Below are 57671 nucleotides of genomic sequence, written 5' to 3' on the forward strand. Positions count from 1 at the left end.
GCGATATCCTCAGCCATGCGCAAACCCGCGAGGCGCGTCAGCAGCGTGTCGCCCATGGCGCGAGTGGTCATGCCAGCGCACCGGACGTGCGCCACACGCCGAATCTGTCGCTGGAGAAACGCTTGGCGGCGCAGCGCATCGCTGAGGATTTGCTGGAGCGGGTCAGCACCCTGACCGATCTCGGCCTGGGGTATCTGGCGCTGGAACGCAGTACACCGACGCTGTCGTCTGGCGAGTTGCAGCGTTTGCGCCTGGCCACGCAATTGGGTTCGCAGCTGTTCGGGGTGATTTATGTGCTGGACGAACCGTCTGCCGGTCTGCATCCGGCGGATGGCGAGGCGCTGTTCGAGGCGTTGCAGCGCTTGAAGGCCGACGGCAACACGCTGTTTGTGGTCGAACACGATGTCGAAACCATGCGCCGGGCCGACTGGCTGATTGACGTCGGTCCGGCGGCGGGCGAAAAGGGCGGGCGCGTGCTGTACAGCGGTCCGCCTGCGGGACTTGCTGATATTGCAGATTCGCAGACCCGCGCCTATCTGTTCGCGGAAAACCAGCGCCCTAAGCGCGCCGCACGCAAGCCGAGCGGCTGGCTGAAGCTCGACGGCGTCACCCGCAACAACCTGAATAATCTCTGCGCCGAATTCCCCTTGGGCTGTTTCACCTCGGTGACCGGCGTATCGGGTTCTGGCAAATCGAGTCTGGTCAGTCAGGCCTTGCTGGAACTGGTCGGCGCGCAGTTGGGCCGTCCAGTGGCCGAGGCCGAGTCAGAAGAACCGAGCCTGGAAGATGACACGCCGCCGCCCAGCACCGGGCAGATCAGCGCCGGCCTGGAGTCGATCAAACGCCTGGTGCAGGTTGATCAGAAACCCATCGGACGCACGCCGCGCTCCAATCTGGCGACCTACACCGGGCTGTTCGACAACGTGCGCAAGCTGTTCGCCGCGACTCCCGAAGCGCAAGCGGCGGGCTATGACGCCGGGCAGTTTTCTTTCAACGTCGCCAAGGGCCGTTGCGATACGTGTGAGGGCGAAGGTTTTGTCAGTGTTGAATTGCTGTTCATGCCCAGTGTGTATGCGCCGTGCCCGACCTGTCATGGCGCGCGCTATAACCCGCAGACCCTGGCGATTCTCTGGCAAGGCTTGAGCATCGCTCAGGTGCTGCAACTGACTGTCGATGAGGCGGTGTCCGTGTTTGCCGAGCAGGCAGGGATTCGTCGTTCGCTGGAAGTGCTGCGCGATATCGGCCTGGGTTATCTGCGCCTGGGACAACCGGCCACGGAGCTCTCCGGCGGTGAGGCGCAGCGGATCAAACTGGCAACCGAATTGCAGCGCAGCCAGCGTGGCGCGGCCTTGTATGTGTTGGATGAACCGACTACTGGATTGCATCCGCGAGATGTCGATCGATTGCTCGAGCAGCTGGATACGCTGGTGACGGCGGGGCACACGGTGATTGTGGTCGAACACGAAATGCGCGTCGTCGCGCAGAGCGACTGGGTGATCGACATCGGCCCCGGGGCCGGCGATCAGGGCGGCAGGATCGTCGCCGCCGGCACACCGCAGAAAGTCGCGGCGAGCAAGAAGAGCAAGACTGCGCCGTTCCTGGCTCGGGCATTAAGCCGATGATGGCGGCGCCCCGCCAGACGCCTTCGCGAGCAGGCTCGCTCCCACATTTTTGAATGGTGTACCCAGAAAGGTCGTTACACACGAATCCCTGTGGGAGCGAGCCTGCTCGCGAAAGCGGAATGTCAGTCGCAGATGAATTGACTGGACGGACGCCTTCGCGAGCAAGCTCGCTCCCACAGTTTTGCAGGCTGTGCCCAATAAAGTGGTAACGCAGCAGACCCCCTGTGGGAGCGAGCCTGCTCGCGAAAGCGGAATGTCAGTCGCAGATGAACTGACTGGACGGACGCCTTCGCGAGCAGGCTCGCTCCCACAGTTTTGTAGGCTGTACCCAATAAAGTGGTAACGCAGCAGGCCCTCTGTGGGAGCGAGCCTGCTCGCGAAAGCGGAATGTCATTCGCAGATGAGCTGACTGAACGGACGCCTTCGCGCGCAGGCTCGCTCCTACACGGGGATGTGTGTCAGTTCAGGCGCCATCCAGCGTGCGGCGGACCTTGTCGAGCAGTTCGCTGATCTGGAACGGTTTGACCAGCATGTCCATGCCGGTGCCGAGGAAGACCTGGCGGTTGAGGGCGGTTTCGGCGTAGCCGGTCATGAACAGGATCGGCAGCCCTTCGTGCCACCCACGGGCAACATCCGCCAGTTCACGGCCGCTCATGCGCGGCAAGCCGACGTCGGTCAGCAGCAGGTCGATGGACGGGTCGTTCTGCAAGCGCTCCAGCGCCGATTCGATATCCGCCGCTTGCGTGCAGCGATAGCCGGCGTCTTCCAGCACTTCGGTAACGAACAAGCGCACCGTGGCCATGTCCTCGACGATCAGCACATGCTCACCACTGCCTTTGGCATCAGGCACGGGCACAGGCGCGTCGGCCCCGGTCGGGTCGTTGGTGCCGGGCAGCATGATCGTCACTTCGGTGCCACGGCGGGCAACGCTGCGAATGTGCGCGTCACCGCCGGATTGGCGGGCAAAGCCGTAAATCGTCGACAGACCGAGCCCGGTGCCCTGGCCCAGCGGCTTGGTAGTGAAGAACGGCTCGAACACCTTGTCGATCACGTTGTGTTCGATGCCGGTGCCGTCGTCGCGTACCGACAATGCCACGTACGCGCCATCGGCCAGATTCGGATCGCCGTGGGAATAAGCGGCGTAAGTATTGACCCAGATATTGCCGCCGGAGGGCAGGGCATCGCGGGCGTTGATCACCAGGTTGAGCACGGCGCTTTCCAGCTGCACCGGGTCGACCAGCGCAATCGCCGGTTTGTTGGTCAGTTCCAGCTTGAGGGTGATGCGCTCGCCGATGGTGCGCACCAGCAATTCTTCCAGCGAGCGGACATGCTCGTTGATGTCCACCGGGCGCGTATCCAGTGGCTGCTGACGGGCAAATGCCAGCAGACGATGGGTCAGCGAGGCCGCGCTCATCGCTGAGTTCAGCGCTGCTTCGGTGTAGAACTGCACCTTGTCCAGACGCTCATCGGCCACGCGTTTCTGGATCAGTTCCAGACTGGTAATGATCCCGGTGAGCAGGTTGTTGAAGTCGTGGGCGATACCGCCGGTGAGCTTGCCCAGCGCATCCATTTTCTGCACTTGCAACAATTGCGCTTCGGCGTGCACGCGCTCGGCGACTTCCTTGGCCAGCTGCGTGGTGGTGTCATCCAGCCGCGCCAGATGCGAGCGCTCGCGGTGGCGGTGTTCGGTGACGTCCTCGACGAACACCAGGCTCAGCTCTGGCGTGCGATACGGCGAAATCTGCCATTGCGTCTCGCGAATCTCGCCCTGCACGCGCATGTTCAGCGTGCCTTTCCAGCGCTCGCCGTCGACCAGACGCAGACGCAGTTCATCGAGGATCGAGCATTGATCTTCGGCAAAGCATTCACGCAGCGCCTGCGGATCGCGGTTATCGACGATCAATTGGGCGAATGCGTGATTGCACTCATGCACTTTCAGATTGGCATCGAGCACGGCGATCGGCGCCGAGACGTTGGCGAAGATCTCGCGGAAACGCGCCTCGCTTTCGCGCAGAGCATTTTCCGTATCGCGCACCCGCAGCAGGGTACGCAGCGTTGCCAGCAGCACATCGGGGTCGACCGGGTGAATCAGATAGGCATCGGCGCCCGCGTTGAGGCCGGTGATGATGTCGCCGGTCTGGATCGACGCCGCTGACACATGAATCACCGGCAGCAGCGCAGTGCGCGGGTCGGCGCGCAACAGGCGGACGATGTCGAAACCGCTCATGTCCGGCAGGTTGACGTCGAGGATCAACGCATCGAGGGCTTCGCTCTCGATCAGGGCCAGGCCGTCGCTGCCGGTGCCGGCTTCGAGCACTGTGTAGCCGTGGCGCTCCAGGCGCCGACGCAGGGCGTAACGGGTGGCGACGTTGTCATCGACGATCAACAGGCGGATGTCACGATTCATCGACGTTCTCCAGAGCGATTGCCAGCGGGATGATGACAAAGAACGTCGAGCCCACGCCCGGCGTACTGTCTACCCCGACTTCACCGCCGAGCAGGGCGGCGAAACGCTTGCACAGTGACAGACCCAGACCGGTGCCGCGCAGACGTTTCTGCAATGGCGAATCGACTTGGGAGAAGTCTTCGAACAGCGTGTCATGCAGCTCGGCCGCGATGCCGATGCCGGTGTCGCTGACGGCAAAGCGCACCTTGTCTTCACCTTCCAGTCGCGCCGACACGCGCACTTCGCCACGGGTGGTGAATTTCAGCGAGTTGGAAATGAAGTTGCGCAGGATCTGCCCGAGCTTCTTGTCATCGGTATACAGGCGCGGCAGGCCCAGCGGCTCTTCGAAGATCAGATCCACCGCCGAAGCATCGACGATTGGCCGGAACATCCCGCGCAGGGCCGAAAACAGGTCGAACATGTCGAACCAGGCCGGCGAGATGCTGATTCGCCCGGCTTCGATCTTCGCCAGATCGAGCAGGTCATCAACCATGTCGCTGAGCTCGCGGGCAGCGGTGCTGACGAAGGCTACCTGCTTGTGCTGTTCAGGGCTGAGCGGGCCGTCCAGTTCGTCAGCGAGCAGACTGTTGATGCTCAGGATCGAGCCCAATGGCGTACGAAATTCGTGGCTCATGTATGACAGGAAGCGGCTCTTGAGATCCGATGCCTGACGCAGTTCTTCAGCCTGAGTGTCGAGCTCGGCGTACAGCGCCAGCACGCCCTGGTTGGTTTCATCGAGCTCTTCGCGCAGGGCAATGGTTTCGCGCTGCAACTGAGCGATGAGCGCCGCCTGTTCGGCATGGCTCAAGGTAGTCGATTCAGCCATGGGCGGCCTCCAGAGCAACGACCAGTACCGTCACGTCATCGCGACCACGACAGAAGTCGCGGTGCAGGACGCTGGCTATCACGGACGGATGGCGATGCACCAGGCCGGGGTAGTCTTTGAGATTCCAACGGGACTGTAAGCCGTCGCTGTACATGATCAATAAATGTCCGTTCACGTGAGCATAGTCAAAGGGTTTGGCTTTACGGTACTGGCCGCCAACGATACCGGGATGCGAGGCCAGGCCACGGGATTTGCCAGCCTCGAGCAGACTGGCGCCAATGTTGCCGACACCGGCGAAGGTCAGACCATCGCGCTGGCTGTCGAACTGCGCGAAAGCGACTGCGCCGCCGCGAGTGCCGAGCATTTCCTGATGCAGGTCTTCCATCAATACCACTGGATCGGCAAACGGTGCCCGGGCGAATGCCTGGGCCCCGGCCAGGCCGGCACGTTCGGCGTCCTCGCCATGGCCGAGGCCATCGACCACCAGCGCGCTGATCCGCGAGCCTTCATATGCCAGATGCCAGACATCGCCGCAGGCTGGATCGGCATGCAGCGAATGCTGGCTGACGCCGAAGCGGATATCCGCTTGACGGTCGCTGCGCGGAAAAATCCGCGCCAGCAACACCGCGCCACGGTGATCGGCGTAAACATCAAACACATCAGTCTGCCGCGATACCGCGCCGAGACCGATGCCCTGCGTACCGCCAGTGGAAAAGCCATCCGCCAGACAGGCATCCAGGTCAAAGCCCTGGGCCCGATCCACGGTCTGCATTTCGATGCCGAAACCGTTATCCGGACGAGTCAGCACACGCAGATGAAACTCGCCGCGCTGGGCATGCTTGAGCACGTTGCTTGCCAGTTCCGTCGCGACCAGTGCCACGCGGCCGGCATCGTTTTCGTCGAAGCCATGCTGCTCGGCGAGTTTCTGCGCGGTGCGTCGGGCGTGGCCGATCTGGCTGCTGTCCTCGATCGGCAGAACCTGGGTCAACGACCCGGTGATATTCATGTCCATCGTGTGATCGTAATGCGCGTGCCTTTGCCGGGCTCAGTGTCGAGTTCGAATTCGTTGACCAGTCGTTTGGCGCCGGTCAGGCCGAGGCCTAGTCCGCTGCCGGAAGTCCAGCCGTCGGTCATCGCCAGTTTGATATCGGGGATGCCCGGGCCTTCGTCGCGGAACGTGATGCGCAAACCGACCCGGCCGTTTTCCTCGAGGATCTGCCAATCCATGTCGCCGCCGCCGCCATAGACCATGGTGTTACGCGCCAGCTCGCTGACGGCGGTGACCAGTTTGGTCAGGTCGATCAGGCGCATGCCGCATTCGGTGGCGAGCTTGCGCGTGGTCTGGCGGGCCAGTACCACGTCCTGTTCGATCAGGATGGGTTGAGTACCACTGCTGCGTACGGTCATTGCAGGCGTACTCGATCCTGCAGCAGTTTCATTCCGCGTTCGACGTTGAGGGCGGTGCTGACGCCCGGCAAGGTCATGCCCAGCTCAACGAGCGTGATCGCCACGGCCGGCTGCATGCCGACCAGCACGGTTTCGGCGTCCATGATTTTCGACAACCCCGAGATGGTGCCGATCATGCGTCCGATGAACGAGTCGACCATGTCCAGCGCCGAGATGTCGATCAGCACGCCACGGGCCGAGGTCCGGCTGATGCGCTCGGACAGATCGTCCTGCAGGGTCATGGCGAGCTGGTCGTGCATGTCGACCTGAATGGTCACCAGCAGCAAATCGCCCATTTGAAGAATCGGAATACGTTCCATCGGCTCAGACCGCTTTGCCGAGGCTGATGCCCAGGCGAGTCAGGGCCAGTTTCAAGGCGTCGGCCAGGTTGGCCTTGGTCACAACGCCTTGCAGATCCAGACCCAGGTGAACGATGGTTTGGGCGATCTGCGGACGCACGCCACTGATGATGCAATCAGCGCCCATCAGGCGAATCGCGGTTACGGTTTTCAGCAGGTGCTGGGCGACCAGGGTGTCGACGGTCGGCACGCCGGTGATGTCGATGATGGCGATCTCGGAACCGGTGTCGACGATGCGTTGCAGCAGCGATTCCATGACTACCTGGGTGCGTTGCGAATCGAGTGTGCCAATCATTGGCAGGGCGAGAACGCCATCCCACAGCTTGACCACCGGCGTCGACAGTTCCAGCAGCTCTTCCTGCTGACGCTTGATCACCGCTTCACGGGATTTCTGGAAGGTGCCGATAGTGTGCATGCCGACCGTATCAAGCAGTTCGGAAACTTCCAGCAGTTGCTCGGCGAGCAGTGCCGGCTGGTCCTGATAATGGTTTTGCAGCAGGGCGAACAACGGGCCCTTCAGGGCAAAGATGAAATTGGCGGTTTGCTGGGAATCCTGGCCGAGCAGGGCGCGGCTCTGCGACAGCTTTTCAAGGAACTGACGGGTGTCTTCCCAGCCTGCGGCGGCAATCTTGCTGCCGTTGCCGTTTTCCAGACCGGCCAGCAGCAGGCTGAGGAAGTCGCGGGTTTGCTGCGCGAGGTCGTGTTCTTTGAGATTGCGCGTGGCGCCGCTGGCTTCGAGGCGTTTGGTCCATTCGCTCAGCAGTTGAGCCTGGTTGTTCCTGATTGCTTCAACTGTGCTGTTCTGCAGTGCTGCCATGTGCGTGTCGCTCCGTTACGTAATGGTGCCGGCTCAGCGAAATGACCGGCGCGAATTGACTGACATTTGCCGCTTGAAATAGTTGTTCACCCAGCGGCGAATTTTTCTGCCTGCCGCGTCGAAGGCCCCGGTAACTCTAGTCGGCGTGGCAACAGGCAGCGATCTTTTGAACGAATCTGCGGCGTCAGGCTTCGAATCTGCATGCCCGACGTTTTCCAGTCGTGCTGGAAGAAGGAGGCAGGACTATGAATGAGGTGGATATGAACGAGCAAGCGCCGCAACAGCAAAATCAGTCCTCAGAGTCAATTAACCGCAACGACCCGGCCATCGACCCGCAGACACCGGGACAAAATACCCCTGCGCCGGCTGAACAAGGACAGGCGGACAGCGCGGCTGCCGAGGTCGATCAGAAGCAGCATCACAGTGACAACAGCAACGACTTCAGCCCCGGTTTCAAGCCTGACCCGGACCGTCCTGAACCCGGCGAGAGCACCGACGCCGATATCGACACCGATGGCGGTTGATCGCTGAAACGCAAAAAGGCCGCATCGAAGGATGCGGCCTTTTTATTGCCGGGCGGTTACTTGCTCGGATGTTTGGCTTGCAGCTCTTTGGCGTGGGCCAGGTGTTTTTCCAGCGCTGGCAGCATCTTCTGCGCGAACGCTTTCAGTTCAGTGGCGCCTTTGGCCTTGTCATCGGTCACGGTGTTTGCCTGTTTCTTGAACAGCTCGATGGTTTCTTCGTGAGCCTTGACCTGGTTGTTGGCGTAGGCCGCATCGAAGGATTCATCGCGCATGTCGAGAATCTTTTCCTTGGCCTGTTTGACCAGGGTGGTGGTGTCCGGGACTTCGATGTCGTTGGCCTTGGCAATTGCTGCCAGTTCATCGTTGGCTTTGCTGTGATCGGTGATCATCTGGTTGGCAAAGGCTTTGATGTCAGCTGACTGGCTTTTTTCCAGAGCCAGGCGGCTGGTTTCGATTTCAGCGATGCCACCGGCGGCGGCGTTATCGACAAAGTCATTGTCGGTCGCGGCAAAGGCGCTGCCCATGCCGGCAGACAGTGCAACAGCCAGAGCGAGATGACGCAGGTTGAATCCGTCCATTGGGTGTCTCCACGCAGGTTTTTGTGAGCGTTATCCAATGGAGCGAAGGCACAAGCCAAAGGTTTTATCGCATTTACGACAGGGCGACGAACGGCAACCGCTGGTCTGACAGGGTGTCGACAGAAGCCATTGCGCAAGGCCATGCTGATAACGAGTCAGCGCATCGGTCGCGCTGGTTGTCGATCAATTTGATGGAGGTGTTTCATGCCGGTTTCACATGATCTGTATCAGGACCTGGGCTGCAAAAAGGAAGAGATCGAGCAAAAACGCTCCGAGGATGCGAAGCTGGATTCGCTGCTCAACAAGTATTTCGAGGTGGATGCTGAAGTGGTCGAGGCCGAGAACGCCCAGTCAGACGCCCCCAGTGACGACGAATTGAAGAAGCTCAAAGAGAAGCGCGTGATCGTCAAGGAGCAGATCGTCGCCCGGTTGGCCGGGCAGCCGCTGACCGGTCAGTAATTACCTGACCCGTGGTCGCCATCCGAAGGGAACGGCGACCCCCGCGGCACCTCCAATGTGCAGAGTCTGCAAACCATCGACTCGTTGCGAGGTGCCTCATGAACGATCCGAAATTCCCCAGTGAGGAGCAGGGCGGCTTCGACCCGATTCCGACCCGCCCTGAACCCAACAGCCCGGCGCATACCACAGCGCATCCGGAAAAAACCGTGAAAGAACTGCCGGAGGATGAAGATCCGGAGAAGTTCGACCGGTCCGGCAACTGACAGACCGCTATCGCTGGCAAGCCAGCTCCCACAGGTTCATCTGGTGAACACATATTTGGAGTTCACACGGACACTGTGGGAGCTGGCTTGCCAGCGATAGCGTCGGTCCATAAGGTGAAAATTTTGCTGTTTTACTTCAGCGCCGCATCCAACCCCATCCGCCCCATATGCCTCGCCTTCAACGAGCCGAAATACAACCACTGCCCATATTCGCGCACCGTGGTAATCGGCGAATAATTGCCTTCGCTCGCGTCCTGCAGATTGGCAATCACCTTGCCGTCCAGATCCAGTCCCAGCACAAACCCACGCTTTTCGACAGGCTTGGGCAAAACCGTCAACGCCCGCACGATCATCTTGCGTACGAACGGGTGCTGCGCGGTGCCATCGAGTAACGCGTTGCGCGGCGCGTACAACGCTACCCAAAAGCGATTGCTGCCATTGAACGAGAGGTTGTCCGGAAGCCCCGGCAAGTTGTCGATGAACACATCATGGGTACCGGCCTTCGGCCCGCTCAGCCAGTAGCGGCTGATGCGATAAGCACCGGTTTCATTTACCAGCACATAGGCTTCGTCGGGGCCAAGGGTGACGCCGTTGGCGAACTGCAACTTGTCGAGCAAGACGCTGGTCTTGCCGCTCTGAAAGTCGTAACGCAGCAAACGGCCGTCGGCGCCGTGCTCGATGATCGCCTCACCGTCATGGCCATAGCCCCAGCGGCTCGAGGCATCGCTGAAGTAGGCGTAGTGGCCTGACTTGTCGACCGCCACATCATCGGTAAATCCAAATGGCACGCCGTTGGCCTCGGTGGTCAAGGGGATCACGCGGCCCTGTGCATCCAGCGACAGCAAACCCTTGATCGCATCGGCGATCACCAGCATGCCGTTCGGATGACGGGCCAGGCCCAATGGACGGCCACCGGTGTCGGCGAGGACCTTGCGCTGCGTGCCGTCGAGGCTGCTGCGGATCAGCCTTCCGTCATGCAATCCGGTGATGAGAAATTCGTCTTCCAGCAGCAGCGCCTCAGGCCCTTCGATGTCGCTCGGCCCGACCTTCGCCACAGCTTTGAGGCGCTGGTTGTCCGCGTAGATGCCATCTTTCAAGGAGGGCGCCGGTGATGGTGTCCAGGCGACCGGTTGGACCTTGGTCGGCAGCAACAACAAGAAGGCGATGACCAGAGCGATCAGCAGGCACAGCACATAACCTAATTTCACGCGCGTGCCCTCGCCGCGCCGATGTACTGTGCGGTTGTGTCGCGCAGGGCAAGCATGGACGCGGCAGACTCGCGCTCGATACGCCGCTTGAGCAACAGGCGATTGGCCAGACGCATGAGCAAGCCGTCGAAGCGATATTCCAGTGTGCGCACGAAACGCGTGCCGCCAGCCTCCGCCGAGGACTCGTAAGTCAAACGCAAGGACAGACCCTGATCACTTTGCGCGCGTGCGCACCAGCGCCGGCCCGGCAGGTATTCAGTGACTTCCCAGCGCAAGTGACCGGCACGTCCGCCGGCATGGATGTCCTCTTCGAAACGCGCACCGGCATGCAGTGGACCGTGCGGACCGTCAATCTTCAATGAGGAGGGATGCCAGTCCGGCCAGTAGCTGGCGCTGGCGGCATAGGCCAGCACAGCGACCGGCTCGCCGGCGATATCGATCTGGTGCTGCATGCGCGTCATGGGCATTTGCGAATCACTCAAAGGGGCGGGTTCCGGCTCGCGGTACAGCGTGCCGAACAGGTAGTCCATCAAGGGCAGAACGATGTTGAAATTGCGCTCCTGCATGCGCTCGCGGCGGTGATGCAGTTCGTGCAGACGGCGCATCTGGCGGATCCATGGCAAGCGGGTCAACGGATTTTGCGGTGGCAGATGTTCACAGGCATGGAACACCTCATAGAGTAGATAACCGAGCACCATGCACCCGGCAAACAGCCCGGCGACATTGGCGTTGACCTGCGCGAGCAGCCACCACAGCGGCAGGGTGATCAATAGCGTATGAATGACGATTAGCCAGGCTGGAAACAGAATCACCCGCCAGTCCCGCGCGCTGTCGTAGGTCATGTGACCGGGGGTGAAGAAGCTGTGATGATCGCCGGCATGCCGTGCGTAGAACATCTTTGCGAAGGCTTTTTTGTGATGGCCCAGATGACGATGGACCATGTACACGCCGAAGTTGAACAACAACAGGCTCAGCGGCACGGTCAGCCATTCCAGCCAGCTCACTGAATGCACTGTGCGCCAGAACGCAGCGACGGCGAAAATCCCGAACAGCAAAACGAACGCGCCATGCAGCCATGGGTTGTACAAAGGATGAATGGCCGCCCGGTAGCGGCTGCGGAATGCCTCGGTGGTCTGCCTCAATGCGTTTCACCTGCGGGTATTGTTGTTATACCCGGCAGATTAGCCGATCCGCTGACTTGTGCAGCGCGAACCTTGCGGCCTTAAGCGCCATGCTCTGGACTGAGGCTGTCCGTCAGCTCAACGGATTCCAGCGCTGTGACCAGTCGTCATCGGTGCGGATCACTTCGCGCAACAGATCGAAGGCCTGCTGCAGCACTGCCGAGTCGCGATCACGGGAATACACCAGATAGGTCGGATAACCGAATTCCGGCGCTTTGGTGACGGCTTCCAGGGCGCCGGTCTCCAGGTAAGTGCGCACAACCCGAGTGCGGAAATAGCCGCTGCCACCATGTTCGAGGATGTATTGCAGGGCCAGCGGGCCAAGGTTGAAGCTCAGCGCGGCTTTGGCTTTTTCCGGCAGGGCGGCGTCGTGCTGACGGCGGAAATCCGGGCCCCAGTCGATGTAGACGTAAGGCTCAGGACGCTCGGGGGCGCGCACCAGAATCAGTTTTTCCTCCAGCACTTGCTCGACCTGCAGACCCGGCCAGTATTCCGGTTGATAAACCAGCGCCGCATCGAGCACACCGAGTTCGAGCTGACGCAACAGATTTTCGCCATCGCGGATTTCCATGCGCAGTGCGTGGCCGGGGATTTTCTCCCGAAGTTCCGCCGCCCAACTGAGCATCAACGGGTTGCACAGGCTGACCTCGCCACCGATGTGCAGAACGTTGTGATAACCCTCGGGCAGCGGCAAGTCGCGGCGCGCGGCTTCCCAGGTCTGCACCAGTTGATTGGCGTAGATCACGAACGCTTCGCCATTGGCCGTCAACTTCGCCCCGGCGCGATTGCGCACGAACAGCGTACTGCCCAACTGGCTTTCGAGTTTCTGCACCCGCGCGGTGATGGCGGTCTGCGTGACGAACAGCTTCTGCGCAGCGGCGGCGAGACTGCCGTGACGGACGATTTCGAGGAAAGTGCGAGCGAGGTCGATGTCCATGGGGCAGGGCCGGTGTCTGGAGGTGGAGCGCATTGTAAGTCAAAAGGCTCTCTCCCCAACCTGAAAGCAGCAACGGATTGAACCGCTGAAAATTGCGTTTGAGTCCTACGGAAACAGGAGCGTTTTGATCAAATTTGGGGATATTTCTGACGACTTTTTCAGGTTGGTCGTCGGACGCCGGGTCTATAGGATCAGTCCTGACATTGAAGTCATCGAGCGCACAGATCGCTCTGGACCCGGACAAAGGATGGACTATGCGAATCCCACTGATTGAAAGCCATACGCCTGCTTACTCGCCTCGCCATTACTGGCGCGACGATCGCGCCAGGTGTCCCTCGGAGGACGTTGCCATGCCGAGCGCCAAAGTGCCCCGGCTCACGGGCTTGAAGAAGCTCGAGGGCAAACCTCTGGAGTTGCTGTTGCGTGGGCAGGATACCGGCGACGATCCGATGCTCATCCTGCGCTGCACAAGCGAAGGATTTGAGCTGCTTGATGTAGTGAACATGATCGCAACCTCCGAGCTGTACCAACAGGGAGAGATGGTCAAACGTATCACCGGTAAATCCGTGAGAACCGTGCGACGCCTGCTCAAGGAAGGCGCGTCGGTGCGCCTGGACACGCCGCAGAGCGTCATCGCCTACCAATATGCCGCTGCGCTGGAACTGGCCATCGAAGTATTCGGGCGTCAGGCCAAGGCCGAATCATGGCTGGAGCAACGCGCTACTTACTTCTACGGTTATGTGCCGCTCGATCTGGTTGGACATGCGCTGGGCTTCAGGATGGTGGAGGAGTATCTGAACCAGATCAAATACGGGGTTTATCAATGAACCCCTTGCCCTGGGATGATCGCTGGTACGCCTGGCGGCTGGATCGCGAGGTGTACAGCGAGACCTGGGACAGCGGCCTTGGATCGAAACGGGACGGCGGCCGCTGGAATACGCCCGGCCGCAGAGTCGTTTATGCGTCGGTCGACCCCTCCACGGCGATACTGGAGGTGGCCGCCCATGGCAGCTTCGATGCGCTTGATCAGGAACCCTATGTCTTGACCTGTTTTGAAATCACCCACGACGCCAGCGTCAGAATCGTGCAACCGGAAGATGTGCCTAATCCGCATTGGCTCACCCCGATCAAAACCTCACCCAACCAGCGAAAGTTTGCCGATGCACTGTTGGCTGAACATCCATTTGTTCTGGTGCCTTCGGTGGCCACCCGACACTCGTGGAATTTGCTGGTGAGTTGCGATCTGGCGGAGGGGCAGTTCAGGATGGTTTCGCAAGAGCGGTTTGGGCTGGATACGCGGTTGTTGCAGGAGGGTTGATCGTACCTCCGGGAGCGGAGCGCGAAGCCGAGCCCTGCGCTGATCTCCTGCATGAACGACAAATCCCGTCACAAGGACGGGATTCGTTTGAACCAGGCTGCTTCTTACGAAGGGAACAGCTCGGACAGTTTCATCGACAGCATCATGTCGCCTTCAACGCGCAGCTTGCCGCCCATGAAGGCCTGCATGCCGTCGGTTTCGCCGCTGACGATGTCTTTCAGGGTCTGGCTGTCCAGCACCAGCGTGCAGTTGGCGTCCGGGTTTTCACCTTCCTGAATTTCGCAGGTGCCGTCTTTGACGATCAGTGCGTATTGCTTGTCTTCGTCGGTGATGTTGAAACCGAAGACCAGGTCCAGACCGGCAGCGGCGGCTGGGTTGAACTTGGCTTGCATTGCTTTTACGGCATCAGCTACGGAGGTCATGGTTCGATCCTTTCTTGGTCATGGGAGCTGGGTGGTTACAGCCAGGGTCACAGTAAGCCGGACTCAGCGAAAAGTGATGAGTTCCGGGGCCTTCAGCAGTTGCAGGTGTGCGTGACTGTTGAAGGAAGCCAGAGCCACCTCGCGACCACGAAACTTCAATTGGTTGAGCGAGGTGTTGACGATTTGCCAGTTCAATTCAAAGGCCTGTCTGGCAGGCATTTGCGTAATCAGGTGGAGCAGGGCAGTGATGGTACCGCCGGAGGTAAACACGGCGATTTTCTGGTTTTTTTCCGCCAGGTCGAGGATGCGGTGCAGCCCGGCTTGAACCCGTTCGACGAAACCCAGCCAGCTTTCCAGTCCGGGTGTGTCGTAGGTACCGGCAAGCCAGCGCTCGACGATCAGGGCGAAGATGCGCTGGAATTCACCGCGGTTCTGCGCGGCGTTGCGCAGGATGTCGAGGGCTTCCGGCTCTTCCGGCAACATGGCCGGGAGCAGAGCGCGGATCACCGCATCGGCATCGAATTCGTTGAAGGCGGAATCGGTCTCGAGGACTGGAACCGGCAGGCCTCTGGCGCTGAATTGCTCCAGTGCACTGGTGGCCGTGTGCTGTTGACGACGCAGGTCACCGGCGAGGCAACGATCGAAGCTGATACCGAGGTCGGCGAGGTGCTGGCCGAGGATTTCTGCCTGACGCACACCGGTCGGCGACAGGACGTCGTAATCGTCTGCACCAAAGGAGGCCTGGCCATGTCGTATCAAGTAGATGCTGCCCACGTCCGCGTCGTCCCGGTACGTTGAAGGTCAGGCGAGGTTATGAGGATGGCGTAAGGCTGTCAATGAAAAAACATACGCTTGTTTGAAATGCCCGTTACAGGCGTGTTGCCAGAGGTTTCACGGCTGGCCGATGAGCCGGCGCATGGGTATGCTGGAGCCATTCCGCGTGTAATACACCGTCACGCATTGCTTTGAGGAGTCTCTGTGGATTTTTTCACCGAATACGCCAGCTTCCTGGCCAAGACCGTCACGCTGGTGATCGCCATTCTGGTGGTGCTTGCCAGTTTTGCTGCATTGCGCAGCAAGGGCCGACGCAAATCGGCGGGCCAGTTGCAGGTAAGCAAGCTCAACGATTTCTACAAGGGCCTGCGTGAACGCCTGGAGCAGACCCTGCTCGACAAGGATCAGCTCAAGGCATTGCGCAAGGGCGAAGCGAAAACAGAAAAAAGCGCGAAGAAACAGAAGAACAAGCCTGAGACCAAATCCCGGGTGTTCGTGCTCGACTTCGACGGCGATATCAAGGCTTCCGCCACGGAAAGCCTGCGCCACGAGATCACCGCGCTGCTGACCCTGGCCACGCCGAAAGACGAAGTGGTTCTGCGTCTGGAAAGTGGCGGCGGCATGGTGCACAGCTACGGTCTGGCGTCGTCGCAGCTGGCTCGAATCCGTGATGCGGGCGTGCCACTGACCGTGTGCATCGACAAGGTCGCGGCCAGCGGCGGTTACATGATGGCGTGCATCGGCGACAAGATCATCAGCGCTCCGTTCGCCATCCTCGGTTCGATCGGCGTGGTCGCGCAATTGCCCAACGTCAATCGCCTTTTGAAGAAGCACGATATCGATTTCGAAGTGCTCACCGCCGGTGAGTACAAGCGCACCCTGACCGTGTTTGGTGAAAACACCGAAAAGGGTCGCGAGAAGTTTCAGGAAGACCTCGACATTACCCATCGCTTGTTCAAAAACTTCGTCGCCCGTTATCGCCCGCAACTGGCGATCGATGAGGTGGCTACCGGTGAGGTGTGGCTCGGTATCGCTGCGCTGGAAAACCAACTGGTGGACGAACTGAAGACCAGCGATGAATACCTGGCACAGAAGGCCAAACAGGCCGAGGTCTATCATCTGCACTACGCCGAGCGCAAAAGCCTGCAGGAACGCATCGGCATGGCCGCCAGCGGTTCGGTGGACCGCGTGTTGTTGAGCTGGTGGAGCCGTCTTACCCAGCAACGCTTCTGGTAAACCGCAGGCATAAAAAAACGCCGGTCACATGACCGGCGTTTTTGTGTCTGCAACAAACGTCCGACGCTTAGCGGCGACGGAACAGCGGCAGTGGTTCGTCAGCGGCAGCCTGGTAAGTCACCGAGAAGTCCTTGAGGCCTTCCAGTGCTTCGTACGGGTCTTTGTCCGCGCGAATGGCAAAGGCGTCGAAACCGCAGCGATGCATGTAGAACAATTGGTCCCGCAGTACATCGCCAATCGCACGCAGCTCGCCTTTGAAACCATAACGGTCACGCAGCAGACGGGCATTGGAGTAGTTACGGCCGTCGGTAAACGCCGGGAAGTTCAAGGCGATCACCTGAAACTTGGCGACGTCCTCACCGATTTCCTCGGCCTCTTCATCAGCATCCAGCCACACACCCAGACCACCGTCGCGGGCCAGGAGCATGCGGCTGTGTTCGCGCCACAGTTGCAGCGGCACGATCAGGTCGTCGCAGTTGCTGATTTCATCGATGTTGAAATCCTTCGGCAACAGGTGCCAGGTTTCGTCGACGACTTCGTTGTTCTTAATGATTCGCTGCATAGACGCGTTCCTTGAAGAGGTCGATGCCAATACGCTGATAAGTGTCGATGAAGCGCTCGTCTTCGGTGCGTTGTTCAACGTACACGTCGATCAGCTTCGAGATCACGTCAGGCATGGCTTCCTGTGCGAAGGACGGGCCGAGGATCTTGCCCAGGCTCGCATCACGGCTGGCGCTGCCGCCGAGGGAGACCTGATAGAATTCTTCGCCTTTCTTGTCCACGCCGAGAATGCCGATGTGGCCAACGTGGTGGTGACCGCAGGCGTTCATGCAACCGGAGATGTTCAGGTCCAGCTCGCCGATGTCGAACAGGTAGTCCAGATCATCGAAGCGACGCTGGATCGATTCGGCAATCGGGATCGACTTGGCGTTGGCCAGCGAGCAGAAGTCACCGCCCGGGCAGCAGATGATGTCGGTCAGCAGACCGATGTTCGGCGTGGCAAAACCGCCTTCACGCAACTCGCCCCACAGGGTGAACAACTGGCTCTGCTCGACATCGGCAAGAATGATGTTCTGCTCGTGGGAAGTGCGCAGTTGACCGAAACTGTAGCGCTCGGCCAGATCGGCGACGGCGTCGAGTTGCTTGTCGGTGATGTCGCCAGGGGCAACGCCGGTCGGCTTCAACGACAGCGTCACAGCCACATAGCCCGGCTTCTTGTGCGCCAGGGTGTTGCGGCTGCGCCAGCGGGCGAAACCCGGATGTTCTTGGTCCAGATCGGCCAGTTGCGCAGTCTGGTTGTCGAGGGTTTTGTAGTCCGGGTCGACGAAATGCTTGGCGACGCGATGCAGTTCGGCTTCGGTCAGCGTGGTCTGGCCACCGCGCAGGTGCTCCATTTCCGCATCGACTTTCTGCGCGAACACTTCAGGCGTGAGCGCCTTGACGAGGATCTTGATCCGCGCCTTGTATTTGTTGTCGCGACGGCCGTAGCGGTTGTACACACGCAGGATGGCGTCGAGGTAGCTCAACAGGTCCTGCCATGGCAGGAATTCGTTGATGAATGCGCCTACCACCGGCGTACGCCCGAGGCCGCCGCCAACCAGCACGCGGAAACCCAGCTCGCCAGCAGCGTTGTAGACAGGTTCCAGGCCGATGTCGTGGACTTCAATGGCAGCACGGTCGCTGGTCGAGCCGTTGACGGCGATCTTGAACTTGCGCGGCAGGTAAGCGAATTCCGGGTGGAACGTTGTCCACTGACGGACGATTTCGCACCATGGCCGTGGATCGATCACTTCATCGGCGGCGACGCCGGCAAACTGGTCGGTGGTGACGTTGCGCAGGCAGTTGCCGCTGGTCTGGATCGCGTGCATCTGCACGGTCGCGAGTTCAGCGAGGATGTCCGGGATGTCTTCCACCGCAGGCCAGTTGAACTGCACGTTCTGCCGCGTACTGATGTGGGCATAGCCCTTGTCGTAGTCGCGGGCGATTTTGGCCATCATGCGCACCTGGCGCGAAGTGAGCTGGCCGTAAGGCACCGCCACGCGCAACATCGGCGCGAAACGCTGGATGTACAGGCCATTTTGCAGGCGCAGGGGGCGGAATTCTTCTTCGCTCAGCTCACCTGCCAGATAGCGTCGGGTCTGATCACGGAACTGCTTGACGCGGTCCTCGATGATCCGCTGATCGTACTCGTCGTATACGTACATATAAGTCCTGTTCTCAGGCTTGGGCTACTCGGAAAACGCTGCGTTTTCGCTTGCTGGAGTCCGATGTTGCCTCTGCAATTCTGCGCGCACGGCCGCGCACTCCGTCACGGAGCCGGGGCAATATACCCGTTTGCAGTTATGCGCAAAAGTGATGTTTGAGTATATGTAAAGAACCAAATCGCCTAACGCGAATGCCGGTCATCTAATCCACATTTGTCGTGCGGACAATCATCGTCTTAACTGTGATCGAGTCTTTGTGCAATCACCGATAAAACCGACAAGAGGCGATGCAATGAGCAACCCGACCAAAGCCAGGAAAAGCGACAGTAGCGTCGATGCGTGGGCCATTTTGTTCCTGATCATTCTCGTTGTAGGAACAGCGGTCTTCTGGGTCAGCCATCAGTAAATCAGCGTTCCGGGCCTTTCTTTCAGGGCCCGGATAGCTCGAGTCGGTGCCCGGCCTGGCGCCATCATACCCCGGCCAGATACAACACCAGTTTGACGATGGCAAACAGCGTCAGGCCAAACACGGCTGTAAACAAGACGCCGAGAATCAAGAAGTGGCTGGGTTTGCCGTGGGTAAAGTCCCTTTCCCGGTTCTTGCCGCTTTGCACGCCGAACGCCGCTGCCATGACGCTGTGCAGCATCTGCCAGAAACTCGGCGGTTTGTTGTCGACTGGATCGTCCATAAATCCCTCTGCGAAAAATCGTCCCCCGAAGCATAGTCAATCGCTGTGGTCACGGATGCCGCGTTACAACTTTTGCGCACGGGATATAGCCATGTACCGCCGGACAGCGCGGCGTCAGTGATGTGCTGTCGCTCCATTTACAGGAGCGATGTATGTCCACCGATTCAGACGTTTCGACCGTAACCGAGCGCCCCCTCAAACCTGCGGCGTCCGAGAGCATCCACGCACCCTGGCTCGAATCCGTGATGCCGCATTGGCTGATTCAGGCGCCGGTGCACAGGAAAACCGAGCTCAAGCAGGCGCAGACAGTGTTCCCGCGCTGGTACACGCAGGCGACGCCGGCCCAGCGTCAGGTGGTCAATACCAGCTACAGGATGAGTTTTATTGCTCAGACGAGGCTGGACCGCTCCATGTCCACCTTCAAAGACATCGAAACCTTCGCCCGGCCGCTACTGGCGCAGGCGCTGAAACACCGCTATCAGGTCGCCGTGGATCTGGATAACACGCTGTTGTGTCTCAGGCGACCGATACTCGCTGGCATTCTCGGCGAGGAAATCGGTTCATTCGAGGCACTGACGCTGCCGATGCTCCAGGCCGCTTTGCACAACTTCGAAAGTGATGAGTGTGCTTATGGCGCCTTTCACAGCAGCTCTGGCTTCGCAACCGCGACCGCCGTAAAAGGTGCCCTCAAGGCTGTTCCGGTGAATGTGTCGGTCAGGAACTACCTGAACCTGTGCCGCGAACTGGATATCGGTGCCCGGTACCAGGCTTATCTGACAAGGTTTTTCCATCCGGTCGATCCGGCCGCGGAAGCGAAGTTGCGCCGGCACTTCGTCGCCAGCCAGAAAACGGCCATGCGCGCGGCAGCCGAGCGCGCACTGTTGACCAAGGATATTCAACCTGAAGATCACGCGATGATCCTCACGGTGATCAACGGCGAAAGGCACCCGCGAATCGGCGACAAGCAGGTGTGGTTTCAAGACCTGGGCTTGATGCGGCACCGGCTGGTCGGATGTGTGGTGTTCAAGATCGCGCAAAAGTATGGCCCGGTCGACGCGGTAATTCTGTACGTCCCCAACGATCCGGAACACCCGCTCAAGCGCTATACCGGCACGCAAATGCAGGACACCTTCAAGCGCCTGCTGAGTGCTCGCGATGCGCAACAGGCGGACAGCACGGCCCCTACGTCCTATCAACGATTCTTCAGTCAGTTCTTCCCATATGAGAAGCGTGCGTATTACTTCAGCCAATTCGTAAAGTCTGCAGACGGCGCATCGGATTGGCTGTCGTCACCGTGGCGCAAGATTCTGCAGACAACGTTGATTTTTGTAGAGATCTGGAAGACTTCACCGAAATATCAAAAAATGGTCCCGGATACCGATCCTTACGTGGCAGTTTCGTTGATGCCGCACCTTCAGGTATATCCGTGGGCGGGGAATAGCGACCTCTGGGCGTACTTGTACGAAAAACATCGTGACAAGCTAATCAACGACGCTCGTGGTCACGCGGTACCTACCGCCGACGTCGACGCCAAGGCGCGCGATGCCAAGCTGTCCGGGCTGCTGCAATTTGGTCTGCTGGCGCTGAACATGGCGTCCATGTTCGTTCCGGTACTGGGCGAAATCATGCTGGTTGTCATAACGGCCCAGTTGCTCTACGAAACTGTCGAAGGCGTGATCGAGTGGAGCGAGGGGGATAAACACGCCGCCAGGGCGCATCTTGTCGACGTTGCTGAAAACCTTGCGCAGATCGGTGCGATGGCCGCCGCAGGAGCAACATTCAATCGGGTGACAGCCGTTAAACCGGAGCCGGTGATCGAAGATCTGCACCCGGTGACGCTGCCTGATGGCAAGAGGCGCCTGTGGCGGCCGACCTTGCGCGGCTATGAACAAGCGCTCATCCCCGGCAAGTTGTCGCGGCCCGACGCGGCGGGGCAGTACCGCGTCGCCGGCACAACCTGGATGCGCCAGGGCGGCAGGCTCTATGAGCAGACGTTTGACCGCTCCAGCGGGCACTGGCGGTTGAAACATCCCACCGATTCTCTGGCTTACCAACCGTTGCTCAGCCATAACGGCCACGGTGCCTGGCGCCTGAGCCTGGAACAGCCCATGGCGTGGGATCGCTTGACCCTGCTGCGACGCATCGGGCACCTCACCGATGGTTACTCCGATGACACCTTGCTGGCGCTGGCCGATATCAGCGGTATCAGCGATGGCGCCCTGCGCAAGATGCATCTGAATCAGTTGCCCCCGCCCCCTGAACTGCGAGACGCCATGCGCCTGTTCGATGCCGATGCACAGGCGAGGCAAATGGTCGAGCAATTGCGCGGAGCCAGGCCCATCGACGAGCACTACCTGTATGCAGTCCCGCTGGTCACCGAGATGCCCCGTTGGCCTGCCGATCGGGTTCTGGAGATGACAGCTGATCCGCATGGAGCAGGGCCGACCATCCGCTATGGTGCGCAGAATACGCTGCCCGGTTTCGGCCTCAAGCCCGCTATCCGCCTGACACGTTCGCAAGTGTTGAACGGGGAAATGCCGGCGCGGATTCTGGCTGCGTTGGAAGAGCAGGAAATCAACTATCTGCTTGGACGCACGGCTGCCCAATTTCGCCCGGCACGGCCCGACGAGTTCGGCAAACAACTCGCCGAGTACGCCTATACGCGTCAACCGGCGATTTTTGACAGTCTTTATCGGGGGGTACCGAATCGCCGAGTGCGCCCGTGCGCCTGTTGCAGCGTGAATGTCCCGCTCTCAGCGACGTGGCGGCTCAGGATGTGATCGAGCATGCTTCGACGCACGAGCTGGCCCGAATGGATGCGACCGGGCGTTCCCCTTTGAGAATGCTGGAAGAGGCTCGCTGGCATGTCCTCCATGGCCGCCAGGCCCGCGCATTTGCCGGTTTGCACAGCGAAAACCTGGCGTCGGCGGACAGTCGGCGACTGGCTTTGCACGCGCTTGAACAATTGTCTGGCTGGCCGCACTCACTACGTCTGGAAATTCGCGAGGGGAGCGTGACTGGCACCTTGCTCGACAGCATCGGCGAGCCGATGGCGCCGGTTAGACGCTATGTGGTGAAAAACGGACCTTTCTATCAAGCGTTCAATGACCACGCCCAGGCATTGAACAGAGTCTTGAGGGTCCAGGACAGCTTTTACAGTTCGCTCATGCACGCGTTGCCTGAGGACACACGTTCATCAATCGGATTGTCTGTCGGCAACGCCCATGGTGAGCTGCAACAGAAAATCATCGAATCGGCCCACCGTCATCGAGCCGAAGCTGCGCGATTGCTGTCGCCAGCTGCAAAGTGGTTCAAACCGCCGGTACGCGTGGGCGCGCGACTGCTGGGTTATTACGCCAGTGGCCGTGGTACAGGCCTCAATCCATCCCTCGAATCACGCATTGCGCATCTATACCCCGAGTCGCGCCAGGCACGGGCATTTCTCGCCCGGCAACACGGCCAGAGTGAAACGCTGATTCAGCTCGAACTGGAATCTCGCCGCCAGGATTGGGACGCGTTGAACGTTGCACTTGAGCGATGGCAGGCAGCGCCGAGTGATAGCCGCACTGCAACGCACAGGGCGCAACTGGCACAGACACTGCGAGAGACATGGCGTCATGGTCCGCTGGACGGGCAGGCGGCGGAGGCGGCCCGCCTGACAATCCATTGCGACACGCCATTGCCCGAGCTGAGTACAGGCTTTCCCCACGTGCGTGAACTGGCCATCACCGGCATCGGCATAACCGACGCCAATGCGGACGGGTTTCTGGCGGCGTTCCCGAATGTCACCGATTTATGGCTCGGTGAATTGAGGCGCTATGGCCAGACACCTGTCACCCGACCGCTTAGCACATTGCCAGAGGCGGTTGAGCGGCTGCCCGGGCTGAGACGTCTGCGTTTCTCTACCGATGCGCCATTGCTCGCGGAAAGCTTTGCGCGAAGGCTGGGTGGACTGACTTCGCTGGAGCAACTGCGCATCGACTATCACGGATTCGATTCCACCACCTTGCATGGTCTTGACCTGCAATCGCTGACACGACTGCGCAGATTACGCATCGATGCGCCCCACGCGTTATGGCGGTGGCCCGCATACGTTGAACGACTTCAGCAGCTCAGACGCCTTGACCTCACGCACACCTTGATCGAAACCTTGCCCGACTCGCTCTACAGCGGCCATGACAGACTCTGGGCCGGGTTATCGCTGGATTGGTCACGTGTCACCCCAGCGACGTTCCGTCGGGCCTATGAGTTTGTCAGCCGCCACTCCGGCCCGCGCGGCCACTTGCTCGATGTGCATCAGATGGTCAGTGACTATTGCCGCGCCGAACTCGATAGCATGGCCGTCGCCCCGGATAGCGCCGACCCTTTGCCGCAGGCATTCAATGCAGCCTGGTCAACACCGTCGGCAAGGGTGGCGGCGATCGAGCAGCTTCGGGCCGAACATGAGGCCATCTTCGCCGCGTTTTATCCGCCATCCCCGCGCCAGGGATCACGCTATGCAGCGCCCGCGCGGCGCTGGTCGACAGGGGCCAGCGCGGACCTGTTACATACGTTGAAAAGCAGCTGGCACGGTGCGATTCGTCAGCGCTATGGCCTGTCTGCCGACGTTGAGCGCTTTAGCTTCGTCGAGCTGCCCGGCGCCACCACCCGTGTCGAGCTTCCTTCGTTGCCGGCCGGCAGTTTCGCCCATGTGCGCACGCTGCGTCTGGAAGGGCTGAACGTGCCCTCCGGCCAGGCGCGGGATTTTATTCGCGCCTTCAGTCATATCGAAACCCTTGAACTGGGGGGAAGTACGTTCACCGAGCTCCCTTTTGCAGCCCAGGAATTGCCCGCGCTGCGTCGGCTTGACGTGTCCGGTAACAGAATCGCAGTGACGGCAATGGTCCAGCGCCAACTCAATGCGCTGCCCCAACTGGTACGACTGAACCTGAGTCATAACCCGCTGGGGCGACTCGATGCCACGGCTTTGAGCGGGCTCGAGGCCTTGAATCTGAGATCGACGGATTTGCTGGCCTGGCCCACCGGGGCGGAAACTCTGCCACGGCTGTCATGGCTCGATTTACGAGACAACCGGATCGCGTCCCTGTCGCCGCAAGCGCTGGCGCATCCTGACGCATTGATGAGGACGAATCTGTCGGGCAACGCCTTCAGTGCCGATGGTGAGGCAGCTTTTCACGCGGAGCTGCTGCGCATCGAGCAGCAGCGGGGGTTGGGCCAGGGCACGTTGTCACGCTTCGCCGCAGAGCCGGTGCCTGAGCATTTTCCGCCGTTGGAAACCGGCGGTTCGTTCAGTGATCTGCTCCTGCCACTCCCGCAGCCGGCGCCTGTCAGTTCAGGCGCTTCGGGGCATTTGCAGCGGTTGGCGGTGATCCTCAATCACGAACGGGCGCAACGTAGTCTGCTGGTGCTGCGAACACGGGCCTTGAATGACGCTCAGATCGATGCGCAGATCAGCCAATGGCATCTGAGCTGCGAGGCGCTGACCCGTCAGTTGAACGATTGGCTCTATACCAGGGAAGTACGAACGAACACTGCCCTGGTCAGTGCGCAAGTGCGTGCGTTGGTGGCTCGGCGAATCAGCGAGACCTGGCGCGACACCCTGACCCGACACCCCGGCGGAGACGGTCTGGAGCTTGAATTGGCAGGATTGCAGACCGGAGAACTGCCGGCGCTTGTGGTGCAGTTTCCGGGCGTGACGACGCTCGATCTGAGCGGTGCAGGGATCACGGCGCAAGGGAGCGCGGGTTTTCTCGACGGTTTTCCCGACCTCGAGACCTTGTATCTGAGTGGTAACGAATTGGGCGCGGTGCCTGCGCCGGTGCTGCACATGCGTCATCTCACGCGCCTGGACATGCAGTATTGCAGCTTGCGCAGTGCGACGAGTGTTTACCGTTTGCTGGGCAACGCGCGGCTGCGCACGCTGGATTTGAGTTACAACGAACTTCGGGTTTTCAATCCGCCCGATTATGGCGTGATCGAGTCTCTGGATCTGCGCTACAACCAACTGAGCGAATGGCCTGACGGTGTGTTGCAGGCGCCCGGGTTGCAGGCCCTGAACCTCAGCGGTAACGCAATCGCGGAAATCCCCGCGGCGCTTTTCGATGGCGATCATTCGGGTCTGATCGCAGGCTCGGATCTGTCAGAAAACCGCAATTTGTCGCTTTCTGCATTGCAAGACCTCAGGCGTTACAGCCGCGAGCGCGCCATACCGCATGTGCTGGGTATGACGCGCGCGCAGGTTGAGACGATGATCAACCGTCAGGTGTTCGGTGATCTGTTCGGGATTCCTGAAGACGGTGCTCCAACCGATAACGCTGGCGGCGTTGTCGACGATCCCCATGCGCAGGTATTTCCTGCCGAGAAAGTTTTTGATCCAGCCAACGATGTCGCGCCACGCTCACGCGATCCGTGGCTTGTGGACAGCGATCCGCAGTGGGTTGCGCCAAGAACCGAGCTCTGGGCGCAATTGGCGCAAGAGCCGAATCACGAGCGGTTTTTCCAGTTGCTGCGCTTGTTGCTCGATACGCAGGACTACAGGCTGGTGCGAGGCGATCTGACGCAAAGAGTCTGGCGTGTCATGCAGGCCGCTGAGGAAAATACCGAACTGCGGCAACTGTTGTTTCAGGGCGCCGAGACCCACGGCACCTGCCCGGACGGGCGGATTCTGACATTCAGTGATTTGGAAGTGCGGGTCGCGGTCTATCACCAATTGCGTGACATTCCGTTGAATCGAATGGCGTCCAGAGGTCGGGCGCTGCTGCGTCTGTCGCGGCAACTGTTTCGCCTGGATCGTGTCGAGACGCTGGCTGAAGCCGCCGGTCTGGGTATGGATCGTGCGGAAGTGCGCCTTAAATATCGCATCGGTTTGACGGGCGGCTGGGGTGACGGTGTCGATTTACCGGGCCAGCCCGCGTCGATGATTTATGACGTCCCGCTGAGTGATGAACTGCTGGAGTACACCCGCGCCTCGATTCTTGAGGCAGAGGGCACCGATGCGCTGTCCGTAAGCATGGCAGAGCGCGACTACTGGATCTCTTACCTGCAAGATCTCCACCCACAAGAGATGGCCGCGCTGGACGTTGCGGTTGACGAGCGACGCCAGCAACTGTGGGACCAGCTCAATCAGCGTCTCGCCCGCAATGAACTGGGTTCCGAGGAATACGACCTTGAGCTGAACAGGTTGGGCAAGGCCATGGACGTGCTGCGCACACAGAAACGCGCCGAGCTGACACGCCGGGTGATCAGCGAGCTGAACAGCTTCGCTGCGGAATCCGAACAACCCCGCCGCCTGCCACCAACATCCGGTTCCTGAGGGCACCTTGCTGAGGCGGTCCGAGGCAGGCCAAGTCACATCCGCTTACCACTGCTGGTTGCGCAATACCCGGATAACGCAGAAGCGATAACGCGACATGGTTTGCTGAGCGCTCCATCAACAAGGAGTGACCATGATCGCTATTTCCCCAAAACCCGTGTCGACGCAGCCTGCGTCGACCGATCAGCCGGCAGACGCCAGTCGGTCAGTAAAGCTCGTTGCCACGCAAAGCCTGCACGGCGAGTTTCTCGAAGCTTCGATCCCGCAATGGTTGACCGACGCTTCGCCGCAACGGCGCGAAGCCTTCAAGGCGGTTGCGACAGCATTGCCAGCCTGGTATCAGGATGCGACGCCGGCCCAGCGCAAAATCGTTGACGATACGTTCAAGGCCAGTGTCATCGCCCAGAACAGTCTCGACAAGCGCATGGCGAAACTTCAGGACGTCGAGACGTTTGCCCGGCCATTAGTCATCAAAGCGCTGAAAGACAAACATTCGCTGGATATCGATGTCGACAAAACGCTGCTGTGTCTGCGCCGCCCGGTGGAGATGGGTATCCAGCAAATCGAACTGGCCTCATTCGAGGTGCTCAAGCTAACGCTGCTGGAAGCCGCACTGCACAACTTCGAAGCTGGCGAATGCGAAGGGACCTACCATTCGAGCTCAGGTTTTGTGGTGGCAGGGTCCACGGCGCAGACGTTCGACCATGTGAGCATCGGTATTTCGGTCACCCAGTTTCTGCACCTTTGCCGCGATCTGGATATCGGCCAGCAATACCAGACTTACCTGCAAGGATTCTTTCATCCTGAGGAAACGGTGGCAGAGGCAGTGCTTGCCGAACGCTTCATTGCCGCGCAGAAGGCGACGCTGCGCGCTGCGGCCGAGCAGGCGCTGTTGCAAAAGGATATCGAGGCGGCGGATCACGCGATGATCGTCTCGGTGATTGACGGCGAGATGCATCCCTGGATGGGGAAAAAACAGGTCTGGTTCAAGGACCTGGGGTTGATGAAAAAAAGACTCACCGGCTGCATCGCGTTCGTCATCTGCGAGAAATACCGCTACACCGACGAACTGATTCTTTATATCCCGCACGATCCTGAACATCCGCTCAAGCGCTACACGTTCCAGCAGATGCGCGACGAGCTCAAACGCTTGCTCACTGCACGCGACGCTCCGCAACAGACGGGCGCGGAGCCCACCGCCTACCAGCGCTTTCTCAGCCAGTTTCTGCCTTATGACCAGCGTCCCGAGTATTTCAGCCAGTTCAGGCAGAAGGCGGCTGACTCACCCGGCGATGGCTGGGATCTGCTGCGCTCGCCATGGCTGTCGGTGCTGCAAGGCTTCACCGCCGGCTCGGCGTTCACCCGCATTCAGCAGGTACCGCCCGAACGCCAGGTCAAATGGGAGCCAGTGGCGGACCCTTACATCGCACCGTCCACCCTGGGACGCAAGGGGCAGGGACTTTGGGCTCCCAACGAGGACCTGTGGCAATACCTCTATAGCCAGAACCGCACCAAGCTGATCGATGATGCCCGAAGCCATGCGGTACCGACTGCCGAGGTAGACGCGCGAGCAAGGGACGCCAAACTGGCGCATCTGATGCAACTCGGCATGCTCGGTCTGAACATGGTCTCGATGTTCGTGCCTGTGTTGGGCGAAGTGATGATGGTGGTGATGGCCGGGCAACTGCTCTATGAAACGCTTGAGGGCGCAATCGAATGGGCCGAGGGCGATCGGCGTGCGGCCAAGGATCATTTGATCGATGTGGCGGAAAACCTTGCGCAGATTGCGCTGATGGCCGGTGTGGGCGCCGCAGTAAGGAAAATCTCAAGCGCCAAAGCCGTGCCGGTCATTGAAAGTCTGCATCCGGTGAAGTTGCCCAACGGCGAAACCCGGCTGTGGAAACCCGACCTGAGCGCTTACGAGTCGGCTGTCGCACTGCCTGTCAGTCCCGGGCCAAACAGTGCCGGCCAGCACGTGCTTGAGGGTAAAACCTATATTCGCCAGAGCGGCAAGGTCTATGAGCAGTTTTTCGATGAATCGATCGGCAAATGGCGGATCAGCCATCCGACCGACATCAACGCCTGGCAGCCGGTGCTCCACAGCAATGGAAGCGGTGCCTGGCGGCATACCCTGGAGCGTCCGCAGGATTGGGATCGTCTGACCCTGTTGCGGCGCATCGGCCATGCAACCGAAGCGTTTTCCGATGCACAGCTGATCAAGGCTGCCGATATCAGCGGTGTCAGTGAAGCCGCGCTGCGCAAGATGCACATTGATTCTTCGCTGCCACCACCGGAACTGACCCAGGCCATGCGCATGATGCAAGCAGATGGCAACGCAGCACTGGTTGTCGAGCAGTTGCGCGGTACAAAACCGATCGATGAACTGTACCTCTACGCGCTGCCGCTGATCACCGAAATGCCGCGCTGGCCGGAGAACCGGGTGCTGGAAGTCTTCGACGGCGAGCAATTGTCCGGCAAGTTCGTCAGGTATGGCTCCGCGCGGCGGTTTCGCGATGTCGGCGTCAAGCCACCCATTCAGATATCGCGGGCCGATATCTTCAGCGGTGAACTGCCAGCACGTATTCTCGCAGGGCTGGACGAGTCAGAAATCACTCGGCTCCTCGGCGAGCAAGGGGCACGCGTGCGCAATGGCCGACCGGCAGAGTTTGGCAAGCAGATCGCCGACTACGCCAACACCCGCCAGCCGGCGATCTACGACAGCATTCATTCGGGCACCGACCCCGTCGATCCGCAGGTTGCGCGCTTGCAGAAGGCCTGCCCGGGACTCAGTGAACCGGCGGCGCGAACGGTGCTGGCACATGGTCGACCCGATGATCTTCAGCGACTAGGCTCAGGGCAACGAGTACCGCTGCGCCTGTTGGAGGAGGCCCGCTGGTACGCGCGGCAAAGTCGACAGGTAGCGGCATATGCCGGTCTGCGCAGCGAAAACGTCGCGTCTGCGGACAGCCGGCGCCTGGCGTTGCACACGCTGGAGCAATTGGCGGGTTGGCCCGACAGCCTTCGCATTGAAGTACGCGAAGGCCACGACGCCGGCATGCTGCTCGACAGCATCGGCAGTGAAACCGCCGGCGAGAAAAAATACCTGATCAAAACAGGCGTTCAGTTTCAGGCATACAACGAGCGCGGTGAGGCACTCAACAGCCTGCCTCGCGACGGCGACAATTTTTACTCCTCGATCATGCATGCCCTGCCTGATCATGCGCGCCGCGGCCTCGGTGTCCCTGAGGTCGGGCAGTCCGCAGAGTTGCAAGCAAAGATCATCGATCACGCCGACCAGCACCAGGCCGATGCACCCGCGTTGCTGGCACCTCAGGTCAAGTGGATAAAGCCCCCGGTGCGGGTGAACGCTACCTTGATCGGTTATCCCGCCAGTGGACGCGGCGCGGGATTGGCACCGAACCTGCTGGCTCACATCCAGGATATCTACCCGCAATTGAGCGACGAACAGGCTCGTGGCTTCCTCCTTGACCAGTATCGGGCAGGAAAAAACGACCGGGCCATTTTCGAGCTGTTGCAATCACGTCGGCGTGAGTGGGAACAGCTCAATGCGACGCTGGATGAATGGGCGGGGACAGCGACGGCGGCGCCCTGGGAACGCTCCGGAGCAAATTACAAGTTTCGCACCGCGCAAGCGCTGAAAACCTGCTGGCGCAACGCTTTGTCCACTGGGGTCGCGGGTGCGGATCAACTGTCGATTCTCACCTACGATCCTCTGCCAGAGATGACCGTCGACTTTGCTCACGTGCGTGAACTGTCGATTGGCGGCGGAGGTTTGACCGACGCCAATGCCGATGCCTTCCTGACGCGATTTGCCAATATCGAAAAGTTGTCGCTGGGGGAGCGGGGCAGTCTGTTCGGCACCTACATGGAGCACGAGCAGTCACTGACGACGTTGCCCCTGAGCGTGACCCGCATGTCCGCGTTGAAAAAGCTCAAGTTCCGAACGCCAGCGCGGGTGATGGCTGCCGATTTGTCGACAAGATTGCGTAGCCTGACCGCGGTTGAGGAGCTTCATCTCGATTTTCCCGGCGGCGCAGGCAGCCCGCCCGAGCTGGACCTGGCTCCCCTTGAACGACTGAAGAAACTCAAGATTGAAGCGCCGGGCCTGACGCAGTGGCCGGCTTATGTGGAACAACTGCCTGAGCTGGAGCGTCTGGATCTGACGCAGACCGCCATCGCATCCCTTCCACAGACCCTTTATGTCGGGCACGAGAGACTCTGGGCCGGTTTGTCCCTGGACTGGTCGAGGTTCTCCCACGGAGCGTTCAAACCGGCTTACGACTATGTGAAAAACTACATGGGGGAATGGGGGCATCTGGTTGATCTGGACTTGATGGTCCGCCGCTACTGCGCCGGGGAACTGCAGTTTCTGACGGGTGAGGCTGGCCGTCTCAACCCGTTACCTCAGCGCATCATGAGTCTGTGGAACACACCGGAGACCCGACTTGGAGCCGTGGAGATTCTGCGCGTGGAGCACAGCGCAATTTTCCGCCAGTTCTACGAGGCCAGCGCATCCGCAGAGTTGCGTACGGCGACGCCGGCAGCGCGCTGGCAAGCGCCGCCCAATGCCCGGGTGGTTCGTGCACTGGAAAAAAACTGGCGCGCGGCCATACGCCGGCGTTATCGCTTGAACGATGACGTTCGTCCCTTCAATGCTGAGGACTGGATATCCGCCAGCGATCTGGACGACGCCAGCATGTTTGAACTGGTTGACACCGCCTGGGCGCTGGGCGCGGAGTCGGTGAGTGAGCTGCCGCAATTGCCGGCCGGTACGTTTGCTCATGTACAGCGAGTTCGGCTGGACCGCTTGACTGTGCCGGTCGAACAGATCCGCGGCTTTCTCCAGGCGTTCAGTGGCGCCACAAGCCTGGAGGTCACCGCCTGCGGATTGACCGAAGTGCCGGTGCGGCCAGCCGATTTGCCCCGGCTCACACAGCTGGACCTGTCTTTCAACCGAATCGCCGTGACCCCTGAGGTGCAAGATCAATTCGACGCGCTGAGCAATCTCGAACATCTCAATGCCCGCCTCAATCGGCTGGACACACTGGACGTTTCTCGCCTGACCGGCCTCAGGACGCTCAACCTCAGCTCAAACGGGCTCAATGTGTGGCCGAAGGGGGCGGAGAACCTGACGCATTTGCAAGCAATGGATTTGCGGCATAACACCATCGGTTCGCTCCCCGATCACGTGCTTGCCGACAACGCTGTGCTGCTCAAGACCCGGCTGCTGAACAACCGCTTCAGTGTCGGCGGCGAAGCGAGCCTAAAGGCGGCGCAGCGACGGATCGAAATGACCTTGGGTTTGCCCGAAGGGGCGCTGCAACGGTTCGAATCGCAAGCGCCATCGTTACCCGCCGGTTCCAGCGGTGCCACGCCTGACACGGCACTCAATCGCGCCGCTCATCTCTTGCCACTGCCATCTGTCTCGGTCATTCAGCAAGGCACCGACATGCATCGCGCAGTGCTGGAAATCTTTCCGTCACTGTCGCTTGAAAAGGCCCAGGCCAGCGTTGAGCGTTTACGCACTGAAGGCCTGTCCCCTGAGCAAATCGTCGGCAGACTGAATCAGTGGCAAGCAAGTAACGAGGCGTTGACGCGTGAGTTGAACGGCTGGATCTTCAACCCGGCGCAAGGGGCTGGTGAAGGGGCGTCGTCAACAAGATTCTTTGATGCCTCCAGGATCCGCGCTTGCTGGCGGGACGGGCTCACCGGCCATACCGAATCCGCCGGACGCACGCTGAGCCTGTCAGCGGGCGGCTTGGGTGATTTGCCTGCGCTGTCGAACGTGTTTTCCCATGTGCGGACGCTGGACCTGACCGGGGCCAAATTTTCCGTCGAGAGTTTCAACCTCTTCTGCCCGGCGTTTCCTGAGTTGACCACGCTGATGCTCAATGGCACGGGCCTGGCACGCCTGCCGGAAGCTGTCGGCAGTCTGAGCCGGCTCGAACGGCTGGAATTGAGCGGCAATCGCCTGGCCGTGGCGCAATCGGTGTATCAGCACGCGAGCGGGGCGCGGCTGCGCTGGCTCGACCTCAGTCACAATCAGCTGGAAGAATTCAACGCCGCAACCTTCAGCAGTCTGCAAACCCTCAACCTCGGCCAGAACGGCCTGGATTTCTGGCCTGAAGGCGTGCTTGAACTGGCGCATCTGCAAAGGCTGGACCTGTCGGGCAACAACATCATGGTTTTCCCGGACCGGCTGTTGGGCGGCAATCATGAGGCGCTCGTGGCAGGCACCGATCTGTCGGAGAACTCGCTGTCGCTTAACGCATTGGAGCAGATCAGGGACTACAGCGTCGCGCATGGCGGCAGTGACGTGCTGGGCTACACGCCGGAGTCCTTGCAGCGCCTGATCGCCGAGCGTATGAGCGACTCGGAAAGCGATAGCGGATCCGAATCGGATTCGGATCGGGGTTCGGACCCCGACTCCGATAGCGACGATGGTGATGATCCGCGTGGCGGAGGCGGTGGCGGTAGCAGTAGCAGGCCCGTGGATATGCATGCCGGTGTGGAGGCCGCGGAGGTGATTGCCAATCCGGCGCAGGACGTGGCGGCGCCGGCGATGGACATATGGATGACCTATACGCATGCAAATGCGCGTGCAGCGCGGCAAGCACTATGGCTGCAATTGGCTCGACAGGCCAACCATGAGGCGTTCTTTCATTTGCTCTCGACCTTGCCCGACACCCTGGAATTCAGGTTTGCCGGTGCCGATCTGACCCACCGGGTCTGGCAAGTGATCCAGGCTGCCACGGAAAACGCTGAACTGCGCGAGCTGTTGTTTTTCAACGCCGAAACCCACGGCACGTGCCCCGATGGCCGGATCCTGTCGTTCAGCGAACTGGAGACCCGCGTCTATGAATACAACGCTCTGCGCGACATTCCGCGGCATCGTCAGCTGCAACGCGGCAGAGCGCTGCTCGATCTGACTCGACGGCTGTTTCGCCTGGAAAGGGTGGATCGACTGGCCGAAGCCGCCGCCAGGAACAAGGATCGCGCGGAAGTCCGCCTGCAATACCGCATCGCCATGACACGCGGCTGGCCGGACGACCTGGAGTTGCCGGCGCAACCCGAACACATGTTGTACGCCTCACCGATTCGCGGGCGACGATTGCTCAATGCGCGTGCCTCGGTTCTCGCGGACGAGGCATCACCCATGTTTCTGGAGGATCTGATTGCGCGGGACTACTGGATCCGCTATCTGCAGGATCGCCACGCCGAGGCGTTCGAGGCACTTGAACGCGACGCTACCAGGCGGCACGAAGCGGTCGAGGATGCCTACCCGGACAGAGAAAACAGCGATTATCTGGACGCGATGAGGGTGCTTGAAATCGAACTGGCGGATGCGCGCATCGAGAAACTCAAGGATTTGACTCGCACAGAGCTGGAGAGCCTGGCGTCGCAGGATGCGGGAGCGTCGCCATCGGCCCCGTCTTCACCGAAACCCGGGCCTTCGTGGCGCCGTGACTGACTGATCGAGCAGACCTGGGAGGTGCGCTCCCAGGTCCGCGGCCCGATCAGCTGTCGTAACCCAGATTTGGCGCCAGCCAACGCTCGGTCACGCTCAGGTCCTGGCCTTTGCGCGCGGTGTAGCTCTGCACTTGATCCTTGTCGATCTTGCCCACGGCAAAGTACTGCGCCTGCGGATGGGCGAAGTACCAGCCGCTGACCGCTGCCGCGGGGAACATTGCGTAGTGTTCGGTGAGGAACACGCCACTGCGCCCGGCGCGCATTTCGGCAGCCTCTGGATCGAGCAGGGTGAACAGCGCGGCTTTCTCGGTGTGATCCGGGCAGGCCGGGTAGCCGGGAGCAGGGCGGATGCCACGGTATTGCTCTTTGATCAGCGCATCGTTGTCCAGGGTTTCATCCTTGGCATAACCCCAGTGTTCTTTGCGCACTTGCTGGTGCAGCCATTCGGCGCAGGCTTCGGCCAAGCGGTCGGCGAGGGCCTTGACCATGATCGAGTTATAGTCGTCGCCGGCGTCCTGATAGGCCTTGGCCACTTCTTCGGCGCCGATGCCAGCGGTGGTGATAAAGCCGCCGACATAGTCGGTGACTTCGCTGTCCTTCGGCGCCACGAAGTCGGCGAGGCAGAAGTTCGGCTTGCCGTCGGTCTTGATGATCTGCTGACGCAAGTGATGCAGCTTGGCCAGCGGCTTGCCGGTGTCGTCGTACAGCTCGATGTCGTCTTCGTTGACCTGATTGGCCGGCCAGAAACCGAACACCGCACGGGCGCTGATCAGTTTTTCGTCGATGAGCTTGGCGAGCATTTCCTGCGCGTCCTTGTACAGCGCAGTGGCGGCTTCACCGACCACTTCGTCTTCGAGGATGCGCGGGAACTTGCCGGCCAGATCCCAGGAAATGAAGAACGGTGTCCAGTCGATGTATTCGGCCAGCACTTTCAGATCGATATTTTCGAGCACCTTGCTGCCGGTGAAGGTCGGTTTGACTGGCTGATAATTGGCCCAGTCGAATTGCGGCTTCTTCGCGATCGCGGCGGCGTAGCTCAGGCGTTCGGTACGGGCGCTGCGATTGGACGTACGCTCGCGCACGTCGATGTATTCCAGGCGGGTCTTCTCGACGAACCCGGCCTTGAGCTCCTTGGACAACAACTGTGTCGCCACGCCGACGGCGCGCGAGGCGTCGGTCACGTAGACCACGGCATCGTTGCTGTACTTCGGCTCGATCTTCACCGCGGTGTGCGCTTTCGACGTGGTCGCGCCACCGATCATCAGTGGCAGATGGAAATCCTGACGCTGCATTTCACGGGCAACGTGGACCATCTCGTCCAGCGACGGCGTGATCAGGCCGGAAAGGCCGATGATGTCGCATTTTTCTTCCTTGGCGACCTGCAGAATCTTTTCGGCCGGAACCATCACGCCTAAGTCGACAATGTCATAGCCGTTGCAACCGAGCACCACGCCGACGATGTTCTTGCCGATGTCGTGCACGTCGCCCTTGACCGTAGCCATGAGGATCTTGCCCTTGGCTTCCGGCTTGTCGCCTTTCTCCAGTTCGATAAACGGGATCAAGTGCGCCACGGCCTGCTTCATCACGCGCGCGGATTTCACCACCTGCGGGAGGAACATTTTGCCGGCGCCGAACAGGTCGCCGACGATGTTCATGCCGGACATCAGCGGGCCTTCGATCACTTCGATCGGCCGCGCAAACGACTGGCGGGATTCTTCGGTGTCCTCGACGATGTGCGTGGTGATGCCCTTGACCAGTGCGTGTTCCAGACGTTTGTTGACGTCCCAGTTACGCCACTCTTCGGTCTCGGCTTCCTTGACACTACCGTCGCCCTTGTACTTGTCGGCGATGGCGAGGAGGGCGTCGGTGCCATCCGGGGTGCGGTTGAGAATCACGTCTTCAACAGCGTCGCGCAGCTCCACCGGGATCTGATCGTAGATCTCCAGCTGGCCGGCATTGACGATGCCCATGGTCAGCCCGGCGCGGATCGCGTAGAGCAGGAACACCGAGTGAATCGCCTCACGCACCGGGTTGTTGCCACGGAACGAGAACGACACGTTGGACACGCCGCCGGAGCTCAGCGCGTACGGCAGCTCATCGCGGATGTAGGCGCAGGCATTGATGAAGTCGACGGCGTAGTTGTTGTGCTCTTCGATGCCGGTAGCGACGGCGAAGATGTTCGGGTCGAAGATGATGTCTTCCGGCGGGAAGCCGACTTCATTGACCAGAATGTCGTAGGAGCGTTTGCAGATCTCCTTCTTGCGCGCTTCGGTGTCGGCCTGGCCGGCTTCGTCGAAGGCCATCACCACCACCGCAGCGCCGTAGCGCTTGCACAGCTTGGCGTGATGGATGAACTGCTCGACGCCTTCTTTCATGCTGATCGAGTTGACGATGCCCTTGCCCTGGATGCATTTGAGGCCGGCTTCGATGACTTCCCATTTCGACGAGTCGATCATGATCGGCACGCGCGAGATATCCGGCTCGCCGGCGATCAGATTGAGGAAGGTGACCATGGCCTTCTTCGAATCGAGCATGCCCTCGTCCATGTTGATGTCGATGATCTGCGCGCCGGCCTCGACCTGCTGCAGAGCGACTTCGAGGGCTTCGGTGTAGTTGTCTTCACGGATCAGGCGGGCGAACTTTGCCGAACCGGTGATGTTGGTGCGCTCGCCGACGTTGACGAACAGCGAGCTGCGATCGATGGTGAACGGCTCCAGACCCGACAGGCGGCAAGCCTTGGGGATGTCTGGAATCTGCCGCGGCGCATAACCGGCCACGGCTTTGGCGATGGCTTCGATGTGGCCCGGCGTGGTGCCGCAGCAACCGCCGACGATGTTGAGAAAACCGCTCTGGGCGAATTCTTCGATGACTTTGGCGGTTTGCGACGGCAGTTCGTCGTACTCGCCGAATTCATTCGGCAGGCCGGCGTTCGGGTGCGCGGATACGTGGGTGCTGGCCTTGTTCGACAGCTCTTCCAGGTACGGGCGCAGTTCGCTGGCGCCGAGGGCGCAGTTCAAGCCCACGGAAATCGGCTTGGCGTGGGCCACGGAGTTCCAGAACGCCTCGGTGGTCTGGCCGGACAGGGTACGACCGGAGGCGTCGGTGATGGTCCCGGAAATCATGATCGGCAGTTCGATGTGCAGCTCCTCGAACACGCCCTGCACGGCGAAGATCGCGGCTTTGGCGTTGAGGGTGTCGAAAATGGTTTCGATCAGAATCAGGTCGGCGCCGCCCTCGATCAGGCCTTTGGTGGCTTCGGTGTAGTTTTCCACCAGCTCATCGAAGGTCACGTTGCGGTAGCCGGGGTTGTTGACGTCGGGCGACAGCGAGCAGGTGCGGCTGGTCGGGCCGAGCACGCCGGCAACGAAGCGCGGCTTGGCCGGGTTTTCGGCGGTCTTGGCGTCGGCAATCTTGCGCGCCAGACGTGCGCCCTCTACGTTTAACTCGTACGCCAGCTCTTCCATGCCGTAATCGGCCATGGAAATGCGCGTGGCGTTGAAAGTGTTGGTTTCGAGAATGTCGGCGCCGGCGTCCAGATAGGCTTTTTCGATGCCGCCGATCACGTCCGGACGGGTGATCACCAGCAGGTCGTTGTTGCCCTTGACGTCACTCGGCCAGTCCGCGAAGCGCTTGCCGCGATAATCCTGTTCTTCGAGCTTGTAGCTCTGGATCATCGTGCCCATCCCGCCGTCGAGAATCAGGATGCGCTCTTTGAGGGCTTGCTTGAGAGCTTGAAGGCGGACGCTGCGATCGGACATGTGGACTACTCGGAAAGACCATTACGAAGGAGCGGGATCATAGCAAACCTGTGCGCTTTTAGAGCATGTGCAGCTTTTGCATGAATATCGCTCATGTTGGTACGAGCGTCATAACGGTAGAATCGCAGCCTTTTTTTATCATCGAGATCAGCAACATGCCGCACCGCTTCATCAGTTTATGGTTGCTGGTCCTGAGCGGGAGCGTTGCGGCGCAAGATCCTGCCATTTCTTCTTCCATCTCCTACACCCGCGATATCCAACCGATCTTCACCGAGAAGTGCGTAGCCTGCCATGCCTGCTATGACTCGGCCTGTCAGCTCAATCTGGGCAGTGGCGAAGGCGCTGCTCGTGGCGCGAGCAAGATGCCCGTGTACGACGGCGAACGCACTCAGGCAGCACCGACCACGCGCCTGTTTTACGACGCCTTCGGCAAGCGCGCCTGGCAGCAGAAAGACTTCTATTCGGTGCTCGACGCCCAGGGCAGTCAGGCTGCGCTGATGGCACGCATGCTTGAACTCGGCCACAAGACGCCGCTGACGCCGAACGCCAAACTGCCGGAAGAGATTGTTCTTGGGCTCAATCGCAACAATCTATGCGCAATGCCTGCGGAGTTCGACGGATATGCCGGCGCGCACCCGAAAGAGGGCATGCCGCTGGCGGTCACTGGCCTGACCGACCAGCAATACCAGACCCTGCAGCGCTGGCTGGCGTCTGGCGCGCCGATCGACGAACAGAGCCTGGCACCGAGTGCCAAAGAGGCGATGCAGATCCTGCAGTGGGAAAACCTGCTCAACGCCCCCGGTGCGCGGCAGAGTCTGGTGGGGCGCTGGTTGTTCGAACACTGGTATCTGGCGCACATTTATTTCAAGGACGGCGAGCCGGGGCATTATTTCCAGTGGGTGCGTTCGCGCACGCCGAGCGGCCAGCCGATCGACCTGATCGCCACGCGCCGCCCCAACGACGACCCGGGCACCCAGGTGTATTACCGCTTGTGGCCGGTGCAGGGGGTGATCGTGCACAAGACGCACATCACTTATCCGCTGAGCGCGGCGAAAATGGCGCGGATCAAGAGCCTGTTCTACAGCGGCAACTGGCAGGTCAACGCGTTACCGGGTTACGGCCCGCAAAGCCGCGCCAATCCGTTTGCCACCTTCGAGGCGATTCCGGCGCAGGCGCGCTATCAGTTCATGCTCGATAACGCTGAATACTTCGTCCGCACCTTCATTCGCGGCCCGGTGTGCCGTGGGCAGATCGCGACCGACGTGATCCGCGACAACTTCTGGGCGCTGTTCCAGGCGCCGGAACATGATCTCTACATCACCGACCCGAACTACCGTGGCCAGGCCACGCCGCTGCTGGCGATGCCGGGGCAGAACGACGATGTCGGCAGCGTGCTGAGTCTGTGGCGCAACTACCGCGACAAGCGCAACGAATACGAGGCACTGCGCCGTGACAGCTACGCCGATCTGCCGGCGCCGAGCTGGTCGACGCTGTGGGCCGGCAACGACAACGCCTTGCTGAGCATTTTCCGCCACTTCGACAGCGCTTCGGTGACCAAGGGGCTGATCGGTGAGGTGCCGCAAACCATGTGGCTGTTCGACTATCCGCTTCTGGAACGCACCTACTACCAGCTCGCGGTCAATTTCGACGTGTTCGGCAACGTTTCCCATCAGGCGCAGACCCGTCTGTATTTCGACCTGATCCGTAACGGCGCCGAGCAGAACTTCCTGCGCCTGATGCCCGCCGACTCACGTGAGGATTACCTCAACGATTGGTACCAGGACGGCGGCCAATTCAAGATGTGGCTCGATTACGAGGCCATCGATGACGACAAACCGACCGCGCTGAAGCTCGACGAAAAAGACCCGAAACACGATTTCGCCATGCAGTTGCTGGCGCGCTACGGTGATCTGAACGCGCGGCCGGACCCGATCAATCGCTGCGACGGCGCTTATTGCTCGCGACCGAATATTGATCCGGCGTTGCAGAATGCCGAGCAGGCGTTGAGCCGTCTGGCCTCGCGCCCGGCAGCGGGACTGAAAGTCATCGACCAGATGCCCGAAGCCACCTTGCTGCGTGTCGAAACCGCCAGCGGCAAGCGCGAGGTCTACAGCGTGCTGCGCAACCGCGCGCACAGCAACGTGGCGTTTCTGCTCGGTGAGTCGCTGCGCTATCAACCGGGTCTCGACACCTTGACGATCTATCCGGGCGTGCTCACCAGTTACCCGAACTTCATGTTCAACGTACCGGCCGAGCAGGTGCCAGCGTTTGTCGATGCCATGGAGAATGCCAGGGATGCCAATCGGTTCGACAAGATCGTCGAACGCTGGGGCATTCGTCGCAGTCATCCGCAGTTCTGGCTGTATTTTCACGATCTGAGCCAGTACATCCACGAAACCGATCCGGTGGAAGAGGGTGTGCTGGATATGAACCGGTACGAGAACCTTTGAGCATTCGCAGGCATATGCCGGGATTCTTTCCCGACAAAAATACTAGGACTTTGTCAGCCGCGCCGATTGGCGTAAACTGCGCCCAAGCCTGCGAGGAGTTTTTATGACCGCTATTACCATTACCGACGCCGCCCATGATTACCTGGCCGATCTGCTCTCCAAGCAGAACACCCCGGGCATCGGCATCCGTGTCTTCATCACCCAGCCTGGCACCCAGTACGCCGAAACCTGCATTGCCTACTGCAAGCCGGGCGAAGAGAAGCCTGAAGATACTGCGCTGGGGCTGAAAAGCTTCACCGCTTACATCGATTCCTTCAGCGAAGCGTTTCTTGACGACGCCGTTGTCGACTATGCCACCGACCGTATGGGCGGCCAGCTGACCATCAAGGCGCCAAATGCCAAGGTGCCGATGGTCAATGCCGACAGCCCGGTCAACGAGCGCATCAACTACTACCTGCAAACCGAGATCAACCCGGGGCTGGCCAGCCACGGCGGTCAGGTCAGCCTGATCGATGTGGTCGAGGACGGCATTGCCGTGTTGCAGTTCGGTGGCGGTTGCCAGGGCTGCGGCCAGGCTGACGTGACCTTGAAGGAAGGCATCGAGCGTACTCTGCTCGAGCGCATCCCGGAGCTCAAGGGCGTTCGCGACGTGACCGATCACACGCAGAAAGAAAACGCCTACTACTAAGGCGTTCGCTGCGAACATGAAAAACGGCGCCCCGTGAGCGCCGTTTTTTTATGCCTGTGGCTTGATCATGCCCACGCTCCGCGTGGGCATGCAGCCCGGGACGCTCCGCGTTCCACTCACGGTCGGTACAAATGCGCATGCCCGGCGCGATACAACGACGACTCGCTGAACACCTCGCTGCCCAGTACCCGCCCGACCAGAATCAGCGCCGTACGCCGAAACCCTTTGGCCTCGACCTTTGCGGCAATGTCCGCCAGTGTACCGACGACCCAGTCCTGATCCGGCCATGTCGCGCGGTGAATCACGGCAATCGGGCAGTCCGCGCCGTAATGCGGCAGCAATTCAACCAAAATCTTTTCCAGATGATTGACCCCCAAATGAATGGCCATGGTCGCGCCATGCTGCGCCAGGCTGGCCAGCTCCTCGCCAACGGGCATCGCGGTCTTGTCGGCGTAACGGGTCAGGATCACGCTTTGCGAGATGTCCGGCAGAGTGAGCTCGGCGCCCAGCAGCGCTGCGCATGCCGCCGTCGCGGTCACGCCCGGAATGATCTCGAAAGGAATGCTCAGCTCACGCAAGTAGCGGATCTGCTCACCAATCGCGCCGTACAGACCTGGATCCCCCGAATGCACGCGGGCAACATCCTGGCCTTTGGCATGGGCCGTCCTGATCAGGTCGATGATCTGTTCCAGATGCAGTTCAGCGCTGTTGACCACGGTTTCGGCCTGATGACCTTCCAGCACCGCTGCGGGTACCAGCGAACCGGCATAAATGATCACCGGGCAGCTGCGAATCAGCCGTTGGCCTTTGACGGTGATGAGTTCCGGGTCGCCGGGGCCGGCGCCGATGAAGTAGACAGTCATCGTTGAATCCTTGTGAAGAGGCGCAGGCACACTGCAGATGAAACGTGCTCATGATCAATGGCGGGGATTATCGGGATTTTATGCAGCGCCGGCCAATGCCAGCGTGGCCTGCGCATATTTCTGCCGGTGGATCAGCAGTTTTGCCGGCGCCTGAATCAACTGCTCGGCCAGCGCCAGCGCGGCGCTTTCCGCCACGCCGTAGCAGCCGGTGCGTTCAAAGGCGATCTGCGATTGATGGCTGAGGCGCTGTTGATAGGGCGCCAGCTCGGCACTGTTGAAATACTGCAGCGGCAGGTTCAATTGTGTGGCCAGTTCCAGCAACCCCGGTTCGTCGCGCTTGAGGTCGATACTCGCCAAAGCCTTGACCGCTCGCAGCTCGATGCGGTGCGCCTGCAACGCTTGATCGAGTAGTGCACGCAGCGTACTGGCGGGACAGCCACGCTGGCAGCCGAGGCCGACCACGAAGGTCGGCGCTGCGCGGTCATCGGTCATGCCTGATATGGGCCTGCGCTTTTACGGCGGAACAACCATGCACTGATCAAGCCCAAGGCCAGCCAGAACGCGACGTTGGTCAGCTGCGAAGCGATTTTGAATTGGGTTTCCAGTGCCTCTGGGGCAAGCATCGAATGCACCTGGGGTTGCGGCGCGCCGATCACATGCGGCACGGCGAGAATCGCCACACCGAGAAGCTTCATCAGCCAGTGGCGGCTGAAGGCGATCAGTGCCAGGCCGACGGCGGTCGAAGCGGCAGTGCCGATCCACCAGATCTGCCGCGATGCCAGATCGGCAGCCGCAGTGCCCGGCAATTCAGGTGGCAGGCCCAAGGTCGGCGCGAGAACGAACGTCGCGTAACCGGCCAGACCCCAGAGCAGCCCTTGCGAGGTTTTGGTTGGCGCGCGCAAGGTGTACAGGCCGGCGAGCATCAGGGCGAAACCCACCGCCACCACCAGATTGCCGCCAGTGGTCGAGACCACGCGCTGCCAGCCGTCTTCCGGCTCCCAGGCTTCGCCATCATGGCTGTGGGCGGCGGTGCCGGCGGCGTGTTCGTGAACTTGCGCGACCGGTTCGGATTTCTCGAAGGTTTCGGCCTGCAGAATCAGTGGCGAAACCCAGAAACTCTGCAGCAGGGTCAGCAGCAGGGCGGCGAGCAAGCCGGTGAAGCCTGCGGTTTGCGCGATACGCTTGATCATCTCGGCAAGCCTCAGTGGCACGGGAACGCGGCGCTGTGGCGGGTATCGTGGGCGGCGTTGTGCACCGCTTCGATGTGCGAGAAACCGGCGAACCAGACCAGGCTGGCACCGAGGATCGAGGCGAAGAGGGCGGCGGCCACGCGTTGGCCGAGTGTGGTGCTGCTGGAGGTGTGGTCAGTGTGGCTGACGGTATTGCTGATGATCGACATAGCGCTTCCCTCTGAAATGTCAGCGGGTAAACAGAGCGCATGAAAATCCCTGCGAGCCGGGCACGCAGGGATTTCGAACAGCGCCCGCCCACCGCGGGTTTGTTTGTGGTCAGCGGCGCTTGCGCGCGCTGGGTGTTGCGGGCCGGTCTCCGGGCTCGCGAGGGGTTGGCACGAGGCCGACCTGCAAGCATCACCTTCCCATGCCGGGGCACAGTGGATCTGACGCTTCGCTCGCTTACCGTTGCGGGGGCAGCACCGGACTGACATGGCTTTGAGTAAAGCACATGATTCACCGGTTTCCCGTTTCACCCTGTGAAGGGCACCCGTAACAAGGTGGGCAGGAGAACATGGGTTTGGGTTTTTAGTCAATTTCCGGGGAGTTTTCGGTGCTGCGGTGGGGGTGTTTTTCTGATGTTTTTGTGTGTATATCCGTCGCCGGTGGATCAAGATCAAGATCAAGATCAAGAGCAGGCGAGCTGACACTCGGCTTATTGAGTGGTGAAAAGCGTGGGTGTTCGGCTTTTAATTTGTGTTGTTGCTGCCCCTCACCCCAGCCCTCTCCCGAGGGAGAGGGAGCCGATTTGTGTGGTGTTCAAAATCTGCATTCGACTCGGTAACGCAAGTCGGCGTATTTCGCCTAAACACCTCGGTCAGTCCCCTCTCCCTCGGGGAGAGGGCTAGGGTGAGGGGCTCTAGATCTGGCTTTTGCTTTGGCTTTGATCTTTTGCCCCTTCAGCAGGCTGCGCCCGGATCGGTCCCGTAACGAAGGTACCCCGAGCCCCAGCGAGCGGGCCGTACGCCGGGGCAAAGCCTTTTGGTTCCTTTTTGCTGTGCCGGCACTCCGGCGTTTGAAAAAGGGACTCGCTGTAAGAGCGAAACCATAGGAAGCCGTACCGCAGCAACGGATATACCCCCAGTTTCAGACTCACCGACCATTGACCCACGACGGACCCATGCGTAGCCTTGCGCTTTCGAGGTTCTTCGGCACTCGCCGAAGCTAAGAAGGGAACGCGGTCAAAGCCGCGGCTGCCCCCGCAACTGTGAACGGTGATGTTCGTTGCCACGCCACTGCCAGCTCAACCGATGAGCCAGCGGGAAGGCGCAATGGACGCCAGGTCTCGCGCCTGAACGCCGTCAGCCAGGAGACCTGCCTCGTCACAGATTCTCACTACAACCGGGCGGGGTGATCCGGTGGCGAATGCTTCCGGCGTGCATGCGCGCTGCCGGTTCTCGTCCCGTATGCCCGCCGCTTGCCAAAGGGCATACCGATGAAAACACTGGCCAAACTCCCCGTCACCATCGTCACCGGTTTCCTCGGTTCAGGCAAAACCACGCTGCTGCGGCACATGCTCGACAACGCTCAGGGCCGGCGCATCGCGGTGATCGTCAACGAGTTTGGCGAGCTCGGCATCGACGGTGAGATCCTCAAGCAATGCACCATCGGCTGCACCGAAGAAGAGGCCAGCGGCCGCGTATATGAGCTGGCCAACGGCTGCCTGTGCTGCACGGTGCAGGAAGAATTCTTCCCGGTAATGCGCGAACTGGTTGCCCGTCGCGGCGATCTCGACCACATCCTTATTGAAACCTCGGGCCTGGCCCTGCCAAAACCGCTGGTGCAGGCCTTCCAGTGGCCGGAAATCCGTAGCGCCTGCACCGTTGACGCGGTGATCACCGTGGTCGACAGCCCCGCCGTCGCTGCTGGCACCTTCGCAGCGTTCCCGGATCAGGTCGATGCCCAGCGCAAACTCGATCCGAACCTTGATCACGAGTCGCCGCTGCACGAATTGTTCGCCGATCAACTGGCCAGTGCTGACCTGGTCATCCTCAACAAGGCCGACCAGACCAGCGCGGAAGATCTGGCTCGGGTCCGCGCTGAAGTCGCCGAAGAGCTGCCGCCAGCGGTAAAAATCATCGAAGCCAGCAATGGCCGCCTGCCGCTCGACGTGCTGATCGGCCTCGGTGCCGGCTCCGAGGAGCACATCGACAGCCGCCACAGTCACCACGATCACCACCATGACGGTGATGACGACGATCACGATCACGACGCGTTCGATTCGATCTCAATCGAACTGCCGCAAGCCGATGAAAGCCTGCTGCTCGACGCGCTGACGCAACTCGTGGTGCAACACGGCATTCTGCGCGTGAAAGGCTTCGCGGCGATTCCGAACAAGCCGATGCGCCTGTTGATCCAGGGTGTGGGCACGCGTTTCGACAAGCATTTCGACCGTCAGTGGGGCGCCGAAGAAGCGCGCGTCACGCGTCTGGTGCTGATCGGTCAGGAACTCGATGCCGCGCAACTCGAAGCGCAATTGCGCGCTGCGCTCAGCGTTTAAGCCATGCACCTGCTCAGGACCCAGCCCGGCGGATTCGTCTCGGACGACAACATTGCCGATCTCGGACAAACCCCCGCCGAGCTGGTGATCCTGTGCAGCGGCGATTCCAGCCTGGCGCTGCTCGCCGAGGCCGCGCAGCAATTGCCCGATGACTACCCGAGCCTGCGTCTGGCCAACCCGATGCAGGTGCAGAATCATGCCTCGGTCGATCTGTATGTCGACGAAGTGCTGCGCCACGCCAAGGTCATTCTGATCTCCCTGCATGGCGGCATTGCCTATTGGCGCTACGGTGTCGAGCGGCTGGTCGAGTTGTCCGAACGCGGCGTGCAACTGATTCTGGTGCCCGGCGATGACCGCCCGGACCCCGAGCTCAGTGACTTGAGCACGGTCAGCGCCGAAGTACGCGATCGACTCTGGCAATTTCTGCGTCAGGGCGGCATGGGCAATGCGCTGGATTTCTTCCGTTGCCTGGGCAGCCAATGGTTCGCCCGCGATTACCCGTGGAGCGAGCCGCAAACCCTGCCGCGCACGGCGATTTATCACCCACAGAAAAACAGCGCTGCCCTGAGCGACTGGCAAGCCGAATGGCTACCCGGTCAACCGGTGGCGGCGCTGTTGTTTTATCGCTCGCATTTGCAGGCGGCGAACACCGCGTTCATCGATGTGTTCTGTCAGCGTTTGCAGGCAGCCGGACTCAATCCGCTGCCGATCGCGGTGGCCAGTCTGAAAGAACCCGGTTGTCTGTCGGTGGTCGAGGACTGGCTGGATGAAGTCGAGGCGGGGGTGATTCTCAACACCACCGGTTTTGCCCAATCGAGCCCCGAAGCACCGCATCTGCGCCCGTTTCGCCGCAACATTCCGGTGATTCAAGCGATCTGCGCCCAGGACAACGAGCCCGGCTGGCGCGACAGCGAGCAGGGCCTCGGACCGCGCGATTTGGCGATGCACATTGCTTTGCCGGAACTCGATGGACGCATCATCAGCCGACCGATCAGCTTCAAGGATCTGGCTTGGCGCAGCGAGCGCAGCCAGTCCGATGTGGTCTGCTACCGCGCCCAGCCCGAACGCATGGATTTCGTCGCCGAACTGGCGCGGCGTTGGGTTGCTTTGGCACACGTGCCGAACGGCGAAAAACGCATCGCGCTGATCCTCGCCAACTACCCGACCCGCGACGGCCGCATCGGCAATGGCGTCGGCCTCGATACGCCGGCGGCGGCGCTGAATATCCTCCGCGCATTGCGAGCGGAGGGTTATCCGATCACGGCCGAGTTGCCCGACAGCGGCACCGAACTGATCCAGCAACTGCTCGGCGGTGTCAGCAACGACCTCGACAGTCTCGACTTGCGCCCGTGCCAGCAGAGCCTGGCGATGGACGATTACCTGGCAATGTTCAATGCGTTGCCGGAAGCGAATCGCGCCGCGGTACTCGAGCGTTGGGGATCGCCACACAACGATCCGATGTGCCGCGACGGTCGACTGATGATCGCCGGTCTGCGTTTCGGTCTGACCTTTGTCGGCATCCAGCCGGCCCGGGGTTATCAGGTCGATCCGAGCGCGGTGTACCACGACCCGGATCTGGTTCCGCCGCACGGCTATCTGGCGTTCTATTTCTGGTTGCGCAACACCTACGGCGCTCACGGTGTCATCCACGTCGGCAAGCACGGCAACCTCGAATGGTTGCCGGGCAAAGGCGTTGGGCTATCGGAAAACTGCTGGCCGGATGCGTTGCTCGGCCCGCTGCCAAATATCTATCCGTTTATCGTCAACGATCCGGGCGAGGGCGCCCAGGCCAAACGGCGCACGCAGGCGGTGATCATCGACCACCTGATGCCGCCGCTGACCCGCGCCGAAACCTACGGGCCGCTGCGCAATCTGGAGCTGCTCGCCGACGAATATTACGAGGCGCAACTGCTCGATCCGCGCCGTGCCCGCGAGTTGCAACGCGACATTCTGCAATTGGTGCGTGACACGCAGATCGACCGCGAACTGCAACTGGACGCAGCGCTGGACAGCGATGCCGATGCGGCGATCTGGTTGCCGCGTCTGGACACTTATCTGTGCGACCTGAAGGAATCGCAGATTCGCGATGGGTTGCACATCTTTGGCGAATCGCCGAGCGGGCGCTTGCGTATCGACACCTTGCTCGCGTTGCTGCGCATCCCGCGCGGTGACGGCAAGGCCGCGCAGTCGAGTCTGCTGCGAGCACTGGCTAAAGCGTTTGATCTCGGTTTTGATCCGCTGGATTGCGCCTTGGCCGATCCGTGGAGCGGCCCGCGTCCGCCCGAGTTGCAGGCCATCAGCGAAGAAGTCTGGCGCACCGCCGGCGACACCCGCGAACGCCTCGAATTGTTTGCCGCAGACCTGATCTCCCAAACACTCAATGTCCCCTATGGAAGCGAGCCTGCTCGCGAAAGCGGTGTGTCAGTAAAAGAACAATTATCTGACCCGACGCCTTCGCGAACAGGCTCGCTCCCACAAGGGCCGGGGTGGGCGGAGGTTGATTCGATACTCGAGCATCTGCGCGAAGTCGTCGCCCCACGCCTCGATGCTTGCGGCCCGGCCGAAATGCGCGGTCTGCTTGACGCCCTCAGCGGTCGTTTCGTCCCCGCCGGCCCCAGCGGCGCGCCCAGCCGTGGCCGCCTCGACGTGTTGCCCACCGGTCGTAATTTCTATTCGGTGGACGTGCGCAATCTGCCGACCACCACCGCGTGGCGCATCGGATTCCAGTCGGCAACGCTGATTCTCGAACGGCATCTGCAGGACCACGGCGATCACTTGCGCCAACTCGGCTTGTCCGTGTGGGGCACCGCAACCATGCGCACCGGCGGCGACGACATCGCTCAGGCCATGGCGTTGATGGGCGTGCGTCCGGTCTGGGCCACGGGCAGTCAGCGTGTGGATGATTTCGAGATTCTGCCGCTGAGTCTGCTCGATCGTCCTCGGGTCGATGTGACATTGCGGGTTTCGGGGTTTTTCCGTGATGCGTTTGCCAACCTCATCCGCCTGTTCGACGCCGCCGTGCAAGCGGTGGCCGCGCTGGACGAGCCGGACGACTTGAACCCATTGGCCGCCAAGGTGCGTGCCGAACGCCAGGCGCTGTTGCAGTCGGGCGTCGATGAAGATACCGCGCGGCGTCAGGCCGGGTGGCGCATCTTCGGCGCGAAACCGGGGGCGTATGGCGCCGGGGTGCAAGGCGCCATCGACGGGCGTTTGTGGCAGACCCGCGAAGACCTCGCCGAGGTTTACCTGAACTGGGGCGCCTACGCTTACGGCGGCGCCGACGAGGGCACGGCTGCCCGCGCGCAGTTCAGTCAGCGTCTGAGCCAAGTGCAGGCAGTTCTGCAGAACCAGGACAACCGCGAGCATGACCTGCTCGATTCCAACGATTACTACCAGTTCCAGGGCGGCATGCTCGCCGCGGTGGAGACGCTGCGCGGCGAAGCGGCGGCCAGTTATCACGGCGATCACAGCCAGCCGGATCTGCCGAAGATTCGTACCCTGAAGGAAGAGTTGAACCGCGTGGTGCGCTCGCGCGCGGCGAATCCGAAGTGGATCGACGGAATCAAGCGTCACGGCTACAAAGGCGCGTTCGAATTGGCAGCGACGGTTGATAATCTGTTCGCCTTCGATGCGACTACGCAGCTGATCGATGACCATCAATATGCGTTGCTGGCGGAGGCATATTTGCTTGATCCGGCGACCCGGGATTTTGTTCGTGAACATAATCCGCACGCGTTGCGCGACATGACCGAACGCATGCTCGAAGCGCAGCAGCGCGGGATGTGGCAGGAGCCTGGGGCTTATAAAGAGGCGCTGGAGAATTTGCTGTTGGATATCGAGGAAGATATGTAGCCGCTAAAAAGCTACCCTCACCCCAGCCCTCTCCCGGAGGGAGAGGGGGCCGATTTGTGTTGGTTTTGAGGCCTGAGTTCAACTCGATAATTCAGGTCGGCGCAACTTGCAAGAACACCCAGATCAGTTCCCTCTCCCTCTGGGAGAGGGTTAGGGTGAGGGCCACCCAACTGACACGCCACTAAAACTCAAGCACACCAAAGACCACGAAAGGGAAAACCCAAATGACCGACACCCCGCATTTCCCACTCTCCGCCGTGGTCGGCGCCGATGACTTGAAGCTCGCCCTGTGCCTGACCGCCATCGACCCGAAAATCGGCGGCGTACTCATCGAAGGTCCGCGCGGCATGGCCAAGTCGACGCTGGCGAGGGGCCTGGCGGATCTGCTCGCCAGCGGCCAGTTTGTCACTTTGCCGTTGGGCGCTACCGAAGAGCGGCTGGTCGGCACCCTCGATCTCGATGCTGCCCTGAGCGACGGTCGCGCGCAGTTTTCGCCCGGTGTTCTGGCCAAGGCTGACGGTGGCGTGCTCTATGTCGATGAGGTCAATCTGCTGCCCGATCACTTGGTCGACCTGCTGCTCGATGTCGCTGCCAGCGGTACCAACCTGATCGAGCGCGACGGCATTTCCCATCGGCATTCGGCCAAATTCGTCCTGATCGGCACCATGAACCCGGAAGAGGGCGAGCTGCGGCCGCAACTGCTTGACCGCTTCGGCTTGAACGTTGCCCTCAGCGGCCACACCGCGCCCGCCGAACGCGGACAGATCATTCGCCGGCGGCTGGATTTCGACAGCGATCCACAAGGGTTCTGCGCGCAGTGGGCGAGCGAGCAACACATCCTGCGTTCGCGCTGTGAAAGCGCCCGCGAGCGCTTGGCAGCCATTCCACTGGATGACGCGGCATTGGCGTTGATTACCGAGCGTTGTTTCGCTGCTGGGGTCGATGGCTTGCGTGCCGATCTGGTCTGGTTGCGCGCGGCCCGCGCCCATGCCGCGTGGCGTGGGGCGGATGCGATTGCTGAAGAGGACATCGACGCGGTGGCCGAATTTGCCCTGCGCCATCGCCGTCGCGAACACCCTTCATCCAGCACCCAATCACAAGCGCAATCTCCTTCAGGCACAGACAGCAAGTCCAGCGAAGGGCAGGGCCAGTGGGGCGAGATGCCGGCGACGGCGCAAGCCACCGGTGCCCGCCGCGAAGTTCCGAGCTGGCCGCCCTTGGCAAAAAAGCCCTAGGCATTCGCCCCCGGTCCGACGCGGGGGCGAATGCCAAGCCCCGTGCCGGACAACTCGACAATGGCCGCCAGGGCCAGCGGCATGGGGCCGGCAGCGGATCGGTGAACTGGCCGGGCACGCTGCTCAATGGCCGCCCCCAGCGCCGCGCCGATCTGCTGTTTCAACAGCGCACCCGCGCGCCCCATGAAATCTGGCTGGTGATCGTCGACGCGTCGGCCTCGACCCGTCGCCATCAGGCCTTGAGCGATGCCAAGGGCCTGCTCGCGCAGCTGTTCGACGATGCTTATCGCCAGCGGGCGCGGCTGGCGTTGCTGACCGCCAGTGGTTCTGCGCCGAAATGGCAGGTGCAAGGCTTGAAGGCCTCAAGCGGCCTGGGCGTCTGGCTCGACGGTTTGGGCGCCGGTGGCGGCACGCCGTTGCTCGCGGCACTGGCGCAGGCGCAGCAATGGCTGACGGTTAGACGCAAGCGCTTTTCTGCCGAACAGCAACGCTGCCTGATCGTGACCGATGGTCGCGTGAAAGAACTGTCGGCGTTGCCAGTGCTGGCGTGTCCGGGATTGCTGATCGACATTGAGCGCGGGCCGATTCGACTGGGCCGGGCGAAGGATCTGGCGACCGCGCTGCAAGCGCAGTATCAGCATATCGATGAGCTGGATTTGCGCTGAAATCCGCCGCACCGCTCGCACCCTGTGGGAGCGAGCCTGCTCGCGAAGGCTTCTTCAGCAACGCTGAAAGTCTGCGATCAAGGTCATTCATACAGATTTTGAAATGATTTACCGCTGTGGAGCAGGTCGGTCGACGCTGTACGCTCGAAGGCCATTTTTCATTCAGGATCTACATGAACACCCTCTCGGAGCCTCCCAGTCAGCACTCTCCAGCACGCCTTCGCGCGGTCTTGATCCTTTCGCAGCATCCCGTCTTCCGACTCCCGACTATGGTTGATAACGCGGCTCTTGAGCTTTCGCGTTGCACTTCGCCGTGTCCGGCCGCCTGAATTCACTGAAGAGAGATCGAGACGTTTTATGGAATGGTTAGCGGATCCCACAGCCTGGTTAGGCCTGTTGACTCTGATCGTGCTGGAACTGGTACTGGGTATCGACAACCTGGTGTTCATCGCAATTCTTGCCGACAAACTGCCGCCGCATCAGCGCGATCGCGCGCGGATCATCGGCCTGTCGCTGGCGTTGATCATGCGCCTGGGCCTGTTGGCGAGCATTTCCTGGCTGGTTACGCTCACGCAGCCGTTGTTCGAGGTGTTCGGCAAGAGCTTCTCCGGTCGTGATCTGATCATGCTGTTCGGTGGCGTGTTCCTGTTGTTCAAGGCGACGATGGAGTTGCATGAGCGGCTCGAAGGACATGTCGGCGAGCGCTCGACCAACACAACCTACGCGCTGTTCTGGCCAATCGTGGCGCAGATTGTGGTGCTCGACGCGGTGTTCTCTCTCGACGCGGTGATTACCGCCGTGGGCATGGTCGATGAACTGGCGGTGATGATGATCGCCGTGATCATTTCCATCGGCCTGATGATCGTTGCCAGCAAGCCGCTGACCCGCTTCGTCAACGCACATCCGACCGTGATCATGCTGTGTCTGGGCTTCCTGATGATGATCGGTTTTGCCCTGACCGCCGAAGGTCTGGGCTTCCATATCCCGAAAGGTTACCTGTACGCCGCCATCGGTTTCTCGATCCTCATCGAAGTCTTCAACCAGATCGCCCGGGCTCGGCGCAAACGTTCGATGCAGGGCGTGCGCCCGATGCGCGAGCGCACAGCCCATGCGGTGATGCGTCTGCTCGGTGGCCGCAAGCTGGCGGCGGAGGAGGTTGGTGAGGAAATCTCCGACCTGCTGGACAACGGTGAAGCTCCGGTGGCCGAGCTGTTCGACCGTCGTGAGCGGGTGATGATCAGCGGTGTGCTGCAACTGGCGGAGCGGCCGATTCGCAACCTGATGACGGTGCGCGCCGACGTTGACCTGATTGATCTTGCCGATGACGCCGAAACCATTCGCACGAAGTTGATGCATTCGTCGTATTCACGCTTGCCGCTGATTCGCGATGGCGCGGTGGACGAGCCGCTTGGCTTCGTACACAAGAAGGAATTGCTCAAGGAGTATCTGGCCGGCAATGAGCCGAACCTGGAGCATCTGGCACGCAAGACCGTCAATCTGCTCGACAGTTATTCGATCCTCAATGCCCTGGAGCAGATGCGCGCGGCATCGACGCACATCGCCTTCGTGGTCAATGAGTTTGGCGATTTCGTCGGCGTATTGACCATGACCGACATCCTCGAATCGATCGCCGGTGAGTTGCCCGATGCCAGTGAAATCGAAGGCCCTGATGTGGTCGAAGAGCGCGGCGGGTTTCTGGTCAGCGGCGCGCTGCCCTTGGCTCGCGTTCGCCAGCGTACCGGCTTCGATGCCGAGCCGACCGAGGATTATCAGACCATGGCCGGGTTGGTCATGAGTCTGCTGGATCGGTTGCCGATGACCGGCGATCGACTGGAATACGAGGGCTGGCAATTGACCGTCAAAGCGGTTGAAGAGCGACGGGTGACGCGGGTGTTGCTGGAGCGTGAGGTGGCTTGAGCATTCGCGGAATGGCGCAGCGGTCGCTGCGCTTGTTACTGATGAAACGTAAAGCGGTCCTTGCCCGTATGCTTTGATTCGTACAACGCCGCATCCGCCTTGATCAGCGCCTGATTCAATGAGTCACCCTCAGCCACCCGGGTAATGCCGATGCTGATGGTGACCGGGTGCCGGGTGGGCTGTTCACGCACTGACTGGCACAGTTGCGTGGCAAGGCTTTCAACATCTTCGCGCCGCACTCCCGCCAGATAGATCGCGAACTCCTCACCGCCCATACGCGCGTAGTCAAACGCAACCATCACTGCCTTGATATCGGCAGCGACGCGAATGAGCACCTCATCACCGATGTCATGCCCGTAGGTGTCGTTGACCTTCTTGAAGTTGTCGATGTCGATCATCATCAGGTAATGATCGCGCTCGCGCGGGCTTGCCAGCAGCCGTTGCCCTGCGTGGGTCATGAACGAGCGTCGGTTGGGAATCTGCGTCAGCGGGTCGTTATAGGCCTGATCCAGCAGCAGCCGCGACATCAGGTAGTTGTTCAGCTTGGCCTCACGAAACTTCAAAAAGGTGTACACCGTGAGTGCGCAGAGAAACACGCTGTAGCAGGCAGTCAGGACGCCGCGCAGTTCAGTGATCTCGGTAGTGGTGGCGAGAAACGGGTTGAGGATCACCCAGATCACAACTTGTACCGCAAAGAACGCCCAGCGCCGCAGCGGCAGTACCGACACGCTGTACAACATGCTCGCTGCTGCCAGGACCAGCCACAAGCTGTGCGAAGCAGGCGCGAGGCCGTCGACGATCATTCGCACACCGACGGTCAATCCCAGGACCAGCAACAGGGTGAGCACATCGAAATGGCTAGCCCTGCGCGTAAAACCGAGCACCACCGTCAACAGCGCGAAACCAGCGAGAAACGCCATCGAGCGCCACGTGAAGCCTTGGCCGCCGAGAAAACTGACGATCAGATCAAACAGCAGCCACATGAAAATGCTGACCACATAGATCAACAGGCTGAACGGTTTGAGCCGTTCGAATTCGCGCTGGAGAAACTCTTCCCTCAACTCGTTAGACGCGGTTTCCTTCAACGCTTGCGCTTCAATGGTTTCGAACATGCTTATCCCGCTGTCTGCGCCGATCCTGGCAACCACCCGAACCGGCGGGCGGCGCGCAATGTGTTCGCTCAACAGCAAAGCAGGCAGACAGCGGGTTGTCCAATCCCGGTCGGGTTCAGCGCAGAAGCCGGTGGCGCGAACCAGTGACGGTACGCAACGACTTGAGTGTTCGCCTCAGCCATGCCAGATCATGGTGAGGTTTGCGTGGCGTTGCGGGAGCCTTTGTCCTGCCGACATGCCGGGCCATATCCCTCGCCAGGGTTTCCTCGGTGCCGATACCTTTGAGCTTTTTCAGCAGCCTGCCGTTTTTATAGAACAACACTGTTGGCGTGCCCGTGACGTTCGGGTGCCTGGGCGATTGGCTGGTGTTGAGCATATAGATGTTGGCGCGCAGTCGGTAAGGCTCGGCAATCTGCCGAAAGACCGGCCCGGCCCATTCGCATGCGGGGCAGTGTTCATTGGCGAAATAGAGAATGACCGGACGCCAGGTTTTCAGGGCTTTGCGGTAAACCGGGTCCAGCGCGGAAGTTGTGTTTGTGGCGTTCATCGAAGGGTCCTTTTCAACGAGCGGGTAGGCTCCTTGACGTTAAAGGAGCAGAGGTGTCGCGGTCTACTGTCAGAAATTACAGGTGGGGTGCGTCAACACGAGAAGTGCTGTCGTGACGGTGATAGCCGTCGGGAAACGGCAGGGTGGTGATGTCTACAGGCAGGCGCTAAAGCGCTGATACCGGGTCTTGCTCAACTGTAACCCTGATTCGCACCATCACGACGCCATCTGACCCAAGTTGGGAACGAATCACCCCTTTCACTAGTGATCGCAGGGACCTTTCTGCGTATTGGGTCGGACCGATCAATTGGTCCGCAAGTCCATATCTCCTTGATTAACAAAGCATTCAGTACGACTACAGATTTCTCCTGATTCCTGTGGCACACTTTCTGCTGTCTATTCCGTAGTAACAAACCGTGTTCCGGTATAGCGGAATAAACACAATTCTGGAGTGCTTGCCATGCATCGCCGTCCTTCGTTGTTCAAAGCGTGTGTTTTTGTTCTTGCAGCTTCTTCCTCGGTCATGGGCCTGGCCCAGGCTGCCGACAGCAAGCTCGACAGTGTTCTCGCCCGTGGCAAGTTGATCGTGGGCACCGGCAGCACCAATGCGCCGTGGCACTTTCAGGGCGCGGACGGCAAGTTGCAGGGTTTTGATATCGACATCGCCAGGATCGTGGCCAAAGGGCTGTTCAACGACCCGAGCAAAGTCGAGTTCGTGGTGCAGTCGTCCGACGCGCGGATTCCCAATCTGCTCACCGACAAGGTCGACATGAGCTGTCAGTTCATCACCGTTACCGCCAGCCGCGCACAGCAAGTCGCGTTCACCCTGCCGTACTACCGCGAAGGTGTTGGCCTGCTGTTGCCGAACAACAGCAAGTACAAGGAAATCGAAGACCTGCAGGCGGCGGGCGATGACGTCACCGTTGCGGTGCTGCAGAACGTGTACGCCGAAGAACTGGTGCATCAGGCATTGCCCAAAGCCAAGGTCGATCAGTACGACAGCGTTGACCTGATGTACCAGGCTGTGAACTCCGGTCGCGCCGATGCCGCCGCCACCGATCAGTCGTCGGTCAAATACCTGATGGTGCAGAACCCTGGCCGCTACCGCAGCCCGAGCTACGCCTGGAGCCCGCAGACTTACGCTTGCGCCGTCAAACGTGGCGATCAGGACTGGCTGAACTTCGTCAACACCGCGCTGCATGAAGCCATGACCGGAGTTGAGTTCCCGACCTACGCCGCTTCGTTCAAACAATGGTTCGGTGTTGATCTGCCATCTCCAGCCATCGGTTTCCCAGTCGAATTCAAATGATCCCGTGAGAGTGGGGCGATGACCGTCGCCCCGCTCAAGGTACTGCTGACCATGAACTATCAGTTGAACTTTGCCGCCGTGTGGCGCGATTTCGACACCTTGCTGGCGGGGCTCGGTCTGGGCTTGCAGCTGGCGCTGGTTTCGATCGCCATCGGCTGCGTGATCGGCCTGCTGATGGCATTCGCCTTGCTGTCGAAGCATCGCGCGTTGCGGGTGCTGGCCTCGGTGTACGTCACGGTAGTGCGTAACACGCCGATCCTGGTGTTGATTCTGTTGATCTACTTTGCACTGCCCAGCCTTGGCATTCGTCTGGACAAGATTCCTTCGTTCATCATTACGCTGTCGCTGTATGCCGGCGCGTACCTGACCGAAGTCTTCCGTGGCGGCTTGCTGAGCATTCCCAAAGGCCAGCGCGAAGCCGGGCTGGCAATCGGTCTCGGTGAATGGCAGGTCAAGGCTTACGTCACCGTGCCCGTGATGCTGCGCAACGTGTTGCCGGCGCTGTCGAACAACTTCATTTCGCTGTTCAAGGACACCTCGCTTGCCGCTGCGATTGCGGTGCCGGAGCTGACCTATTACGCGCGCAAGATCAACGTCGAGAGCTACCGGGTGATCGAAACCTGGCTGGTGACCACGGCGTTGTATGTCGCGGCCTGTTACCTCATTGCCATGCTGCTGCGTTACCTCGAGCAGCGTCTGGCGATCCGCCGATAGGAGGCTGCGATGTACGAATCTCCCAGTTGGTTGCATGAATTGTGGGTCGCGCGCGAGCCGTTGTGGCAGGGCTTTCTGACCAGCGTGCAGGTCTCGGCGCTGGCCATTGTGTTGGGCACCATGCTCGGCGTGGTTGCCGGCCTGGTCCTGACTTACGGCAGATTCTGGATGCGTGCGCCGTTTCGGCTGTACGTCGATCTGATTCGCGGCACACCGGTGTTTGTATTGGTGCTGGCCTGCTTTTATATGGCGCCGGCGCTCGGTTGGCAGATCAGTGCGTTTCAGGCCGGAGCCCTGGGCCTGACGCTGTTTTGCGGCTCGCACGTCGCCGAAATCGTTCGTGGTGCGCTGCAAGCCCTGCCGCGCGGGCAGATGGAGGCGGGCAAAGCCATCGGCCTGACGTTCTACCAATCCCTCGGCTACGTACTGTTACCTCAGGCGCTGCGGCAGATTTTGCCGACCTGGGTCAACTCGTCCACCGAAATCGTCAAGGCGTCGACCTTGCTCTCGGTGATCGGCGTCGCCGAATTGCTGCTCAGCACGCAACAGATCATCGCCCGGAACTTCATGACTCTGGAGTTCTACCTGTTCGCCGGTTTTCTGTTCTTCGTCATCAACTACGGCATCGAATTACTCGGCCGGCACATTGAAAAGCGGGTGGCCCTGCCATGACTCAAGCTCAAGTTGCTTCACAGGATCAGGCATTGCTGGACATTC

General features: G+C 60.5%; 43 protein-coding genes, 1 pseudogene and 2 riboswitches (2 of these 46 cut by a window edge). Of the genes and pseudogenes, 21 read left to right on the top strand and 23 right to left on the bottom strand.

Annotated elements, in window-relative coordinates:
* Positions 1 to 1622, top strand: partial view of an excinuclease ABC subunit UvrA gene (locus OK411_RS13000; protein ID WP_264365074.1) — the 3' portion only. 1012 nt of this gene lie to the left of the window's left edge; only the last 1622 of its 2634 coding nucleotides appear in the window; its start codon lies beyond the left edge, outside the window; the stop codon is at positions 1620 to 1622.
* A 463-nt stretch (positions 1623 to 2085) separates the two neighbouring features.
* On the opposite strand, the gene OK411_RS27125 is transcribed toward OK411_RS13000, so the two are convergent.
* The 7 genes and pseudogenes from OK411_RS27125 to OK411_RS13030 form a co-directional block, all read right to left on the bottom strand.
* Positions 2086 to 2832, bottom strand: coding sequence for a response regulator (locus tag OK411_RS27125; RefSeq protein WP_409037442.1), 747 nt, complete (start codon positions 2830 to 2832; stop codon positions 2086 to 2088).
* A 165-nt stretch (positions 2833 to 2997) separates the two neighbouring features.
* Positions 2998 to 4029, bottom strand: a pseudogene (locus tag OK411_RS27130) (response regulator); the annotation flags it as partial.
* Positions 4019 to 4894 (bottom strand): sensor histidine kinase, encoded by an 876-nt coding sequence (locus OK411_RS13010; protein ID WP_264365051.1) that lies wholly within the window; start codon positions 4892 to 4894, stop codon positions 4019 to 4021. The pseudogene OK411_RS27130 and the gene OK411_RS13010, both read right to left, overlap by 11 nt.
* Entirely contained in the window at positions 4887 to 5900 is a 1014-nt protein-coding gene (locus tag OK411_RS13015) for an ATP-binding protein (protein ID WP_264365075.1), read from the bottom strand. The genes OK411_RS13010 and OK411_RS13015 overlap by 8 nt, the downstream gene beginning before the upstream one ends.
* Positions 5897 to 6301 (bottom strand): anti-sigma regulatory factor, encoded by a 405-nt coding sequence (locus tag OK411_RS13020; protein ID WP_016774465.1) that lies wholly within the window; start codon positions 6299 to 6301, stop codon positions 5897 to 5899. The genes OK411_RS13015 and OK411_RS13020 overlap by 4 nt, the downstream gene beginning before the upstream one ends.
* Entirely contained in the window at positions 6298 to 6660 is a 363-nt protein-coding gene (locus tag OK411_RS13025) for an STAS domain-containing protein (protein WP_016774466.1), read from the bottom strand. Before OK411_RS13025 ends, OK411_RS13020 begins: the two co-directional genes overlap by 4 nt.
* Before the next feature lie 4 nt (positions 6661 to 6664).
* A complete protein-coding gene (locus tag OK411_RS13030; protein ID WP_071172063.1) occupies positions 6665 to 7516 on the bottom strand; it encodes an STAS domain-containing protein in 852 nt (283 codons plus the stop codon).
* Between the two features lie 260 nt (positions 7517 to 7776).
* Here OK411_RS13030 and OK411_RS13035 point away from each other — a divergent pair, with 260 nt between their 5' ends.
* Positions 7777 to 8040, top strand: a complete 264-nt coding sequence (locus OK411_RS13035; RefSeq protein ID WP_051600699.1) for a hypothetical protein — start codon at positions 7777 to 7779, stop codon at positions 8038 to 8040.
* A gap of 56 nt (positions 8041 to 8096) precedes the next feature.
* On the opposite strand, the gene OK411_RS13040 is transcribed toward OK411_RS13035, so the two are convergent.
* Positions 8097 to 8618 carry a DUF4142 domain-containing protein gene (locus tag OK411_RS13040; protein ID WP_016774469.1) on the bottom strand — a complete coding sequence of 174 codons (522 nt, stop codon included), beginning with the start codon at positions 8616 to 8618 and terminating at the stop codon, positions 8097 to 8099.
* 204 nt (positions 8619 to 8822) lie between these two features.
* On the opposite strand from OK411_RS13040, the gene OK411_RS13045 reads away from it, so the two are divergent.
* Both OK411_RS13045 and OK411_RS13050 read left to right on the top strand, forming a co-directional pair.
* The gene (locus OK411_RS13045) at positions 8823 to 9077 is read left to right on the top strand and encodes a DUF465 domain-containing protein (RefSeq protein WP_016774470.1); all 255 of its coding nucleotides are present in this window, start codon (positions 8823 to 8825) and stop codon (positions 9075 to 9077) included.
* A gap of 98 nt (positions 9078 to 9175) precedes the next feature.
* Positions 9176 to 9340, top strand: a complete 165-nt coding sequence (locus OK411_RS13050; protein ID WP_016774471.1) for a hypothetical protein — start codon at positions 9176 to 9178, stop codon at positions 9338 to 9340.
* A 131-nt stretch (positions 9341 to 9471) separates the two neighbouring features.
* On the opposite strand, the gene OK411_RS13055 is transcribed toward OK411_RS13050, so the two are convergent.
* From OK411_RS13055 to OK411_RS13065, 3 genes are all read right to left on the bottom strand, one after another.
* A complete protein-coding gene (locus tag OK411_RS13055; protein ID WP_264365052.1) occupies positions 9472 to 10548 on the bottom strand; it encodes an SMP-30/gluconolactonase/LRE family protein in 1077 nt (358 codons plus the stop codon).
* Positions 10545 to 11690, bottom strand: coding sequence for a sterol desaturase/SRPBCC family protein (locus tag OK411_RS13060; RefSeq protein ID WP_264365053.1), 1146 nt, complete (start codon positions 11688 to 11690; stop codon positions 10545 to 10547). Before OK411_RS13060 ends, OK411_RS13055 begins: the two co-directional genes overlap by 4 nt.
* A 112-nt stretch (positions 11691 to 11802) precedes the next feature.
* Positions 11803 to 12666 carry a LysR family transcriptional regulator gene (locus tag OK411_RS13065; RefSeq protein WP_024012724.1) on the bottom strand — a complete coding sequence of 288 codons (864 nt, stop codon included), beginning with the start codon at positions 12664 to 12666 and terminating at the stop codon, positions 11803 to 11805.
* A gap of 254 nt (positions 12667 to 12920) precedes the next feature.
* Here OK411_RS13065 and OK411_RS13070 point away from each other — a divergent pair, with 254 nt between their 5' ends.
* On the top strand, positions 12921 to 13493 hold the full coding sequence (locus OK411_RS13070; RefSeq protein WP_016774475.1) for an antitoxin Xre/MbcA/ParS toxin-binding domain-containing protein: 573 nt from the start codon (positions 12921 to 12923) through the stop codon (positions 13491 to 13493).
* Complete coding sequence (locus OK411_RS13075) at positions 13490 to 13984, top strand: RES family NAD+ phosphorylase (protein WP_016774476.1); 495 nt, start codon at positions 13490 to 13492, stop codon at positions 13982 to 13984. Before OK411_RS13070 ends, OK411_RS13075 begins: the two co-directional genes overlap by 4 nt.
* Before the next feature lie 104 nt (positions 13985 to 14088).
* On the opposite strand, the gene OK411_RS13080 is transcribed toward OK411_RS13075, so the two are convergent.
* Both OK411_RS13080 and OK411_RS13085 read right to left on the bottom strand, forming a co-directional pair.
* Positions 14089 to 14406, bottom strand: a complete 318-nt coding sequence (locus tag OK411_RS13080; protein ID WP_024012726.1) for an SCP2 sterol-binding domain-containing protein — start codon at positions 14404 to 14406, stop codon at positions 14089 to 14091.
* Between the two features lie 63 nt (positions 14407 to 14469).
* A complete protein-coding gene (locus OK411_RS13085) occupies positions 14470 to 15180 on the bottom strand; it encodes a histidine phosphatase family protein (RefSeq protein ID WP_016774478.1) in 711 nt (236 codons plus the stop codon).
* 204 nt (positions 15181 to 15384) lie between these two features.
* Here OK411_RS13085 and sohB point away from each other — a divergent pair, with 204 nt between their 5' ends.
* Positions 15385 to 16416, top strand: a complete 1032-nt coding sequence (gene sohB, locus OK411_RS13090; protein ID WP_016774479.1) for a protease SohB — start codon at positions 15385 to 15387, stop codon at positions 16414 to 16416.
* 67 nt (positions 16417 to 16483) lie between these two features.
* Here the strand turns inward: sohB and OK411_RS13095 are convergent, their stop codons facing one another.
* From OK411_RS13095 to OK411_RS13105, 3 genes are all read right to left on the bottom strand, one after another.
* Positions 16484 to 16978 (bottom strand): DUF934 domain-containing protein, encoded by a 495-nt coding sequence (locus tag OK411_RS13095; protein ID WP_016774480.1) that lies wholly within the window; start codon positions 16976 to 16978, stop codon positions 16484 to 16486.
* Entirely contained in the window at positions 16962 to 18620 is a 1659-nt protein-coding gene (locus OK411_RS13100; protein WP_024012729.1) for a nitrite/sulfite reductase, read from the bottom strand. The genes OK411_RS13095 and OK411_RS13100 overlap by 17 nt, the downstream gene beginning before the upstream one ends.
* 470 nt (positions 18621 to 19090) lie before the next feature.
* A complete protein-coding gene (locus OK411_RS13105; protein ID WP_264365054.1) occupies positions 19091 to 19309 on the bottom strand; it encodes a DUF2970 domain-containing protein in 219 nt (72 codons plus the stop codon).
* Positions 19310 to 19461: 152 nt separating this feature from the next.
* On the opposite strand from OK411_RS13105, the gene OK411_RS13110 reads away from it, so the two are divergent.
* The 3 genes from OK411_RS13110 (at position 19462) to OK411_RS13120 (ending at position 34113) form a co-directional block, all read left to right on the top strand.
* Positions 19462 to 22089, top strand: a complete 2628-nt coding sequence (locus OK411_RS13110) for a dermonecrotic toxin domain-containing protein (protein ID WP_264365055.1) — start codon at positions 19462 to 19464, stop codon at positions 22087 to 22089.
* Entirely contained in the window at positions 22032 to 26621 is a 4590-nt protein-coding gene (locus tag OK411_RS13115; RefSeq protein WP_264365056.1) for an NEL-type E3 ubiquitin ligase domain-containing protein, read from the top strand. The genes OK411_RS13110 and OK411_RS13115 overlap by 58 nt, the downstream gene beginning before the upstream one ends.
* Before the next feature lie 133 nt (positions 26622 to 26754).
* Positions 26755 to 34113 (top strand): dermonecrotic toxin domain-containing protein, encoded by a 7359-nt coding sequence (locus OK411_RS13120; protein ID WP_264365057.1) that lies wholly within the window; start codon positions 26755 to 26757, stop codon positions 34111 to 34113.
* Positions 34114 to 34159: 46 nt separating this feature from the next.
* Here OK411_RS13120 and metH read toward each other — a convergent pair whose 3' ends face one another.
* Entirely contained in the window at positions 34160 to 37870 is a 3711-nt protein-coding gene (gene metH / locus OK411_RS13125) for a methionine synthase (RefSeq protein ID WP_264365058.1), read from the bottom strand.
* Between the two features lie 155 nt (positions 37871 to 38025).
* Here metH and OK411_RS13130 point away from each other — a divergent pair, with 155 nt between their 5' ends.
* Both OK411_RS13130 and nfuA read left to right on the top strand, forming a co-directional pair.
* Entirely contained in the window at positions 38026 to 40320 is a 2295-nt protein-coding gene (locus OK411_RS13130; protein WP_264365059.1) for a fatty acid cis/trans isomerase, read from the top strand.
* A 103-nt stretch (positions 40321 to 40423) separates the two neighbouring features.
* Positions 40424 to 41008, top strand: coding sequence for a Fe-S biogenesis protein NfuA (gene nfuA, locus OK411_RS13135; RefSeq protein WP_003225494.1), 585 nt, complete (start codon positions 40424 to 40426; stop codon positions 41006 to 41008).
* 116 nt (positions 41009 to 41124) lie between these two features.
* On the opposite strand, the gene cobM is transcribed toward nfuA, so the two are convergent.
* The 4 genes from cobM to OK411_RS13155 form a co-directional block, all read right to left on the bottom strand.
* Positions 41125 to 41871, bottom strand: a complete 747-nt coding sequence (gene cobM, locus OK411_RS13140) for a precorrin-4 C(11)-methyltransferase (RefSeq protein ID WP_016774483.1) — start codon at positions 41869 to 41871, stop codon at positions 41125 to 41127.
* 78 nt (positions 41872 to 41949) lie between these two features.
* Positions 41950 to 42363 carry a cobalamin biosynthesis protein gene (locus OK411_RS13145; protein ID WP_071172073.1) on the bottom strand — a complete coding sequence of 138 codons (414 nt, stop codon included), beginning with the start codon at positions 42361 to 42363 and terminating at the stop codon, positions 41950 to 41952.
* Positions 42360 to 43061: a CbtA family protein gene (locus OK411_RS13150; protein WP_056785224.1), complete on the bottom strand. Its 702-nt coding sequence runs from the start codon at positions 43059 to 43061 to the stop codon at positions 42360 to 42362. Before OK411_RS13150 ends, OK411_RS13145 begins: the two co-directional genes overlap by 4 nt.
* An 11-nt stretch (positions 43062 to 43072) precedes the next feature.
* Complete coding sequence (locus tag OK411_RS13155) at positions 43073 to 43270, bottom strand: CbtB domain-containing protein (RefSeq protein WP_123442638.1); 198 nt, start codon at positions 43268 to 43270, stop codon at positions 43073 to 43075.
* Between the two features lie 122 nt (positions 43271 to 43392).
* A riboswitch (cobalamin riboswitch) is annotated at positions 43393 to 43612 on the bottom strand.
* A 615-nt stretch (positions 43613 to 44227) separates the two neighbouring features.
* Positions 44228 to 44440, top strand: a riboswitch (cobalamin riboswitch).
* 98 nt (positions 44441 to 44538) lie between these two features.
* Between OK411_RS13155 and cobW the strand changes: the two genes are divergently transcribed.
* The 5 genes from cobW to OK411_RS13180 all read left to right on the top strand — a co-directional run bounded on the left by cobW (position 44539) and on the right by OK411_RS13180 (position 53272).
* The gene (gene cobW / locus OK411_RS13160) at positions 44539 to 45603 is read left to right on the top strand and encodes a cobalamin biosynthesis protein CobW (protein ID WP_024012737.1); all 1065 of its coding nucleotides are present in this window, start codon (positions 44539 to 44541) and stop codon (positions 45601 to 45603) included.
* Positions 45604 to 45606: 3 nt separating this feature from the next.
* Complete coding sequence (gene cobN / locus OK411_RS13165; RefSeq protein WP_264365060.1) at positions 45607 to 49455, top strand: cobaltochelatase subunit CobN; 3849 nt, start codon at positions 45607 to 45609, stop codon at positions 49453 to 49455.
* 224 nt (positions 49456 to 49679) lie between these two features.
* Positions 49680 to 50690: an ATP-binding protein gene (locus OK411_RS13170; protein ID WP_136493507.1), complete on the top strand. Its 1011-nt coding sequence runs from the start codon at positions 49680 to 49682 to the stop codon at positions 50688 to 50690.
* Positions 50606 to 51355: a vWA domain-containing protein gene (locus OK411_RS13175; RefSeq protein ID WP_413694510.1), complete on the top strand. Its 750-nt coding sequence runs from the start codon at positions 50606 to 50608 to the stop codon at positions 51353 to 51355. Before OK411_RS13170 ends, OK411_RS13175 begins: the two co-directional genes overlap by 85 nt.
* 357 nt (positions 51356 to 51712) lie before the next feature.
* Positions 51713 to 53272 (top strand): TerC family protein, encoded by a 1560-nt coding sequence (locus OK411_RS13180; RefSeq protein ID WP_136493506.1) that lies wholly within the window; start codon positions 51713 to 51715, stop codon positions 53270 to 53272.
* A 35-nt stretch (positions 53273 to 53307) separates the two neighbouring features.
* On the opposite strand, the gene OK411_RS13185 is transcribed toward OK411_RS13180, so the two are convergent.
* Together OK411_RS13185 and OK411_RS13190 are read right to left on the bottom strand one after the other, a co-directional pair.
* Positions 53308 to 54384 carry a sensor domain-containing diguanylate cyclase gene (locus OK411_RS13185; RefSeq protein ID WP_264365061.1) on the bottom strand — a complete coding sequence of 359 codons (1077 nt, stop codon included), beginning with the start codon at positions 54382 to 54384 and terminating at the stop codon, positions 53308 to 53310.
* A 115-nt stretch (positions 54385 to 54499) separates the two neighbouring features.
* Positions 54500 to 54931, bottom strand: coding sequence for a thioredoxin family protein (locus OK411_RS13190; RefSeq protein ID WP_264365062.1), 432 nt, complete (start codon positions 54929 to 54931; stop codon positions 54500 to 54502).
* A 460-nt stretch (positions 54932 to 55391) separates the two neighbouring features.
* Between OK411_RS13190 and OK411_RS13195 the strand changes: the two genes are divergently transcribed.
* The 4 genes in view from OK411_RS13195 to OK411_RS13210 are tightly spaced (at most 51 nt apart) and all read left to right on the top strand, a layout consistent with a single transcriptional unit that may run on beyond the window.
* Positions 55392 to 56240 carry a transporter substrate-binding domain-containing protein gene (locus OK411_RS13195; RefSeq protein ID WP_016774493.1) on the top strand — a complete coding sequence of 283 codons (849 nt, stop codon included), beginning with the start codon at positions 55392 to 55394 and terminating at the stop codon, positions 56238 to 56240.
* Between the two features lie 51 nt (positions 56241 to 56291).
* Positions 56292 to 56954 (top strand): amino acid ABC transporter permease, encoded by a 663-nt coding sequence (locus OK411_RS13200; protein ID WP_024012746.1) that lies wholly within the window; start codon positions 56292 to 56294, stop codon positions 56952 to 56954.
* Between the two features lie 9 nt (positions 56955 to 56963).
* Positions 56964 to 57626: an amino acid ABC transporter permease gene (locus OK411_RS13205; RefSeq protein ID WP_016774495.1), complete on the top strand. Its 663-nt coding sequence runs from the start codon at positions 56964 to 56966 to the stop codon at positions 57624 to 57626.
* Positions 57623 to 57671 carry the 5' end (the start) of an amino acid ABC transporter ATP-binding protein gene (locus OK411_RS13210; protein WP_223631534.1) on the top strand. 743 nt of this gene lie beyond the right edge of the window, so the window shows 49 of its 792 coding nt (coding positions 1–49); its start codon is at positions 57623 to 57625; the stop codon falls past the right edge of the window. Before OK411_RS13205 ends, OK411_RS13210 begins: the two co-directional genes overlap by 4 nt.

Source organism: Pseudomonas sp. RG1 (assembly GCF_025910115.1).
GTDB lineage: Bacteria > Pseudomonadota > Gammaproteobacteria > Pseudomonadales > Pseudomonadaceae > Aquipseudomonas > Aquipseudomonas atacamensis.

Excerpts from the sequence above, each read along its gene's own strand:
- OK411_RS13010 (WP_264365051.1), bottom strand. The coding sequence starts at position 4,894 with ATGGCTGAATCGACTACCTTGAGCCATGCCGAACAGGCGGCGCTCATC.
- OK411_RS13015 (WP_264365075.1), bottom strand. The coding sequence starts at position 5,900 with ATGAATATCACCGGGTCGTTGACCCAGGTTCTGCCGATCGAGGACAGC.
- OK411_RS13020 (WP_016774465.1), bottom strand. The coding sequence starts at position 6,301 with ATGACCGTACGCAGCAGTGGTACTCAACCCATCCTGATCGAACAGGAC.
- OK411_RS13025 (WP_016774466.1), bottom strand. The coding sequence starts at position 6,660 with ATGGAACGTATTCCGATTCTTCAAATGGGCGATTTGCTGCTGGTGACC.
- OK411_RS13030 (WP_071172063.1), bottom strand. The coding sequence starts at position 7,516 with ATGGCAGCACTGCAGAACAGCACAGTTGAAGCAATCAGGAACAACCAG.
- OK411_RS13035 (WP_051600699.1), top strand. The coding sequence starts at position 7,777 with ATGAACGAGCAAGCGCCGCAACAGCAAAATCAGTCCTCAGAGTCAATT.
- OK411_RS13040 (WP_016774469.1), bottom strand. The coding sequence starts at position 8,618 with ATGGACGGATTCAACCTGCGTCATCTCGCTCTGGCTGTTGCACTGTCT.
- OK411_RS13045 (WP_016774470.1), top strand. The coding sequence starts at position 8,823 with ATGCCGGTTTCACATGATCTGTATCAGGACCTGGGCTGCAAAAAGGAA.
- OK411_RS13050 (WP_016774471.1), top strand. The coding sequence starts at position 9,176 with ATGAACGATCCGAAATTCCCCAGTGAGGAGCAGGGCGGCTTCGACCCG.
- OK411_RS13065 (WP_024012724.1), bottom strand. The coding sequence starts at position 12,666 with ATGGACATCGACCTCGCTCGCACTTTCCTCGAAATCGTCCGTCACGGC.
- OK411_RS13070 (WP_016774475.1), top strand. The coding sequence starts at position 12,921 with ATGCGAATCCCACTGATTGAAAGCCATACGCCTGCTTACTCGCCTCGC.
- OK411_RS13075 (WP_016774476.1), top strand. The coding sequence starts at position 13,490 with ATGAACCCCTTGCCCTGGGATGATCGCTGGTACGCCTGGCGGCTGGAT.
- OK411_RS13080 (WP_024012726.1), bottom strand. The coding sequence starts at position 14,406 with ATGACCTCCGTAGCTGATGCCGTAAAAGCAATGCAAGCCAAGTTCAAC.
- OK411_RS13095 (WP_016774480.1), bottom strand. The coding sequence starts at position 16,978 with ATGCAGCGAATCATTAAGAACAACGAAGTCGTCGACGAAACCTGGCAC.
- OK411_RS13100 (WP_024012729.1), bottom strand. The coding sequence starts at position 18,620 with ATGTACGTATACGACGAGTACGATCAGCGGATCATCGAGGACCGCGTC.
- OK411_RS13105 (WP_264365054.1), bottom strand. The coding sequence starts at position 19,309 with ATGGACGATCCAGTCGACAACAAACCGCCGAGTTTCTGGCAGATGCTG.
- OK411_RS13110 (WP_264365055.1), top strand. The coding sequence starts at position 19,462 with ATGTCCACCGATTCAGACGTTTCGACCGTAACCGAGCGCCCCCTCAAA.
- OK411_RS13120 (WP_264365057.1), top strand. The coding sequence starts at position 26,755 with ATGATCGCTATTTCCCCAAAACCCGTGTCGACGCAGCCTGCGTCGACC.
- metH (WP_264365058.1), bottom strand. The coding sequence starts at position 37,870 with ATGTCCGATCGCAGCGTCCGCCTTCAAGCTCTCAAGCAAGCCCTCAAA.
- OK411_RS13130 (WP_264365059.1), top strand. The coding sequence starts at position 38,026 with ATGCCGCACCGCTTCATCAGTTTATGGTTGCTGGTCCTGAGCGGGAGC.
- nfuA (WP_003225494.1), top strand. The coding sequence starts at position 40,424 with ATGACCGCTATTACCATTACCGACGCCGCCCATGATTACCTGGCCGAT.
- cobM (WP_016774483.1), bottom strand. The coding sequence starts at position 41,871 with ATGACTGTCTACTTCATCGGCGCCGGCCCCGGCGACCCGGAACTCATC.
- OK411_RS13145 (WP_071172073.1), bottom strand. The coding sequence starts at position 42,363 with ATGACCGATGACCGCGCAGCGCCGACCTTCGTGGTCGGCCTCGGCTGC.
- OK411_RS13150 (WP_056785224.1), bottom strand. The coding sequence starts at position 43,061 with ATGATCAAGCGTATCGCGCAAACCGCAGGCTTCACCGGCTTGCTCGCC.
- OK411_RS13155 (WP_123442638.1), bottom strand. The coding sequence starts at position 43,270 with ATGTCGATCATCAGCAATACCGTCAGCCACACTGACCACACCTCCAGC.
- cobW (WP_024012737.1), top strand. The coding sequence starts at position 44,539 with ATGAAAACACTGGCCAAACTCCCCGTCACCATCGTCACCGGTTTCCTC.
- cobN (WP_264365060.1), top strand. The coding sequence starts at position 45,607 with ATGCACCTGCTCAGGACCCAGCCCGGCGGATTCGTCTCGGACGACAAC.
- OK411_RS13170 (WP_136493507.1), top strand. The coding sequence starts at position 49,680 with ATGACCGACACCCCGCATTTCCCACTCTCCGCCGTGGTCGGCGCCGAT.
- OK411_RS13180 (WP_136493506.1), top strand. The coding sequence starts at position 51,713 with ATGGAATGGTTAGCGGATCCCACAGCCTGGTTAGGCCTGTTGACTCTG.
- OK411_RS13185 (WP_264365061.1), bottom strand. The coding sequence starts at position 54,384 with ATGTTCGAAACCATTGAAGCGCAAGCGTTGAAGGAAACCGCGTCTAAC.
- OK411_RS13190 (WP_264365062.1), bottom strand. The coding sequence starts at position 54,931 with ATGAACGCCACAAACACAACTTCCGCGCTGGACCCGGTTTACCGCAAA.
- OK411_RS13195 (WP_016774493.1), top strand. The coding sequence starts at position 55,392 with ATGCATCGCCGTCCTTCGTTGTTCAAAGCGTGTGTTTTTGTTCTTGCA.
- OK411_RS13200 (WP_024012746.1), top strand. The coding sequence starts at position 56,292 with ATGAACTATCAGTTGAACTTTGCCGCCGTGTGGCGCGATTTCGACACC.
- OK411_RS13205 (WP_016774495.1), top strand. The coding sequence starts at position 56,964 with ATGTACGAATCTCCCAGTTGGTTGCATGAATTGTGGGTCGCGCGCGAG.